We start from the raw sequence: 46142 nt of genomic DNA, 5'->3' as shown, positions 1-46142 counted from the left end.
TACCAGAAGAAGTACGGCTCATGGCCGGACGCCTTGAACCGCAACGCGACAAATTCCGTCGTGCCGCCGAGGATCGCTGTCGTCAGCGCGTAGGGGAGCCCGACCGCAAGTGCCCTGATCCGCGCCGGAAAAAGTTCCGTCTTCACCAGCATGTGGATGGACGTGAAACCGCTCAACATGACTAACCCGAGGAAGCATAGGATGACCGCCGTCACTGGGCTTGTCGTGTGGCTGATGGCCTCGAAAAGAGGAACGGGGAACAGCGTGCAGCTCAAACCGAAAAAGATCAGAACGGGTCGATGTCGGGTTGTTTCGCAATAAGAAAAGAGCGGCAAAACAAGGGGATCTTGTTAGGAAGCCTTACATGACCAAGAAGTAAAACTGCTCGGGCGCCGACGGAGAGGTTCCCTTCGCCGATTTCATCTGTCCCTTCCTGATCGTATGCATCACCTCGACGCCCGACAGGATGATGCGGGCGCAACAAAAGTCCTTGAAGCCGATCATGTGTCGCTGCCCGCCAGCAGTCCGCGGATCCGTTCGTCGACGTCGCCCATCGCGCTCAGCATCATGACCGGAGTTTCGACACTTGCCGCCCGTATCGCCTTGAGGATGGTCAGCCCGCCGATGCCCAGGAGCATACGATCGAGCATGATAGCGTCGTAGTCGCCCGACATGGCACGGACCATCCCTTCATGCCCATCGGCAACCCAGTCCACGGCGAGACCGCATCCGCCTAGGCGATCCTCCAACATTAAAAATTCGTAACTTCGCCGTTCCGTTGACGTAACCCCCGCCTCTTTAAGCTCCTTCTTACCGGAACACGCATGGCTCACCGCCGCAGCGCCCGGATCGTCCAACCTCGATAGCAGAAGGAGTTGTCATGAAAGTCATCAAGATCGCCGCGTTGCTCGGGATGGTCGTCACCACCTCGGCCTTCGCCCAGGCCAACACCACGGCTGCCGATGCGTCCGCTTCGGTCACCGCGTCACAAACCGGCGCATGGGTGCCGCCGCAAGGCGAAGCCAACGTGCCCAAGACGCGCGCGCAGGTCTATGCCGAACTCGTCCAGGCCGAGAAGGACGGCCAACTCGAGTACCTCAACAGCACGATTTACCGGAATCCGTGAGTGCGTCCCAAGGCGGTCCGAGTGACGGCGCAGGCACCTGGTCCCACCGGACACATGGCGCCTGCCCGGCATCGGCCCATCGCGCGAAACGGCACAGGCGTCCTCATGCCTGAGATCAGAACTCAGGCCGTGGGAGGAATATGAAGTCCGTCTACTACGGGATGTTCGCGTTCGCCCTGATTTCGACCGCCTCCGTCCTCTATGCAAACGAGCTCAAAGACGCCTGCTACAGCCTCTCTTCGTGGCTCACGAAGATCGAGAGGACAGTGTCTGCTGGCACGCAAACGATCCCGACGCTAGCGCGGGCGCGCGAGGGCTTCCCGAAGACACCAAGGTCCGGTCCTCGAAGTACCTGAACAATCTGGTGGAGCAAGACCATCGCAACATCAAGTCAAGAACAAACGTCATGCTTGGTTTCAAGCAATTCATGAACGCCGCGATCACGCTGGCGGGCGTTGAATTGATGCATCGCGTTCGCAAAGGACAATTTAGCCTCACCCAACCGCGCCGCAAGGATGTCACTGTGCCTGCGGTTTGGAATACGGTCCTATCGGATCAATGAGGCATCCTATCAAAACCAACTTTCAACTCAGCAAAGGAGCACTTACCTTGGACAGAACATCGAATCAGGCAGTGGCGAAGCCAGACCGTCACTGCGACGTAAGAGACTGGCAGAAGCAGCGCAGCGCGCGACATGCCCGCCTCGCGGCGGGGTCCCGCTTCGCCAGCGGCAAGATGGTATCGCCCGAGAACGCGAAGGCGTTGCTTGAGGCAGTTGTCCGTCCCGGCGACCGGGTCTGTCTCGAGGGCGACAATCAGAAGCAGGCGGACTTTCTTGCCGAGGTTCTGGCGGACGTCGACCCGTCGCGAATCCACGATCTCCATATCGTGCAATCGGGGGTCGTTCTCCAGGCCCATCTCGATCTGTTCGAACGCGGCATTGCGCGCAAGCTCGACTTTTCCTATTCAGGCCCGCAAGGCGCCGGGATCGCACGTGCGCTTGCCGCTGGCAAGATCGAGCTTGGCGCCATCCACACCTACATCGAGCTGTTCGCCCGCTACTTCATGGACCTGACGCCGCACGTCGCCCTGATCGCCGGCGTGCAGGCCGACCGCGACGGCAACCTCTATACCGGTCCCAACACCGAGGACACGCCCACCATCGTGGAGGCGACCGCCTTCAAGTCGGGCATCGTCATCGCCCAGGTGAATGAGGTGGTCGACAAGGTGCCGCGCGTCGACATACCCGGCGACCTGGTCGACTTCGTCGTCAGGTCGGAGAAGCCCTTCTATGTCGAGCCGCTGTTCACCCGCGATCCGGCGAACATCACCGAGAACCAGATCCTGATGGGCATGATGGCGATCAAAGGCATCTACGCCGAATATGGTGTGAAGCGCCTCAACCACGGCATCGGCTTTCCCACTGCAGCCATCGAACTCCTGCTGCCGACCTACGGCGAACGGCTTGGCCTGAAGGGAAAGATCGCCACCCACTGGGCGTTAAACCCCCATCCCACGCTGATTCCGGCCATCGAAAGCGGCTGGGTCGAGCAGGTCCACTCTTTCGGCAGCGAGGTGGGCATGGACGGTTACATGTCGGCGCGCAGCGACGTGTTTTTCACCGGCCATGACGGAACGCTGCGCTCAAACCGCATGATCTGTCAGGCCGCCGGCCTCTACGCTTGCGACATGTTCATCGGCTCGAGCCTGCAGATCGATCTTGCCGGCAACAGCTCGACCGTCACGCCAGGCCGCATCGCGGGTTTCGGCGGTGCCCCGAACATGGGGTCGGACGCCCACGGGCGCCGGCACCTGTCGGCCCCCTGGCTTAAGGCCGGCCGCGAGGCGTCGGGCGGCGACAGCAAGCTGACCCGCGGCCGCAAGCTGGTGGTGCAGATTCTTGAGACCTTCGGCGAGAAGATGAAGCCGAACTTCGTCGAGACGCTCGACAGCGTGAAGATGGCGGAGGAACTGAACTTCGATCTCGCGCCCGTCATGATTTATGGCGACGACGTCACCCACATCGTGACTGAAGAAGGGATCGCCAACCTCCTGCTGTGCCGCAGTCAGGCCGAGCGCGAACAGGCCATTCGCGGCGTGGCGGGCTTCACCGACGTGGGTCGCAAGCGGGATCACAAGGCCGTCGAGGTGCTGCGGCAACGCGGCGTGATCCGCCGTCCCGAGGATTTCGGTATCGATCCGCTGGACGCGAACCGCCAACTGCTGGCGGCCCATTCGATCGCAGATCTGGTGACCTGGTCCGGTGGCCTCTATCAGCCGCCTTCCAGGTTCAGAAATTGGTAGGAGTACAAAACATGGAACATTTTCAGGTGCAGGGCAAGGTGAACAGAAAGGCGGGTGGCCATCGCCACCAGGCCATCACTGGGGTGAATGCCTCCGGCAATCTCGAGGTTCTGGTCGAGCGCGTGCTGCCGGACCACGAATGCGAGGTCAACGTCACGACGGCGGTGAACGGCTTCCGCGCGATCTGGGAGGCGGTGATCGACGAATTCTTCAGGCGCGGCGCGCCGGGCGGTCTGCGGTTCTGGATCAACGACGGCGGAGCGCACCCCGATACGGTCAGCCTGCGGCTGATGCAGAGCGTCCGGTTGATGGAGATCGAATCATGAGCAAGCTCTCACAAGTCTATGAGGCGCAGTGGTACGAAGCCTCGGCGCGCGAGCGCATCGCCGGGCTGCTCGATGCGAAGAGCTTTAACGAGTTCTTTGGGCCTGAACGGCGCACCATGAGCCCGCACCTCGCCCAGTTCGATCTCACAGGCGCCTTCGATGATGGCATCGTAGTGGGCCGAGGTCGCCTTGCTGGACAAGAGGTTTTCGTGGCGGCGCAGGAGGGGCGCTTCATGGGAGGCGCGTTCGGCGAGGTGCACGGCGCAAAGCTCCTCGGTCTCCTGCGGACGGCGCGTGATGGCGCTGGACGGGGCGGCCCCCGCGCGGTGTTGCTGCTGCTCGATACAGGCGGCGTCCGGCTTCAGGAAGCGAATGCGGGCGAACTCGCCATCTCCGAGATCATCCACGCCATTGTCCAGGTGCGCAGCGCCGGCATCCCGGTGCTTGCTCTCGTCGGCGGCCGGTCGGGCGCCTTTGGTGGCGGCGGCATCATCACCGCCTGCTGCAGCCGAATCATCGTTTCCCAGCACGGCCGGGTAAGCGTTAGCGGTCCGGAGGTGATCGAAACCAACAAGGGCGTCGAGGAGTTCGATGCGAAGGATCGCGCTCTGGTCTGGCGCGTTTGCGGCGCCCGCACGCGCTACCTCAGTGGCGGCACGGACCGCTATGTGAAGGGAGGCATCGAGGATTACCGCGAGGCGGCGATTGCCCTCGTCAAGCATGCCCCGCCGTTCGCGCTGCCGACACTTACGGCCGAGCAACAGCGTCTGACGGAGCGCCTGCGGCGCTTCGGCGATTGCCGCGACGCGCCAGAGATCTGGCGCAAGGCGGGAGTGCCGGAGCCAGAGCGCATCGCCGACATCGCAGACGACACGTTCTTGACCATTCAACGAATCGAGGGAGCTGATCATGACGCTCGATGAAGTTCTGAACTCGCTATTCCCAACCGGTCATGCGGTGAAACGTGGTCCATCCGGGACGCTGCACGGCACCGCCAAGGTCGAGAATCAGGGGGACGTGACGGTCGTCGGTATCGTCGACGGCACGCCACTCGGCGTCGACGGTGCGATCCTGCTGGCCGGTCATGTCCTCGCCGCGGTGGAGACTGGGAGCCGCGCGCCAATCGTCGTCCTCGTCGATACGTCGAGTCAGAACATGGCGCGTCGGGACGAGCTACTAGGGCTCAACGAATATCTCGCCCATCTCGCCAAGAGTCTGGAGCTCGCGGCGGCCAATGGCCATCGCACGGTAAGCGTTCTTTACGGCCACGCGGCGGCTGGCGCGTTCATCGCCACTGCGCTGTCTAGCCAGTCTCTGGTGACGCTGCCGGGCGCGGAGCCTAGCGTGATGGATCTTCCCTCCATCTCCCGGGTCACGAAGCTGCCGCTCGGGCAACTCAAGGAGCTGGCGAAGTCGACCCCCATCTTTGCGCCTGGCGTGGAACCGCTTTTTGCAACCGGCGCGGTGACAGAGACCTGGGCGGCCGACCGGCCATTCGCACAGCGTCTTGCGGCGCTCCTGGGTCAGGCCGCGCCTACCTCCGACCTGCGTGATCAGATCGGTCTAGAACGCAAGGGACGGCTCCTCGCCCGGGACATCGCCCAGCAGGTGGCGGCGGAGGCCGGCCATGCGTGACGGTACACAGATGCCGAGCCCTCCGTGGCGACGGCATGAGCTTTTGCATGTGGCGCCGGATGTTTGGGCGTCGGCCCTGGCCCAGCGCCCTGCATTGGCCGACCTGCCGTTGCTGGAGCGCTGGGCGCAGCGGGAATGGCCAGTGATCGTCCGACGCCGTGCGGAGGGCGAGGACCCGGACCTGTTGCCGGTCGGTGTCCCGCTACCGCCGGCCGCCGGCAAGTGCCGGGTCGCCCTCGTTCTTCCGCCCGGCGGCATCCTGCAACGCTCACCGCCCCCACTATTGGGCGCGGCGGCAAAGGTTGCGGATGAAGGCTGGCAATCGACGATTGCCTCGCTTCTCGCCCTCGGTACACGCACCGGCGTCGAGCCTTCGGCCTTCGGAAGCCTCCTATGGGAACATTTGACCGGCCTCGCCTACATGTCGCCGCAATCGGATCTCGATGTCCTCTGGCCGGTTCCAGAGAATTTCGACGTCCTCTCCCTTGTCTTCGGCATCGGCCAGGTCCAGCGCGATGCGCCGATCCGCATCGATGGCGAAGTCATCTTTCCGGACGGCAGCGCTGTGAACTGGCGGGAACTGTGGAACGCGTACCGGGCCGCGAACCGGTCCGGGCATTGGGCAGAGGACCGCGCCACGGTGTTGGCAAAAACGATGGAGGGCGTTCGACTCCTCGACATCGCGTCCCTGCCGGGCGCCAGAGGGCGGACATGAGCACGGCATCCCAATGCGCAATCCGGTTTGCCCGACCCGCGCAAGGGCGGGAACGCGACCTCGTTGCGGAACTGATCGCCAACCAGGCGGTGCTCGCGCTTCTGCATGAGCTGGCGACCTGGCCCAAGCCCGGTCTCGTCAGTCACTTCGATAGCGGGAGTCATACGGACATGGATGCGCCCATGATGCAGGCCAGCGCCGAGTCACTGCGCCCGTTTTTCGGAGAGTTTGCGGCGGCCGGTCGGGACGGCGCCGAGATGGGCCATCTCAGGACTATCGGGCTGCGGGCTGAGGCCACCATGCTGGCCGTCACGGGCGGTATCAACACGCATCGCGGCGCCATCTTCGGCCTGGGCCTGCTGTGCGCTGCGGCGGGCGTCGTCGCCGACCTGTCGAGCGAAGGCGCGGTGGTTGCGCCAATGTGTCTCGGCGACGTCGTCATGCGGCACTGGGCTGCGGAGATCGGGCGAGGTCCGATCCCGCTCTTCAGCCACGGCACGGGGGCGCTACGGCGCTACGGCGCCGGCGGTGCCCGGGGCGAAGCAGCCGGTGGATTTCGCAGCGTTTATAAAGTGGGCTGGCCGGCCCTGCGCCGGGGCCGCTCATTGCAGTCCAACGACTCCGATGCGCCGCCTGTGCAAGCCTGCTTCGCGCTGATTGCGGCGGTCTGCGACACCAACCTTCTGCACCGCGGCGGCGCCGATGGGATGCGCTACGCCTCCGAGGCCGCCGCCTCGTTCCTGGCGCAGGGCGGGGTCAGCGCCTCGGACTGGCGGGCGCGCGCCGCTGCAGTCCATGCGGCGTTCATTGCCCGGCGCCTGAGCCCTGGGGGCTGCGCAGACTTGCTGGCCATGACCCTGTTCGTCGATGCGCTGGAGTCCGGAAAAGGGCAAGTCCCGGCCGATCGACAGCCAGGCAAACGGGGGCTTGCGCCAGCGGAAATCCGCATGACCCAGATCACGGAGTGAGAAGCATGCAACATCGTATGAGGCGTTGTGACGCCATGACAGACGCAGCCATGCCGATGGCGCCTGGACCCACGCAGTTGACGCGCCCGGACGCAGTGGACACCGTCGCGCAGGCCGCGACGCTCCTGCTCGTCAACGGGCAGACCACCGAGCGCACGGTTATCGCCGCGGAAAAACTCGGCCGTGCTCTGGGCGTGCCACTCACGCTCCACCCGCGCTGGGGCGAGCTTGAGCTCCGCGTCGACGGAACGCCCTACTCTGCCATTACGCCGGCAGCGCCTCTCGGCGTCAACATGGCCAAAGCATTGGCAACCATGAAAATTGTCGACGAGGTCTGCGAAGGCTCACTGAACGGCGGCGCCGCACGTTCGGCGCTCGCAGCCGTCGAGCGTATGGGCCCGGTCTCCACCCTACGCTTCGCCCTGTTCGCGGCCATCGGGGCCGCGTCGATGGGCGTGATCTACGGTGTGCCCGATGTGACAAGCCTGCTGTTGATCGCGTTCAGCGCCGGGATGGGCGGGCTCCTGCGCCGCTGGCTAGCGACGCTCGGTGGCAATCCGTTCATCCAGCCACTTTGCGCCGCTGCCGTCGCAGGAGCCATCGGCGCTATTGCCACGCGCTTGCACTTGCCGGATACGCAATTGTTCATCGCGCTTTGTCCCTGCATGGTGCTCGTGCCGGGCCCGCACATCCTGAACGGCGCGTTCGACCTTGCGCACACACGCGTCGCGCTCGGCATCGAGCGCCTCACGTATGCGGGCTTGATCGTGCTGATGATTTGCGCAGGACTGCTGATGGCGCTTGCGGTCGGCGGCGCAACCCTTCCTGCCGCCGCGATGTCCGCGCGCGTGCCGCTGGGTGCAGACGTGATCGCAGCGGGGTGTGCGGTCGTGGCCTATGGCACGGTCTTTTCGATGCCCTGGCGCCTGCTGGCGTTGCCGATCGTGGTCGGCATGCTCGCTCATGCGGCGCACTGGGCACTGATCTCGCTCGCGGGCGCGGATGTCGCGGTCGGGGCATTGGTCGCTTGCACGCTGGTCGGCGTGATGGTCACGCCGGTCGCCGATCGCCTGCGACTGCCGTTTGCGGCCGTCGCATTTTGCGCCGTCGTCTCCATGATGCCCGGCTTCTTTCTGTTCCGCGTAGCAGACGCCCGGGTCGAACTGGTCGCGAGCGGCGGTCTGGCGCCGGTGGATCTGGTCTCAAGCGTGGCCGCGAACGGCGCGACTGCGTTCCTGACGATCGTGGCGATGAGCTTCGGACTGATCGTGCCGCGCATGCTGAGCAACTACTTTCGGACGCTGTCCGCACGACGGGGGGCCGATCATGCCTAACCTGATGGCGATACTCTGCTCCGGGCAGGGTGGCCAGCATCCCGCCATGTTCGACCTCGTCGCGAACTGCCCGGAGGCCGAACCCGTCTTCATCGCCGCAGCCGAGGTGCTCGGGCAGGATCCTCGCCGGTACGTGCGGGAAGCCGCTCCGGCAGAGCGGTTTTCGAACCGCTCCGGCCAGATTCTGTGCTGCACCCAGGCCCTGGCGGTACAGGCAGCGCTTGGCACGGCGTGGCCCGCACGCACGGTGATCGCCGGCTACAGCATTGGCGAACTCGCGGCCTGGGGATGCGCCGGCGCGGTCAATGGGCCGGGCGTTCTGCGCCTCGCGCAACAGCGCGCGGCAGCCATGGATGCGGCCGCGCCGAGCGACGGCGGTCTCGCCGCCATCGTCGGCCTGCGCCGTTCGAACCTGGAGCCGATCCTGGCGCGGCATGAACTCTCCATCGCGATCATCAACGACGTAGACAGCTTCGTCGTCGGAGGCCGTCGCGCCGGGCTCGACGCCGCATGCCAGGAGGCCGCGGCGCGCGGGGCGAAGCACATCGTGACGCTGCCGGTCGCAGTGCCATCGCACACGCCTCTCCTGCGCGAGGCGACTGAGCAGTTTCGTGCCGTCCTGTGCGCAGCGTCTCCAGCGTTGCCGGGCGCCGGCCGTCGGCTGCTGAGCGGGATCGACGGCGACACGATCTGCGACATCGAAACCGGGATCGACAAGCTGGCCCGTCAGATCTCCACAACCATCGATTGGGCTGCTTGCCTCGAGAGCTGCCGGTCGGCCGGCGCGGTGGCGGCTCTGGAACTCGGTCCCGGAAGCGCGTCGAGCCGTATGGCATCGCCGCTGTTTCCAGATGGCCGTGTCCGCGCTGTGGACGAATTCCGCACCTTGGCCGGATTGAAGTCGTGGCTGCAACGGGCGATAGACTAATATGGAGTGAACTGCAGTCGTTCCGTCGCGTAGGGCGCCGCCGTAGAAACACGCAGACGACGGCACCCTACCCTCGCTCCGCTTCCGTTGGCATTGCCACCGGGCGCTGGCCGTGGTAACCCGCGTTATCGCGTCAAGCGCTGCCAGTCCGTTGCTCGCGGCTGCGGGCCGAAACCCGCTTCAGAAACACACTTCGGATACATCTGGCCGCCTTGCGAGTCCGCGCATTGACTCCCTGGCGCGTGGCCACTTCCACCAGCCTGGAGATGCCAGATATTCAGGATAGCGCATTAACGCACCCAACATCCCGGATTGCCGACAATTCGTCGTTCGATTTTGGACGACCGCCTAAAGTTAAACGCGGCCCGATGCCGCGGGAGTGGTTTCGTTCGTCGGCCTACAACAACCGCTCGCACGGCCATATATCTGATGATTTCTTGCGACGTGGCAAAGAGATTCCAGTGTTGAAGTAGAGGCACGAGGACCCTGAACCAACGGTAACCGTCGAATATAGCACCTCTCAATACGTGCCGGACCTGTTGGCCGATGGCGTGGAGCGTTTCGCGCGCCGCATCGGTGTATTGCCCTTCGGGTACCGAAGGAATGACCCGGTATCGGGGCGACGCAGACGGCACACCACCCACAAATATTGCAGCGGACCGGCGGAGAAAGAGGAACGATACGCGTCGTGCGATTTCGTGATCGGATTCGTACCCTTCGGCGCGGATCAGAATGTCGGTCATCTCCTTGAGCAGGCGTGCCTCGGCTTCAAGCGTCAGTGCGTTTTCAGGAATCAGTGCGTCGATCATTGGCATGGCGATAGTCCTATAGCTGTCGTTTTATAGTGGCAATCATCAGCCTTGCTAAACACTTCGACCAGTGGCAGTATCGCCAGTTTTGACGGAAATTCAGACATCATGCCCACTGTTCGTTTCTGGGTCTTCGACGGGATTCTGGCGTCGGGTGTCGCTGGACCCATCGATGTTTTGCATGCCGCCAATCCGCTGGCGAGCCCGAGCATGAGAACGGCAGGCTCCCGTGCGACATCCCCGAAATTTGTCTGGCGTGTGGAATCCATGGATGGGCAACCGGTGCGCGCCGCGTCAGGCCAAAGCATCGCAGTGGATGGTCGTATCGACGCCCGCAAGCGTTCCGATGCGATTCTGGTAACCGCGCCATTCGTCGCAGACATGGACGCTTTTCTCGCTCGCCACGATCAGGTGCGCGACCTGTCGTCCGCATTGCGGCTTCAGCACAAGGCGGGGACGCTGCTTGCGTCCTATTGCACGGGCAGCTATCTGCTAGCTGAAGCGGGATTGCTGGACCATCGGATTGCTACAACGCATTGGTCCAAAGCGGCCGATTTCTCGCGACGCTATCCTAAGGTTGAGCTTCGCTCACGCGAAGTGTTGACTGAGCAATCAGGCATCCTATGCGGTGGCGCGGTGACGTCCTATCCGAACCTTGCTGTGCGATTGGTCGAACGACTGACCGACTCCAAACTGGCGATGCTCGTCGCCAAGACCTTGTTGATCGACGTCAATCGTGCCTCGCAGGCCTCGTATGCCACGTTGCTTGACGATCAGGGGCACACGGACCAGCTTGTCGTACGCGCACAGCGACAGATGGAGGCCACGCTCCAACAGCGATTTCGAATGTCCGACCTAGCGGCCCATCTGGCGGTCAGCGAACGCACCCGTAAACACGAGCCCCAATCCGCAGCCCGAGCAACGTCTTCAAAAAGACCAACGTGGCGTTTACGCAACGTTCGTAGTTGTCCAAACAAAATTTCTCGGTCGGAACCCCTCTGCGCATGCCTCCGCAGACGTGAATCTTTTATGACGTGTGCCGCGCAGTGCTGAAGCGGCCTCGTCTTTTGGCTTTGAAGTATTCTGGATTTTCTCCCTCAAGCCCGCCGCATCTTCTTCGATCCGACGAATCGTCGGATGAAATCGCATCTGAATCCAATACGGAGATCTCTTATGAAATATTCGCGTATTGTCTTTGCAGCGTCGATGCTGGTCGCGAGCGCGGCACACGCGCAAAGCAGTGTGACGTTGTTCGGGTTGATCGACACAAGTCTGCTCTACAGCAGTAACGCGCGTTTCAATGCCGCGAAGCCTGCTGCGGGCGGCGGTACTCAGTGGCAGGAGTTTGCAGGAAGTGTTTATACCCCGCGCTGGGGCCTGCGTGGCAGTGAGGATCTGGGCGGTGGACTCAGCGCGGTGTTCTGGCTGGAAAACGGTTTTAACTCGACCAACGGCACCCTCAAAAACGGCGGCGATCTCTTCGGCCGCCAGGCATGGGTCGGTCTGAGCGCGAGCCAGTACGGCACGCTGACGCTGGGTCGTCAATATGACTTCATGGTCACCTATCTCGCGCCGCTGAGCGCGACCGGTTCAGGTTTTGGCGGAAATATTGCCGAGCACCCCTACGACAATGACAACCTGAACAACGACATGCGCCTGAACAACTCGGTGAAGTTCAGCAGCGTCGCGTTTGACGGACTGAGGGTCGGCGCGATGTATGCGTTCTCGAACGAAGCCGGCCAGGTTTCCAACAACAACGCATACAGTGCAGGTCTCAGCTATTCGTTCGGCCCAATCAACCTCGCAGCTTCGTACCTGCAGATCAACCGTGACCCGAACGCACCAAACGCGACCGGGGCAGCTAGCACGGGAGATGGCGATGCGTTGACGACCGGTGGGTTGCAACGGATGTATGGCTTAGGGGCGCAGTATATGTTCGGCAAATCATCAGTCGGCCTTCTCTGGACCCACACGTCCACCGAAAGCGCGACGAGCCTCTGGTTCGGCGGCAGCACAAGCAATGGGACTCTACCCGGTCCAACGAATGGCGCGGGCAACTATATCAAGTTCGACAACTTCGAAATCAACGGCCGTTACTTCCTGCAAACAGATTTGAGCCTCGGTGCGGCCTATACGTACACGATGGCCTCGTTCAGCTCGCCTGCCGGCAACGCCTTTCCGCACTGGAACCAGGTCATGGCGCAAGCCGATTATCTGCTCTCTGCGCGAACTGATGTGTACCTTGAAGGCGTGTACCAACGCGTTGGCGGCGGCAATGGCATTGCGGCATTTGACGCGGGTGTCTATACGTTGACGCCGGCTACAGGCAACCAGCAGGTCGTCGTGGCGGTTGGCCTCAAACACCGCTTCTAGTGGGGAGGGGCTTCATAGCGCTTGGGCACGGTAAACGCGACGCTGTGATCGTCGCCATGTGAGAAATGTCTTGCGCGGAAAATGTTGCACTACAGGTGACCGAAAGCGTAGCGCGCATACCGGCGGGCGGTTGACGCTGGGCGCCCAGCATTTTTCCTCTGCGAGTCGAACTGGCACCGGTGGGCGCCGTTGAGAACTTCCGCAGGTGAAGGTTCCTCCCGCGCTCGTCCTTACGCCAGCAGCACGGCCAGCAACGCCGCCGTCGAGACAATCGAATGGGCAAACGTGGGGCCGTTCAGTTCATGAGCGGCACGCATCATTTCCGGCGAGAACGCTGCGGTCGCATCGCGTACGAGCGTTACATGATAGCCGAGTTCCATCGCAAACCGGGCGGTGGATTCGATGCAGGTGTTCGCAAGCAGGCCAACGGCGATGACGTGCTAAATCCTGTGTTGCTTTAGCTGGAAGTCGAGATCGGTGTTCGCGATGCCGCTTTGGGCCCATTGCTCGTGGATCACGATGTCGTTTTCCTGCGGAACGAAATCGGGGTGCCCTTCGCCGCCCCAGGTCCCCTCGCGAACGACTGACGCTTTTGGACGCGTGCCGCGCTCACCGCCGCGCGCATGTTTCCAGGAAGCGCCCGAGAGCGGCGCGCAATCTTGTCAGAGTGGGGACAACCGCTTATGGTCCTATACCACTATCCGTTAGCACACACGCGCACGTCATCAGCACCAGCAGGTAGTGGAAGAACTGGACATTATCCTTGGGCAACTCTGCGTGAACGCGCGCTGCCGGGACTGGCATCCTGAAGCATGCTTTCTTTCCGCATGATACGACGCCCGGGCCTCGCCCGCGCGACGCTACCAGCCATACTTCAGCTCCAGTCCAACATAGTCGGAGTTGCTTCCACCCAGCTCGCGGATAGAATTTCCGACCCGGAAATGAACGGCCTCAACCGATGCAATCAGGTTGGTCGCCACCGTCCAGTCAGCACGTATCTGTGCATAGACGCCAGTCCATCGCGTACCGTGGCCAGCAGTACCCGGGACGATAGCACTTCCCTGCTGATAAATGGCGTCGTTCGTGCTCATCCGCCATTGGAATCCAACGGCAAACAACAAGGCTAGCTTGCTGGACGGTTTGAGCGTAATCGAGGGTTTGACATGGATGAGGTTTGCATACCCCGTGTAGCCCGCCAACGTGAAGTAATAACCGTTCGGAAAAAGCGGATTGAAGGTCTCGACGCGGCCGTCGTTCAAATGGCGGTCACCTGATGCCGCATCGACCTGCAAACCGAACCGCGGCTTCCAGGGAGAATCGAGCGTGTAGCCGAACAGCGAGCCAACCGCCCATGCCGCAATCGTCTTGTCTCCAACGTAACCCGTTTGGTACATCGACTCTACGTCCCAATCCGTGGAAGAGACTTTCCCCGTATATCGCAGGTCAAATACATTGCGATGCTCCTCGCCTTGCGCATCAATGAACTGTGCACCGGCACGGGTATAAAGCGAATAATATCCAGATAGGTCTCCGAGCCCCACGCCCTGACGTTCGAAACGCACGCCGCTAAAGGTCAAATGGCGATTCGATGTGTCGTCGAATGCCGAGATATCCCGGTACTGAACCGGCCGCGTCGCGTAGCCGATGAACCGCCACTTCTCGTACTCGTAGTCCGCCCATAGTGCGTCATATGCCTGCCGCACGTTTGGACCGTCACGCACAGAGATAAATCTCTGCAAGTCGAAGGCCATTTCCTGCCGCCCGATACGCAACTTTATCGTTCCGGGGCCGAGCGGACTCACCCAGACAACGAACGCCTGCTCCAAATCGAGCGGGTTCTTGTCTGTCGTCTTCACCTGGTCCTTATCGAAGGCTCTTGCATCCTCGAGTTGAACAAAAAATTGTAGATATTGACCAATGCGGGCGTCAGCATGAACCTGCGCCCGCTGAATCAGGTAGCTATCAGAGCTTGCCGAGCCGAGCCCGAAAAGCGGCGTCTCGCTGACCTCGAAGCGCTCGCGTAAATTGGCACCCAGCGACAGATACGAATAGGGGTCACCGCCGAGCGGGATATATTTCAGACTGTCGAGTGGCTCGCGCTGTACGCAGGGATTCTTGAGAACGGACCAATCTTCCTGCCAGCGATTGAACATCACGACCGGACGCTTGACTTCACACGTCCCAGTCGGCTCTCCGGTCTGCTGCGAGGGTTGCTCCTCGCTATCCGCCAGTGTGTCTTTACAGAACCCGAGCGCAAGTCCAGCAACGGCAATCCCGATATATGCCGCGAGTTTCATCACCCCGGGCCTCCCGCCCTGTTGAACATTGTTCTTCCAGCCTCGATGGAGTGAAATCCTCCGTCACCGAATACCTCAGGCACTCGTCGGATTCCATCAAGGCACACGGTCGATACCCGTCGTCCCTGTAGCACGACCGTTAGTGCGCGCGCAGCGGAAGGTATCAAGAGGCGAGCTTACCTGCCGCGTCCCGGTGTATCCACGCTTGCATTGCCAGCCAGACGAGCCCGATTACGGGCAACAGAAGAGCCCTGAAGCCAAAGTTTCTGTAAGCGAGAGCTCCTGCGACAGCGCCGAGCCCGAACGCTACGATTGCCGGAAGCATTTTGGCGACACGCGTTCGTGCCGCAGACTTGACGTCCGCCACAACGCGCGGCGAACACAGATCAAGCGCGTCGAGAATGACCTGCGTCACATTGCCGGTCATGACGGTGTTCGGCACACCAGCCCGGGCAACAAGACGGCTGTGAGCGTTCTGGACACCCATTGCGGTCGCGCCAATCATCCCGCACACGACCACTGCCCAATTTTCAGGGTTGAATCTGGGTCCGAGATTGACGCCTGCAAAACAGAACGCCAGAAGCAGAAGCGCCTGCACGGCGTAGAGCATGCACGCGCCGCGCATCGGAGTCTCGGGATTACGGCCCCGGATGATGAAGCTGCTCAGCGCAACGCCAAGGATGAAGGCAGGAAACGCCATCAGCTTCAGGAAGACGCCCTGCCCATATCCTGCGACGCCACCACCAATGAGCACGAAGTTCCCCGTCACGTGTGCTGTGAACAGCCCGAACAGCGAGACAAAGCTGAGCGTGTCGACATAACCAGCGGTCGCCGAGAGCAAATTGTCGTCATTCATTGCGCACCCTGTGGAGAAGCGTTAGCGGGCATTGGCCTCTCAAATATCGGCGCTCTGTCTTCGTCGTGACGCTGTTCTACTTCGCAGTTGCGTGAATTTCCGCGATGTATCCTCCAGGGAACTGGACGATTGCAGATTCTCTCTGGTCCGACGTGAAAGGCTGCACGAGAACCGCAACGCCAGCGGCCTGCGCCTTTTTCATGGTGTCATCGAAGTCCTTCACTTCATACCCGGTCATCTCGTGCCCGTAGGGGTACGGCAGATGGCCGTCGGTCACGAAAACGGTCATATTCCCGAAGCCCGACGTCAGCCGAACGCGCCGGAAGGTATCGTTCGGTCGCCCGATTTCGACGCCCGGCGCGCGACGGTTATCGGAGAGGACCTTCCCATTCGAGAACGCGACCCAGTTCTTGATGAGTGCGTTAGCGCGTTCCGGCGAGACGTACACCCTGTTCTCCGGAACGGTCTCGAGCGGCTCGTAGTTCGGCGCCTGCGTGTGCCAGTAAAGTTGCATGTGCACGCCGCCCGGCCACGAGATGACTGCATCGCGCCCAATCGGGTCCGGGAACGTATCGACCACGACGTCCGCACCGTGAGCCCTCGCCGATTTCATCGCGCCGTCCATGTCCGTGACGAGGTAGCCGGTACGCTCGTCACCAAAAGGATACGGAATCGGCGTCTTGAAGCCGAACACCGAAATAGTGCCTACCGGCGTGAAGACCAGTTGAGACATCGTTTGGCTAGGCGTCGGCGTCACCTGAAAGACGCCCTGCTGCGATTTGTGACCGCCGAACGTGGCGACGAAGCTGTCTGTGAACTTGTCGAAGTCCTCCGGTGCCACATACACATGAGTGGTGTCGTATTGCGTCCCAACAGAGAGGGACGCCGACTGCGGCGTGCCGAGGTTTACCTTTGCGAAAGAAATCGACGGAGCAGTGACAACGAGGCCGAACGCAATGGCAACGGCGATACCGAGAGATTGAACGTTACGCATGATAGTGAGTTTCCTGTCCTGTTTTTTAGACGCGAGAGCGTCGCTCACCGCTGGCCAGATAGGTGACCATTACGAAGGCAGCAATCAACCCGAGGTGCTCGAAGAAGTTGTTCAACGCAATGAAGCGCGCCACACCTTCCAGACGCCAGAAGCTGTTCGCTACGAGCATCGCCACCACCGTCAACGCAGCCGGCCCTCCCGCTCCGAGCCACGTGAACCTGTTGAAGATAATGCACAGGGAGCCGGCTATCTCCACGAAAATTGCCAAGGCAGCCCAGAGCCACCCCGGATGGAGGCCAGCGTGCACCTGCTCAGCGACGGCAGCGTCGAAGTGCAACAACTTGGTGACGCCGCCAATGAGGTACGCTGAGACGAGACCGATGCGGAACAGTGGCATTACCCACGGTTGACGCAGTAGCGTCGCGACCCAGGATGGACTGTCCAGCACTGCTCCCCGCTCTAGACCGCCCAGCACGCGCATCCCAGCGCTCCCCAAAAGCCCTTGTAGTCAGATGTCGGCGCATTGCCGAGCCAAGCGCGGCCATGGTCGTGCCCGTGTACCCCACAAGCGCGCGCGCAGTCACATGTAGTGGACGCAACCTGCTGCAATGGAGCACCGGAGGCGTCGCCCTGCTTCCAGGCGGCAAACCCGCCATACTTTCGCACCGGTGACCAGTCTGGCATCGCTGGAGGCGGCAGACTGTCGTCCAGGGCGGCGAATTCGCCAGTCGCATACACCACCTTGCCGCCCACCACCGTGAGCAAAGACGAAGCGCCAGCGATGTCGTCCTCGGCGCAGGCAAAGAAGTCGCGGTCAGGGACGATAAGGTCCGCGAGCTGACCCACTGCAATCTGCCCTTTCTTGCCGACTTCGTTCGAGAACCAGGTGACCTTCTCGGTCCACATGCGCAGGGCCGTCTCACGGTCCAGACAGTTACGACGCGGATAAATGCGCATACCGCCGACCGTCTTGCCGGTCACCAACCACGAGAGGGAGACCCACGGGTTGTAGGATGCCACACGAGTTGCGTCGGTCCCCGCCGACGTATGAATTCCTTTCTCGAGCATTCGTGCAACAGGTGGCGTACCCTCAGCCGCCTTTCCACCGTATCGCTCGACGAAATACTCGCCCTGGTACGCCATTCGGTGCTGGACCGCAATACCCCCACCGAGAGCAGCGATGCGGTCCATCGACTTCTCTGTAATGGTTTCTGCGTGGTCGAAGAACCAGTTCAGGCCGGCAAGGGGGGTATCGCGGTTCACCTTCTCGAACACGTCGAGCGCACGACTGATGGTCTCGTCGTACGTCGCATGCATGCGCCACGGCCAGCGATTTTCCACGAGCACGCGGACGACGCCTTCCAGGTCGCCCTCCATTTCCGGTGGCATGTCTGGACGCGGCACCCTGAAGTCCTCGAAGTCCGCCGCGGAAAACGTGAGCATCTCGCCTGCGCCGTTGTGCCGGAAATAATCGTTCCCGTCCTTATACTTCGACGTCTTCGTCCAGTTGAGGAAGTCTTCCTTCTCCCCCCTTGGCTTTTGAGTGAACAGGTTGTAGGCCAGCCTGATGGTCAGCAGTCCCTCAGCGTCGAGCTTCTTGACGACTTCGTAGTCCTCCGGGAAGTTCTGGAAACCGCCGCCGGCGTCGATGGCCCCGGTGACGCCCAGTCTGTTCAGCTCGCGCATGAAATGCCGCGTCGAGTTCAGCTGATATTCGAGAGGAAGCTTGGGGCCCTTCGCCAACGTCGCATAGAGGATGGCTGCGTTGGGCTTCGCCAGGAGCAAGCCGGTCGGATTTCCCGCGCTATCGCGCGCAATCTCGCCTCCAGGGGGCTCAGGAGTGTCCTTCGTGTAGCCCACCACTCGTAGCGCTGCGGCGTTCAGCAGCGCGCGGTCGTAGAGGTGCAGCATGAAGACCGGCGTGTCTGGTGATGCAGCGTTCAGTTCCTCGATGGTCGGCAAGCGACGCTCGTCGAACTGGTGCTCCGTGAATCCACCGACGACGCGTACCCATTGAGGCGGCGGCGTGATAGCAACCTGCGCCTTGAGCATCTCCATGGCAGTCGCCAGTGAGCGCACACCATCCCACCGGAGCTCCATGTTGAAATTCAGCCCGCCACGGATGATGTGGAGATGGTTGTCGATTAACCCCGGAAGCGCTGAGCGTCCATTCAGGTCGACCGTGCGCGTGCTATCGGACTTGAGCTGGCTTATCCCGCTGTCTTCGCCGACGGCAATGAATTTACCGTCCTTGATAGCAACCGCAGTGGCAGTTGGCTTCGATTTATCTAACGTCGTGAACCGGCCATTAAGAAGAATCAAGTCCGGTGCATCTTGATGAGACGTCATGAACGTTTCTCCTCAGACGATACTCCCGCCATCGGTCCAGGTCTTCCCGAGTTCCGGCCAGGCAAAGACCCAAAGAGATGTTGGTTGCAATGCTCCTCCTTCCAGGCCACCCGAAAGTTGGCTCCGGAAAGCATCTTCTTTGCAACCGGGAAAATCTGCTCGCCCGCAAGTATGCCTAAAAGGCCCACCAGGGCGACGATAGGAGGTGCCGGTGACGGCACGCCAATCAAGCTATAGACGACGCCTACCAAGATTCCAGCCAGCAGCGAAAGCACATACGCCCTCATCGACCAACCCTCCTCCGGTACGCCGCAAGCAACCGCTCGCGACGACGATGACCAAGCCGAAAACAGGAAACGCGTTACACCCATTCGACGAGCTGGCCCCAATTACTTGCCCCGCCTCGCAACGATTGGCGCTGCTGCCTAAAAGGGCGCGCTCCCAACGGGCGCCACACATATTTACCTAAGATAGAACGGGAAACGGGCTATCGAAGGACAACTAATCTGTCGCTTTCATCGCAGCTTATGACTTTCAAGCTTCAAAGAAAAGCATCTTGCTAGCATCGACTCCATACAAAAACCCTGGTATCGCTATCGACAACTTCACATCCGGGCAATGTGGACTATGCTACTTTTGGACCATGAGACGGCATTGCTCATGTCTCCTTTTCCAGCGAGAGACACGTCGTTTTTGGATTCATTAGAGCAACGCGAGTGGCTCTTCCGGCGCACAAATCTGGCGCGACGTTTTGTTAAAACCTCATACGAAGGGATGGCATCATGAGCAAAGAGAAACTGGAGGTACTTACTCCGACTAACAGCCAAGTCATCTTCATCGACCAGCAGCCTCAGATGGCTTTCGGTGTCCAGTCAATCGACCGGCAGGTACTGAAGAACAACGTCGTCGGACTGGCAAAGGCGGCGAAAGCTTTCAATATTCCGACGACCATAACGACGGTCGAAAGCGAAAGCTTCTCCGGCTTCACATACCCAGAGTTGCTCGACGTATTTCCAGACCAGCCCACTCTAGAGCGCACCTCGATGAACTCGTGGGACGACCAGAAGGTCCGCGACGCGCTCAAGAAGAACGGCCGGAACAAGGTCGTCGTGTCTGGCCTGTGGACGGAGGTATGCAATACAACGTTCGCGCTCTGCGCGATGCTCGAAGGCGGCTACGAAATCTACATGGTCGCCGATGCATCCGGCGGCACGTCGAAAGACGCGCACGACTTCGCAATGCAACGAATTGTCCAGGCCGGCGCCGTCCCTGTCACGTGGCAACAGGTCCTGCTCGAGTGGCAGCGCGACTGGGCGCGCAAAGAAACGTATGACGCGGTGATGGAAATCGTGAGGGAGCATTCGGGCGCATACGGAATGGGCGTCGACTACGCCTACACGAGGGTTCATGGCGCCCCCCAGCGCACCGAGACAAAGCACGAGTCTCTCGCTCCAGTCCCGGCGAAGACCTGAAGGGCCGACGCTTGCTGCGCTGCAATGCGAAGCTCGCATCCGGAGGCGTCATTCCGGTGCGAGCCTTTAGAGCCTCGCCGCTGGCTATTTACTGGATGCAAATAGTTCGCGATTAGCATCGAGCGAGTTGATACGCGAGTCTGAGGAATTTTCTACCCATGAAGCCTTATATTCTCTCGCTCCTTGCTGGCATTCTTGCTGGCGCGATATACAGCCTGATTCGTGTTCGCTCGCCGGCGCCGCCAATGGTGGCCCTCGTTGGATTGCTGGGGATAGTTATCGGGGTTCAAATCATTCCAACTGGACGCCAGCTTCTGGCGAACACTGCGCTTCCGATTGCAAAAACAGAGGTTGTGCAAACGCAAACTACGCATTCACCCATTTCGAATAACCCTAAACTGAGTTTGCGCGCGGCCGCCAACGTTTCACCGAATTGAATCCAGTGACCTGCGTCGACGACGCGGGCAATACAATGACTGTGCCCGGCATGCGCCTTTGTCGCGGCTATAAAGCCAAGACGACCTGGGTGCTCTCGTCAACAGCAACCAGAACTGCTTCCACGACTGAGCAGGGCATGGCTCGTCGATGCGCTGCACGTCATCGAACTTGAACAACGCGCTATGGTGACTTGGCTGCCATGCGCTACGCCACCGCGTGGGCAGGCTGCACTTCGACCGTGACGTGCGACAGTCCCTTGAAGCGGTCGAGCAGAGCGTGATAGAAACGTGAATCCCGTTGTGATTTGCTGGTCGCGACAGATACGACGGCGCTCATGTGACCAGGACCCACTCGCCACACATGCAGGTCGACCACCTTGTCGCCACGGTCCTCGATAGCATGACGAACGTTCTCCGCCATGCGCCGGTCCGGATTCATGTCGAGCAAGATTGCACCCGTGTCGCGCATGAGCCCGTACGACCAGTTTGCAATCACCAGTGCACCGACGACGCCCGCGAGCGGGTCCATCCACAGCCAATCGAACATGCGCGCAAGTACGAGGCCGATGATTGCTAGCACGGAAACCACTGCGTCAGCCAGGACGTGAATGTAGGCCGAACGGGTATTGCGGTCCCGGGTCGCTGCTTCAGGAGCGTCGTGGCCGTCCTCGTGCTCTTCGAATTCGACCTCGTGCTCGCGGTCCGGCATCCGCACAATAGCCTTGAGCGAGTGCGGTTCAGGAATGTCTTCCTTTGATTCCAGATAGCCACCACGGTCCGCGAAAGCGAATACCCGTTGCGTCCCATCGGGCCGTACGGTTATCACTGTCATCGCTGACGAATCCAGTCGCGAATGCTCCGTCGCTGGCGTAATGCGGAACATGGGAGGCACGCCATCCTCGAAGACGGAAACGGTAAACACACCTGACGAAGCAAAAATCTTCTGCACCTCGTCTTCGCGAGCGTGCCCAGCATGACCGTGGCCATGGCCATGGTCGTGGCTGCGGCCGTGATGGCCACCGCTCAGCAGCGAAGCACTCGCCTGGTTGACTAGCACACCGACAACCGCGATGGGAATCGCTTCACCGAAATGAATCGGTACCGGAGACAAGAAACGCGAAACAGCCTCGTACCCAATCAGCACGGCAATCACGGCAAGCACGATGGCACTCGCGAATCCTGCGCGGTCGCCATGCTTGCCAGTACCGAAACCGGACGCGATGGCCACCGATAATTAAATAGGTAATACGCATTGAATGCCCCCCGTGCGCTGGCAGGCAACTTGACTTGCGCTAGCGTGCAAAAGTCCGCACGTCCTCCGCGATATTGTTGTTTCACCCCACAAACCGTGCTGAACGCGACAGCGGTTCGGCGAAACAGGAGACGATGATGGAAATCAAGCCAAAGGTTCACGAAGAAGCGATTCAAATCAATGACATTCCGTGGAAGCCTTTCCCGGATGCTCTCTCGCGAGGCGGAATCCGCTGGAAGATGCTCCATGCCTCCCCCGAGATGGGCGCATGGACCGCAATTTTCGATTGCCCTGCCGGTTCGTCGTTCAACGCGCACTTTCACGTCGGGCCGGGCGAATACCTGCTGACGAAAGGTCGCATGGACGTCCGTGGTGGCAGCGAGCATGGCGGCGATACTGTCGTGGCACCGGCCTACGGTTACGAGTCGGCAAATGCTCGTCACGACAAAACCGCATTCCCGGTCGATAGCGAGTTCTACATGACGTTTCTGGGGCCTCTGTCCTTCATCAAGGAAGATGGCACGCCAATCGTGGTGGTGACCTGGGACGAAGCACAGCGCGCGTACGCGGGCTGAATAGCCTGCTGTCCATGTCGTGTATCGGCAACGACCATCGTTGCCGATACATCCAGTCGCCTCTCTTCTGGACATTCAACATGTCAACTTCCTCTGTACAGACAGAAGCAGCAACCAAACAGGTCCTTGAACATCATCTCGGCGCGTTTGCGCATGGCGTCGAGGAAATTCTCAAGGACTACGACGACGACTCCGCCCTCGTTACCCCCGACAAGACCTTTCGTGGTCGGGAGGAGATAACGGGCTTCTTCAAGGCCTTCGTTGACGGTGCAGACCCGGCGTTCTGGCCCGCGTTCAAGATTACGAGCATGAGCACAGTTGGCGACGTGGCGTATCTCGCGTGGGAAGCGAAGCCGTGGGTCACTCTGGCAACGGACACGCTGGTCGTCAAAGACGGAAAGATTGCGGTTCAAACGTTCACATCGTTCTCGGTCTGACCGACTGCTGCGAGCAAGCACCAAGTGCTCTTGTCACGATATCAAGGCTGCTTTGTTTTGCAGTACTACTACATAAATATCTCACTTCACCAAACGTTAGATCGGCCGGCGCTTTCAGCGTTGCTGCCCCGTCTCAGGAGGATGTATGGATAGGCTCAAGGGTAAAGTCGCAATCGTCACCGGCGCAAGTTCGGGGTTCGGTCGCGGCATAGCGATGGCGTATGCAGCACAAGGCGCCAGCGTGGTTGTCAGTGATGTACACGAAGCGCCGAATCAGGGTGGCTTCGAAGGTAACGCGCAATTGACGACCGCAGCCGCCATTACAGAGACGGGCGGAAAGGCTCAGTATGTGGCTTGCGACGTCACGAAGCAGGACCAGGTTGCGAACCTGGTCAAGGAAACGGTACGGCTCTATGGCCGTCTCGACGTCATGGTGAACAATGCAGGCATCTACCGGGCCGGAAAGCTCGCACACGAGTTCGGCGTAGAAGACCTGGACGCCTGCTTTGATGTGAACGTAAAGGGCACATGGTTCGGCTGTCAGGAAGCAATCAAGGAGTTTCTGAAGGAAGGTCGAGGCGGAAACATCGTCAACATCGTCTCGACTGCAGGCTTGCAGGGCCACCCGAAACAGTCCGTCTACAACATATCGAAGGGGGCGGCGGCGAACCTCACGCGCTGTCTGGCAATCGAATATGGGCGCGACAAAATTCGCGTGAACGGTATTTGCCCGACTTACGCGAAAACGTCCTTAACTCGCGCGCTGTTTGACGACAAGGACTTCGACAAGGTATTCACGGAGGCAATTCCGCTGAAACGCTGGGGCGAAGTTGAAGACATCGCGAACCTCGCGATATTCCTCGCGTCGGACGAGTCGAGCTACATCCACGGGGACCTCATCCGCATCGATGGCGGCGAGACGCTCTGCCGCTTCTCGGTCTAACTGGTTGGCCGCGACGCAGCGTGGCAGTTGCGTCGCACATCACGCAACAAGGAGGTAAAAATTGGCCAAAATCATTCACTCCATGGTGCGGGTTCACGACCTTGACCGTTCGATACGGTTCTACAAGGACTCGCTCGGGCTGTCGACAAGTCACCGCCTTGATTTTCCGGACTTCTCGCTCGTCTATCTTCGCAACGAGGAGAATGATTTCGAGCTTGAGCTGACCTGGAATAAAGGTCGCGAGCCCGCATACACGCACGGCGACGGTTACGGCCACATCGCAGTAGCGGTTCCTGAACTTGAAAATGAGCATGAGCGGATGACGCAGCTCGGCATCAATCCTACGCCCGTGAAAGAGTTCAAGCGCGGCGATGACATGTTAGCCCGGTTCTTCTTCATTCAAGACCCCGATGGCTACAAAATCGAGGTGCTCGAGCGCTCAGGGCATTACGTATAAGCGCGTGCCAGCATCGGGTGGAAGAAGCCTGAGCGAATAGACCACCCGCCTTCTTTGTCACACCCGCTCATTCGCAGGGCCAATGCCCATGGTCCTGCGTACGTCGCCCGGAGAGGCACCGTACTTCTCCTTAAACACGCGGCAGAAATGGCTTGTTGAATTGAAACCCCAGCGGAACGCTATCTCCGAAATACGCTGACGGTTGTAGGCGGGGTCCGCCAGGGCCTGTTTGCATGCGTCCAGGCGTCTGTCGAGCACCCAACCTAAAACGGTCATGTCACTACGCTGAAATAGCATGTGCAGATAGCGCAGCGAGATGTGGTTGGCCTCAGCAATGCGAGTTGGGCTCAGGGCGTCTTCATGCAGGTGTTGGAGGATGAAGTCTTGCACACGCCTAAGCATGGCCGCGCTGGCATCGAATGTCGCAGACGGTTGCTGGCCGGATAGTGCGATACCCAGCAACTCGAGCGTGGACCTGCTGACAGAACCTTGAACGCTCTCGTCGAGCGTTGCGATTTCATTGGAAAGGGCCAGAAGATGCACGGCCAGCAATGAGCCAACGCCTGTTCGGCTTTCGATTTTTCCTCCGGTCGGCGGCCGCTTTCGTTCGGGCAGACGCTCTCGCATGAGCGCCCATGGAATCATCAACGTTACTTTATGCAGACGTTCGAGAACCTCGAACTCGACTACTTGGTCGGTCGTCCAGACTACGACATCGCCAGATGCGACCTCGACTCCCGAGTCGCCAATCTTGAACCGCTCACGGCCGCCAGTCGTGAGCTGGACGCCGACGTAAAGTTCATCATCGTGGCGAACCTGTCCGCGCGTGCGCTGTCCCATGCAGGGGTCACAGACCGTCGCAACAATCCCGGCCCCGGCGAAATCGTGTTGTTTCACGTGAGCGTAGAACGTCGCAGGAAGGCGACGCGGAACCTGCCATTCCCGATAGCTTGTACTGAGCACCGATTGCCACGCGTCGGTGCGGTCCCCGGAAGGGACATCACTGGTTGACCATTCGGTCGAGGGATTCAGCACGTTGCGTCTCCTGTCTCCTGCGCGCCGCAGCATCTCACTCGTGCTCCGTGCGCGCTCCTCCACCACTTTAAGGTACATGCGAACAGGCAGCTCTACTAATAGGATGCACCCTGTTCGAACCCTCTTTTGCCAATCGCCGCCGTGACCGCCCGTCACTGCATCGTGGTTGTCGAATCGTCAAGCGGCGCAGGTTATGCTTGCTGGAATGCAGGTACCCAATGGTTCCCGTTTGGAACAGCGTCTTCACTGAAAAGATCCTTCCAAGCGCGCAGCAGTATGAACGCGGCCAAACGGTGCGGCACAGGGACTTTGAATGTCTCAATCAGCACTTCGCGTATCTCCGGCTCATGCACCCGAAGAAACGGATTGACGGCCTGTTCGTGCTCAATCGTTGTTGGAATCGTCGGCTCGCCCGCAAGGCGAAGTGCTGTCGCGGTTTCGCACCATCGAGCTATGTTTCGATTTCCTGGTTCACAAGCCATTGAGAACCGAATATTTGAGAGGGTGTATTCGTGCGCACAATGGACGAGAGTAGACGAGGGCAGGTCTGCGAGGATGTCAAGTGAGCAAAGCATCTGTTCCGCTGTTCCCTCGAGCAGTCGTCCGCAACCGCTAGCGAAGAGCGTATCGCCACTGAAAAGATGCGGTGGGTTGTCCGCGACCGCCGACCGAAAGAAAGCGATATGGCCATCGGTATGCCCGGGGACGCCGATAACGGTTGCGGAGAAATGGGGCTCGGCAAGCTCAACGCGATACCCATCGCCAACGCGAGTTGTGACTCCGAATATTGGCTCCGTCGCGGGACCGAAAACCGGCACCGCGTGATTTGACGACGAATCAAGGAGGTTGGCGACGCCTCCTGTGTGGTCCGTATGATGGTGTGTTAGCAAAACCCCGCTTAGTCTCAACTGGCGGGCCTCACAGTACCGGATGACTGGTGCCGCCTCCCCCGGGTCAACGACGATGACATGTGTACCATCGGTAATGAGCCACGCGTAATTGTCCTCAAAGAACGGAAGAGGAATGTATTCCAGACTCTTCACAGATTCACCTTGTTCGTTCGCGGCACCGAATCGTTCTATAAGCCTTGTTTGCAAGGGACGATGGATGTGCGACCACGATTTGAAAACCGGGGACAGACCTCACACAGCAGGGAGCGCCGCTCGCTACTTTTCTACGAGGGGCGCTTACCGGCCGCCGATGTCGCAAGTTAGCCCAGGTTGTCAACCACCGCTTGCCTCTGAGTGCATTGCGAGTTGATTGCTAGCGCAACCAGAGCGGTAGCTAGCCATTGGCCGCGTTCGGTCAATTTGCTACGGTGCAATCAGCGGACTACTGTCCATGCGGTCGAGCATCGCAAAGGGCGCGGCAATATTTTTGGAGCGGAGATTACCAGTGAGATTGTGTGTAACGAGACGTGTTATTTGAAGCACCGCCCCCGTCCCGGGCCTTCTCGGAATCCCGTCCGAAGCGAAATATTCGGCTTCATAACTCACAAGTCCACGGTCAACACCGTCGTCATCCGAGGCATTGCGAACGCGAACAACTAGAAGCCGGACATTCAACTGAATCGGAGACGCACATGCCCCAACTTTACCACAACCAGTGACATCCGAATGACGAGTACCACCAGCACACGCACGATTCAGAACATGACGACTGATGCTGGCGGCAGCGTAGTAAAAGTCTTCCACGGTACTGAAACGACATCGGCGCCGCCTGAATCGACTGACGAGGTCGCCGACGAAGTGACGAAAGTGGCGAAACATTGCATCGCGGAAGCGCCGTATCTGCACCGCCAAGCAGCGCGGCCACCTCGCACGCATTTCGAGTTAGCTTTCTGGCAACACCGGACAAAATAAAGGCCTAAGACGCCAATCGCTTGAGCATCGACGAAAGCTAGCTGGCCGACTGGCCGAAACCTGGTGCAGCGCATTTGCTTGTCGCGACGGAGCACCCCGTGTGTCTCGAGGTTGTGGGATGTGCCTTTTTAGCGACTTCGGCACGTATTGCGGCGGCGGGCAACGTGAGACGCTGAGACGAAAACCTTCTCGCTGGTTCCCCGATAGGCCTATTCAATTTGCTACGCAACCTTCATCATCCTGTAATGGAATCTGTTCGGCTTTCGCTACCCGCGTCTGCCGAGGCGAACGCACCGCAGCCCCACAAGGAGGCAGAAGCATAGGCAATCGCGACGTCCGATAAGAATTCAAAGTGAGGTCATCGTGAGACAAGTGCTAATGCTGATTGCCGGTCTGGCCTGCGCACCATTTGGCGTCGCCGCCCAAAGCATCGAAATTTCTGGCGCCGGCAGCACCTTCGCCGCCCCCATCTACGATAAATGGGGTGACGCTTACCAGAAATCCGGCGGCGGCAAGGTCAACTATCACGGTGTCGGTTCGACCGATGGTGTAAAGAAAATCATCGCCAACGAGGTTGATTTCGCAGGGTCTGACGCACCGCTCACCGACGCGGAACTTACGAAAGATGGTCTGCTCCAGTTCCCGACCGTGGTAGGTGGCGTCGTGCCAGTCGTGAATATTCCAGACATCAAGCCGGGTGAATTGACACTCTCCGGTCCGGTGCTCGGCGACATCTATCTCGGCAAAATCACCAACTGGAACTCCCCCGCCATTGCCGCGCTCAATCCCCAATTGACATCCTCCTCCCCGTGAAGAGGCTGTCGCGAAAGCCCCCTCGCCGATAAAATCCGGTTACGCAACCTGATTAAGAGATGAGCAATGAGCACGGCTCGCAAAGTACCGCCACCGGACAGTAAGCAACACGATCTGTTTGGTGGAGCGCCGGCTCAGGATGCCAGACCCAGGCCAAACGCGTCGGATACGGGGCGCCGGTTTGTAACAGGCAACCCGCATGAGATTGTTCTGGGCACGACGCGTCTGGAGGACTATCTGAAGCAGGCCGGTCAACGTGCACCATTTGTCGTAGCGCATCTGCTCGAACAGCAGGACTGGCTACCGTTCGAGCAGCGCTATGCTGCTACCGGGCGCGCTCCTTACGCGCCACGCCTGATGATGGGTCTGATCCTGTATGGCGTCAAGCAGGGTACTCATTCGCTGCGGGAGCGACTGGCGCGGCTGGATCTGGGATGTATGTGGGTGACAGGAGGTATCGCACCGGATCATGCCAATATTGGTCGCTTCATCGCATTGCACGAGGACTTGCTGACCCAAGGTTTCTTTGAATCGCTCACTCGTGCGATATTGAAAGCCAGTGGTTCCAGCAGCACGCGTTTAGCCGGCGATGGCACCGTCATTGAAGCGGCTTGCTCGCACTACAATCTGCTCAAGGAAGAGGCCGTCAAGGCGCGCGCCGAAGTCGCTCTCAAGGCCGTTGAGCGGTCACCTGATGATCAGGCGGCGCAACTGGAGCAGCAACGCAGCACGCAATGCCAGGCGATCTTCGAGGCGCGTCAGGCCGCTCGCCACAGCTATGGCAAGAGCAGCGAAACCCTGCGCATCAGTGGCAGCGAGCCGGAGGCCATGGTGCAGCGCCTAAAGCGCGGACGAGGCTTCGCGGCCTCGTATAAACCATCCATCCTGGCAAATGAAGACCGGATTATCACGGCCCTCGCGCTGGACGCGTCGAGTGAAACAGAAGTAATCGCGCCGATGCTGGATCAAAGCGCAAGAGTGACAGGTGCGCATGCAGAAGAAGTGTTGCTCGATGCCGGATACTTCGACGATGAGGTAATCGAAGCCACGCTTGCGCGTGATGTCAGCCTGTTATGTCCGGATGGCCAATGGCCTGCGAAGACCCGGGAAGAAGGACTGTTCCACAAAAGCGTCTTCGACTATCACCCGCAAACTGACACCTATCATTGCCCGGCCGGTCAAACGCTGATTCTGCTGGTCAAGTGCGAACAAACCCTGCGAACCCGAGAGCATCGCGTGTACGGGGCTACGAGCTGCGAAGGATGCCACTTACGCTCGAACTGTACGAAAGCGGCGCAGGGACGACGCATCAAACGCTACCCCGAGGATGAGCCGCGTGAGGCGCTTCGCCTCGTGATGCAGCATCCTCAGGCGCGACGTATTTTCAGCCAGCGCAAGGCGATCGTGGAACCGGTGTTCAGCAGCTTGCGTTCGCAGCAGGGGCTGAATCGCTTTCGGCGCAGTGGGCTCCAAGCGGTCAAACGGGAATTTGCCTTGCATGTCCTCGCGCACAACCTGTCCCGGGCAGTTGCCCTTTCGAGGGCATTATTGAACTTTCTGTCCGCGCTTCTACGCGTCACCACGAGGTTGCACACTATTTTTTCGGACAGCGTCTCCGATTTGTTGGTTCGCCGCCAAAGCAATCACATCCACGCCCGGGCTTCACCTGGACGCACCGCCGGAACGTTTTGCGACGGCCTCTTCAGGGCGAGGTTTGACGCGCATCCGATCAAGGAGAGGCCTTGTAACTCAGAACGTGTGATGAACCCCAAGCCGGAACACCAACTGGTTACTCGCTCCGGTCCCGGAGGGACCAAAATAAGTCGTCGTCTTGCCGATCTGAGCTTGCACCGGCACCCCATCATTGGAACCCGACGCCTTCTGGTAAATCGCAAGCAGATAAACATCCGTACGCTTGCTGAAGCTATAGTCAAGACTACTGTTGATCTGATTCCATGTGCCGTCCTGCGAACCCCGCAACTGCGAGCGAGTGTAGCCAAGTGCAGCCGTCAAGGCCGGCGTGAAATGATATAGGCCGCCTCCTTCGAATGCGTTAAAGGTGGAAGCCATTCCGTTAGCCGACGCGAGGCGAGTGTTCGTCCACAGACCGTAAGCAGTGAAGGAACCAAGGTTGTACCGCGCGCCGACGCCATAAGTACGCAGGTCGCTCACGACTCCCGGGTTGATATTTGCGATGGTTATCTTGAACGCCGGCGTAGCTGACAGGGGGAAGGAAATGTCGGTATAGGCAAAGCCAGCGGAGAAAGACCCGTTCCTGTACTTGATGCCGAAGCTGTAGTCTCGCGTGGAGCCACCACCTGGGGCCGTGGTCGGGTCGCCGCCAAAGGCGCCGGCCTCGTTGGAAAACCCGAACACGCCGCCGAATTTAAGACCACTGAAGTCCGCACTCTCGAACTTGACGGAATTGTTTATCCGGCTCTCCGTCAGTTGATCGATCGTATCGATGTGAAACGCGTAGTTGCCCGCGCTGGTCAGGCCGCCGGTCGCGTAACTGTGTCCGAGGTACTCGTCGGAAAACGAATATTGCCGACCGAACGTCAGCGCGCCAATTCCATCCTTCTCGAGGCCGACATACGCCTGACGGCCAAATTCGGCGCCGCCTTGCGAAAACGTGCCGTTGTTCGCCTGGAAGCCGTTCTCCAGCACGAATACCGTCTTCAGACCACCGCCCAGATCTTCGACACCTGTTATCCCCCAGCGGCTGCCGCCGTCGACACCTTCGTCCTCCTTTATAAGGCTACTATGGCCCCCTTTTGCATTCACGGCATTATTCACGTAGCTGATGCCGTTATCGATCATGCCGTATAACGTGACACTGCTTTGGGCATGTGCGGCGGTGGCGAACAGGCTGGCGGTAACGATCGTGACAATACGCGGGTCAGAGTGCTTCATCACTCAGGTCTCCTAATCTAGTTAGTGATCGGTGGGCAATACTCGCTTGATCAACCGCTCAATGACGCTCTTCGGCGAAATGGTGATCGGCGATCTGTTCTTCCACTTCGTGCAATATCGCTGCCGACCGCTTGTTGTGACGGCTCCAGACCGATGCGATAACGCTGATTGCAGCGCACCCAAGCAGACCGGCTGCGATAGGGCTGCGTACGAACGTGCTCGGGTCGCCTCCTGAAATGGTCAACGCCTGACGGAACGACTGTTCGAGCGTATGACCCAGAATGAGGCCAAACAACAACGGTGCTTTGGGAATGTCGAACTTGCGAAACGCATAACCGACAACACCAAAGAAGAGCGCGAGAAACAGGTCGAACACGTCGGTATTAAACGAGTAAACACCTGCGGACGCGATCACGAGAATCACACACAGGAGCACCCCGGGAGGCACGTACAGAATGCGCGACAAAATCCCGACTAGCGGCAGATTGAGCACCAGCAGCATGATATTGCCGATATACATACTCGCGATCAGCCCCCACACAAGATCGGGCTGGGTGTGGAACAACATCGGACCGGGCTGAATACCGTACATGATGAACGCACCCATGATGACCGCTGTCGCGCCGGAACCGGGAACGCCAAGGGCCAGTAGATGCACGAATGCCCCACAGGTATCCGCATTGGTCGCCGCCTCCGGTGCCGCAACGCCTTCGATCGCGCCGTGACCAAATTCCTCAGGATGTTTGGAAATTTTCTTCTCGAGCACATACGAGAGCATCGCCGCGAGCGTACCGCCGAGGCCAGGCGCCGCGCCACAGATGAAACCGACAATCGAGCCGCGAAAGATCGCTGGACGCGCGCGACGCCATTCCTTGCGGGTGAACCACAGCTTGCCTTCTACCCGCACCGTATGCATCGTCCCCCCCAGCGTGCCTTCAACCATTCGGCTCACCTCTGAGATCGCAAAGAGGCCGACCACCACGACGAGGAAGTTCACGCGATCCTGCAACTGCATCAAACCGAGTGTGAAGCGCGGCACGCCGCTTTGCAGGTCGATGCCAATCGTCGCCAGCCCGAGACCCATGAACACGGCCATCATGCCTTTGGCTAGCGAATCGCCAGTCAGCGCGCCAACGGTCGAAAGTGCGAAGCAGATTAACGCGAAGTATTCCGCGGGGCCGAAATGCAACGCGACAGCCGCGAGCGGCGCCGCGACGAACGAGAGTGCGGTCACACCCATCATCCCCGCGATGAATGAACTGACCGCCGCAATGGCCAGCGTTGCAGCTGCACGGCCCTTTCTCGCGAGTGGATAGCCATCGAGGACGGTCATCACTGCCCCCGCGTCACCGGGCGTGTTAAGCAGAATGGCCGTGACCGCGCCACCATACATGCAGCCGTAATAGATGCCCGTGAGCATCATCAGCGCTGAGGTGGGGTCCATGCCAAAAGTAACCGGGATCAGCAATGCAATGCCGGCAGACGGGCCGATGCCCGGCAGATGGCTGATCATCGTGCCGATGAACACGCCAATGAGCGTGTATAGAAGATGCATGGGAGTCGCGGCGACCGCGAGACCGTGGAGAATGCCGTGTATGCTGTCCATGATGCGAGCGCCTCAGAAGGGGAGGAAGCCCGTCGGCATCGGAACACCGAGAAGCTGGGAGAACAAGAGATCAAAAACCACCGTGACGCCCAGCGCGATTGCGAGATTCGTCTTGAGACGCTTGCGGTTGAAATAAGTGAGCAGGCCGAATAGAAAGACCGACGTGGCAAGCAGATAGCCGGCACGCTCGAACGTGAAGTAGTAGAGAGCCGTCCATGCCACCATCGCGATCAGGATGACCGCATGAGACTTCGACTCGGGCGTCGCATCTGCGGAAAATGCTTTCACCGCCGGCTCCGCGACCGGCTTCGCAGACATGGGTGGCGTGACGGTCAACCGGGCCTTGGAACGGCCTTCGAGCAGCAACACGAGCGCCGACGCAATCAGACCCACGCCGACGAGTGCCGGAAAAGCCTTCGGACCAAGTGGGTCGCTTAGCCTGACTTCCGGTAGTCGCATGTCCATATAAAGATAGACGGCGGCCAGCGCGATTACGCCGAATGCGAGCCACACATCGCCCCTGATGCTTTTCATGTCTCCTCCAGTTCGATCCCGGCACGACCGCCGGACAGGCGGCCGCAGCCGGTTCGTATAGCACGCGAGGTCGCGCAAACCGGTACGAATTACTCTCCTCTGCCACGTGCTGCCAATTTCATTCTCGCCTTATGGCTGGCGCATCACTTCTCGTTGTAGCGGCCAGGCTTCACGACTTCCGCGATCGTGCCGTCCGGTGCGCGGAACTTGAGCGCACCCTCGCCCTTCGCCGACAGGATCTCACCACCGTATTGCTTGATCCTTTCAGCAGCGGCTTCCTGATCGTCTACCGTCACGCCCCAGTGATGCAGGCGCGGACCGGAACCAGCCAACTGAGCTTCATGGGAGTCCTCACTGTCGTACTTCATCAGCGTGAAGTCGATGTGCCCGTCAGTCATGTGACGCGAAATGTGCTCGCGATTGCGCCCAGTCTTCACTTCTGTGAAGCCGAACACTTCGGTGTAAAAGCGTGTGGCCGCCTCGAGGTCATCGACCTTGACTGCGAGATGAACAATGCGTGACATATGGTTCTCCATGTCGATAGGTACTGCGGGTTAAAGAAAAGGGTGCTACTTGGCGAGACCGAGGTCGTTAAGCAACGGACTCAGGCGATCACGTTCGCCCTGAAGAAAAGCGCGTGTCTGCGTGCTGTTCTGGTAATCGGCGGTCCACAGATTGCGCTTCAGGGCAGCCGCCCATAGCGGCGACGCAGTCGCTCTCTGCAATACGTTGTCCCACCAGGCGATCTCCGCAGGGGGCATATTCTTCGGGCCGACTAGCACGCGCCAAGTCGTGAAATCGATGTTGACGCCCTGCTCCTTCCATGTCGGCACATTCGCAAGCGCTCCGCCCTCGCGTTTACCGTCGGGAATCGCAATCAGTCGCACACGGCCGGCCTGGCTTGGTCCAAGCACGACACCGGCCGGTGTTGCGGCCGCGGTGACGTGACCGCCCATCAGCGCGGTCAACGCTTCGCCACCCGAGTCGAAGAAGACCACCTTCATCTTCTTCGGATCCTGACCCACGCCCTTTACGAACAGCGCCGCTGCGTCGTGGCTCTGACCGCCCGGTGAACTGGATACCGCCATCGTCACCGAAGCTGGATCCTTCTTGAGCATCTGGATCAGATCGGCGCCGGACTTGATGGGCGAATCGCCGGGCACCGAAAACACCACCGGTTCGGTGACGAACACGGCCAGTGGCGTGACGTCGTCGACCCCTAAGGTGCTAAGTCCGGTAATGCGATTAGTGATGAGGGGAAGCGCCTGGACAGCCACGTAATGGCCGTCGCCTTCGTGCGAATTGATATACGCGATGCTGACCGTGCCGCCACCGCCCGGCCGGTTAATGACTGTGACCGGCTTGCTGGATAGTTTTTCCTGCTGGATGACGTTCTGAAGAGTGCGCGCCACGAGGTCAAGGCCCCCTCCTGGCGCGCTCGGCACGACAATCTGAATCGGTCTTCGGGGTTGCCAGGCATCATCTGCGCGCGCTCGCCCGCCAAGTGTCGAGATCAGCGCAGCGCAAACCGCCCACATAACACTGGCCCTTTTTAGCCTCGTCCTCATCACATCGTCTCCAGTTTTTGTGGCGCTCTGCGGCGGTTTAGAAGTTGAATCCGTCAAACGTGCTGGTAGCGAAGAGCCTCTCCAGCGGTACTTCCTCCTGGATCAAACCGTCGCTTCTTGCGTAACGCTGCAACGTTTCGAGATCGAGTCGGTTTTCCTTCATGCCGTAGCGCCAGTAGTCGGCGCCCATCAGCGCTTTCACGCGTTCGAATTCGGACGTGAGCCACGGATGCATGACGCGCAACGTATCGGTGACCGCAAGTTCGGCGAGCGCGAGGTCCCGGGATTTCCTGAACGCCGCATACACGTTGACCGGCAACCATGGATGCTGCTCGACCAGCGTACGGCGGATGCCGAGCATGTGCATGGGCGGGAACAGACCCGTCCTCGTGAACCATGCCTCCTCGTCACTCCTGAAGTCCGGAAAGAGACGTCGCACACGTTCGTTTCGACCGAAGCATGAAGGTGGCTTCGGCGCGATGACGGCGTCGATGTCGCCGGCATCTAGCAGGCTCGCCAACGTCTGATCCGCGCCGATCGGCTCGATGTGGATATCGTTCGGCAGGCGGTACGGCACGCGTGCCTCGCGCCCCGCCTGCTCGAGCCCGCCGACAACCCAGCGGACATCGCGGCTAGTCACACCGTATTCATCGCCCAGCATGCCCCGCACCCAGATTCCTGCCGTTTGCTGGAAATCCGGCACACCGATGCGGCAACCCTTGAGAGCCTGCGGAAAGTCGATGCCACGATCAGTGCGTACATAGATCGCAGAATGACGAAACGATCTCGACAGAAACACCGGTACGCCAATATAGCGACTCTCACCACGCGCGGTGGTTAACAAATGAGTGCCCAGCGAAAGTTCGGATATGTCGAATTCGCCGTGACGAAATGCACGCTGAAAAAGCTCTTCGGCGGGACCACTCACAAAGTTAGCCTTGCAGCCTTCGATTGCGACCTTTCCGTCAAGCAGAGCGCGGGTCCGATCGGTAATTTGGCAAGCCACTGATAGTTCAAGCATAGGGAAGATTGACCGTAAGCTGATGTGAAAACCTGAACGCAGCGTTTAAGCAATGCTCCTTCGCACCTTTATTAGTAAGCAGTACAAATTAATAAAACTGTGCTCAAGGGCTGGTTAAGCACCCGTAGCACTTTTGATTACGTATTGCGCATCAACATCGGTCCGCGCCGTCAGGCGGACCTGTCAGCGACTTCCCGACGATCAGAACCAGCACCTGCGCCTGACTTCGCCAGCTCGTCCAGCGACAAGAGCACTCGCTCCTTGCCCTTTGACACGTGACTGAAGCTCGTATCGTAGCCAAGGCTCGCATTCCCGGACTTCAGGGCATTGACGATCTCGCGATGCTCTTCGTTCGACTGAAGCAGCGCGCCGCGCTGGACCAGTCCATGCACGCGGAACAGATGAAACTCCTTGACGCAGCCGCGATAAAGCTTGATCAGCCGCGAATTGCCAGTGGAACGCACTATGTAATCGTGCAACTCCAGATTCAGCGGATCGAAGCGCGAGAAGTCGCCCTTCTCCGCAGCCTCTTGCATCTCATCCACGTACGTGTCGAGTTGATTCGCCATTTCCTGAGTCAGGATTGGCGCGAGCAGCGATGCGGCCAACGCAGTAAGCCCCGCGCGCAAATCGTAGACTTCGATTGCGTCATCGCGCGTCACCCTCTGGATGAAAACGCCACGTTGCGGGATCAGGTAGACGAGCCCGAGTTCCGCCAGGGTACGGCACGCTTCCCGCACGGGACCGCGACTCACGGAAAGCTTGTCCGCGATGGCCTTCTCGTTCAGGCGCTGCCCAGGCTTCAGCTCGCCACTCAAAATCATTCGTTCGATCTCGTGCTGAACCACTCCCGTCAACGTGTTTGCCCGGAAGTCGGCTAGAGAGACAGTAGCGGAGTTGTGATCGGTTTCCATGAAATGCAGTGTAGGTTGCCGAATGACAAATGTCAACATTTTACTTTTCGGCCTCATCCTCTTTGGAGGCGGAGCTGTTGAGTGCAGCCCAGTAACGACCTACCGAGATGTGCTGAGTTGCTCAACATTCGACGGATTCTCCACGAACGTTGTCGTTCTCGCTGAAAATCCGCGAGCTTTCGCACACCTAGCTTCCGTGGTTGAGGAGGTCCCCGATTGCGTCCGCAACCCAACTTGCGGACGCAATCCATGACCCTGGATGACCTGACCTTTTTCCCCTTGCGGGCGACACGCGCTGATGCCGGCGGCAAGCGAAGCTTCGACCGTGCGGACAAGCAATGACTGATTGATGTCTGCCTGCAACCGGGTGCATCGCTGTCTGGTATGGCCTGGCGCTGAAAGCTGGGGTGAATGCCAACCGGTCGCGCAAACGGGTTTAGTTGCGCGAACAGTCAACAAATCAATGGCGGGATAAGCGACGCGATCTGATGCATTGTTGACCTAGGCCAGAGCACGCCGCTCCTTGAGCGGCACCCGCCGGAACCTCAAAAGTACCGAAGCAAATTGCCGACATTTGGCACGCCAAGCCCCGTTACCTCGTCGTAGCCCGCAGTAGCGGAACAGATGACACATGACTTGTTGCTTGTATCGTCCGATCCGGCGGTGACGTCAAAGAAGCTCGACTTTGAGGCCTGGTCAATCTTGGTCTGGTAGATGAGCGAGTTAAAGCCGTGGTTCGATGCCAGCAAGCTCGATACGGAGGAACCCCGCGTTTGCAGCTGCTGCCCCAACCGGGCCACGATCGCTGCCCATTGCGGCGCGCCCTCGCTCGTGCCGCCCATCCCATACCATTCACCTTTGACAAGAATAGCCACAGGGCTGCCATTCGGATCAGCGTTATAGGCCACGTCGGGAATGCCGCGCTTTCCGCTATTGAGCGTCAGCACCGGATCGGCTGTCGCGCTCAGGAAATTGGTTTGATAAGAGGGCATGGCCTCGTAGCGGCTCGGACCACCACCACCCAGGGACCATGCAACTTCACTGGTGCTCGTTTCCGGCAACGCAAGACTCTGGATCGTCGTTCCACCCACGCCAGTGACGTAAGGCGATGCAGCAGGGTAGATCTGATTTGTTCCGTTGTTTCCGGTGTCGCCCGCGGCCGCGAAGAAGGCAATACCGGGATAGCTCTTGAAGAAACCGTCGTACGCAGCCTGTGTTTCTGCCGAGAATTCAGTCGCGCCCCAGCTCATTGACACGGCGACGACGTTCGGTTGGCTGACGGCCACTTGAAGTGCCTTAAAAAGATCGTTGACGCTTGAGCTGGCCCCCTGAATCAGCACGATTTTGGCTGCCGGGGCCATCGCGTGTGACCATTCCACATCCAGCCCGATCTCCATATCCCAGTCATTGGAAGCGGATACCGCGCCACTATTCAGATTGATTTGCTGAAAGCAGGGGTTCGAGGCATCGCATTGCGGCAGCCCGTAGTAGCTGCTGAATGCGCTCAGATCGTTGGCGACATTGGCCGACCCAGGAGCGTCGACAATCACGATCGTTTGCCCCGCCCCTGTGTACTGCGAAGGCATGTTGTAGTGCGCGTACAGATCAGCGGGGCTTAGCGTGCCGTCAACGCCGCTCCCCCTCACAACCTTCGCGGTTAGCTGATCCAGATGGGACCAGTGAGAGCCGGGCGTGGCGTTCACGATATTGCTGCCGCTGCCTGTGTCACCGCCACAGGCCGACAAACCAGCAGCCAGACAAAACACAACCGTCGTGCGTTTCTTCATGTTCCGTTTTCCCAGTTAAGCAAGCTGAACTGACGAACTGGTAAGAGACAGATTACCGCGCGTTCGCCGTCGCAAGGGTTAAGCACTCAATCCCAATGGAATTCGGACCATTTAATAAAGACTCCTGATGATGAGCGGTTGCCTCATCATCCACTTCGCTGGCAAACGAGAGCTGCGTGCGTATTGCGTTCGCGCCACGCCATGACGGATTGTCCACCCTCCTATCTCCCTGCTCTATCGGCAGGAGCATTGCTAGACTTGCATCGCACCTGTGACAGAACCAGAAGAGACAAGCCGACTCCAGTTCTCGTCAAGACAGACTATGCCGAGGTTCCCGGAGAACTGCAAACCATCTTAAACAGATCAACGGTTCGATCTTCCGGCGAGAGCGCCATACGGCCACTGGAGTGTCCCCTGCAATGTTCTGACGAAACTGCGGCGGTTTCCGTCCGTGCCCGGCGGCGCGCGTTACCACTATCGGGCCACTCCCGGTTGCCGGTAAACCTGGGTATGTCCTATGTTGCGGGGGCTCGCCAGTGCGGGCAGTAGCGTGGTCGTCGAACACGCCTCAGGCCTTCGATGCATCCCCTTGCGAAGTGCGAGCTCGCGGAGTGAGGGACATCGTGAAGCTTCCTCTAACCATATCGATCATCGAGAACGGCCTATCCCCAGTCCTTCAGCGCAGCAGCGAGTAAGGTTCCGGTATGCAGATCGTCGATGTCGCTTTCGCGATTTGTTGAGGGGCGCCCTTCGGAGGCCAGAGGCCGTCGGCGTAATGGCGTGCGCGCAGCGCAGCGCGCTCTTCCAAGCTGGAAAATCCCCATATATGTGTGATGCGTGGTGGCCCATCCAACGCGTACATATTGACCACTAGATGTCTTGTGTAATCGCCTGCAGGCGCGATGGCGTCTCGCCAGCTGTTTAAGGTCGGCGCGAGGCCGCCCGGCTTCAGGAAATAGGTCCTGAACTCGTAGAAGCTGCCGAACGTCGCTGACTCGACTTCTGGTAGAAAGGGAAACCGCGTATAGCGTTCCATGTCCAGTCGTATGGCGGGATCAGAGATTCCGAACGGCGCTGGAGCCATCAGCGCGCGGCGGCGCCCTTCCTCGAGCGCATCTGCGGTGTCGAACCGGCGCAGCAGTTTGACCTGGAAAAGGTCGCCGATTTCGGTACGCCAGGCGCCCAGTAACCGGCCAGGGCCTTGCACTATCCAATCGCGCGCCGCAACGGCCACAGCCCCCTCTGTGAGCGGCGCGCAGGCAAGCGTAGTGAGTTCGTATGGCATGGCATGTTCCAATGATTGATCCCGTCCGATCGCGGTCCGGCTTTGACGGTCATTCCATCCGCGGCAGTTCGATCGGTCCAGCAAAGAGTGCAAGGTCAAAGAACGAATCGTCCAGTTCCAATATCTCATCGTCGCCCAGAAGGATCACGACTAACTGCCGTGAACCGTTCCCGGGAACGTCTGCGACTTCTCCGATGGTTTGCTTCGGCGTCCGGTCGTCGGTAAATCGCACCCAGTAGTAGCCCGGCACTACAGGTCGCGTGTCCATCCATTCCATAACTTATACCCCCTAAACTGGCGTAATTGATCGCTGCCGCATCGTCGATTCTATCGCCGCAGTCTAGCCGGTGACAGCAAGGAATCACGAGTCTGGGCCGCCCGGACGTCGGTACGGTGGCAACCAATGTCCTTGACTCGATGTGTCTGGCTGCTACGGCTGTTCCGTCGGGAGGCCGCTGTCGCGGATCGTCCCGCACAGTGTGTTCTGCGCAGAGCCTGTGCTGCAATAGCAATGCTCTGGCGGAGGCAAACGCCCAGAAAGTGAGCGAGTGGTCCCGGCAGCAACTGCGAGCTATGCGGCGCGCTGATTCGACGGCTCCAATTCGTTTAACGCGTCCTGGGTCGTCATCATGAGAGGGCATGTACCTCAGTTTTCAACGCCCCTGTGAGCGCGGCCACCCGGCACAAGGGGCGCAGAATGAAAACACAACACGCGGATGTTGCCGTGATGGGCGAGGGAACAGCAGGCATGGCCGCGTGGCACGCGGTCGATGCAAGCATAACCAGCGCTGCAGATTGCAGCTGTTACGCGACGCGCGGCGATAACAGGCGCGGTAGCCATTCGCGCGTCGCGGCCTGCGTGCGCTATCCCTGCACGCAGGTAAACGACGCCGCGCTGTTCACGTCGCCCGCGCCGTTATAGCTAGGCCACGCCGGATACTGGCACAGCGGCCGCGTGCGTCCCGGCACGCCCGCGGTATCGGTGTCCACCTGATGCACCGGCGGCGTCCCGTGCTCCACCCAGTTCTCCAGCGCCGTGAGCGAGTCCCACGACGCGTTGAACTCGGTGCCGATTGCGTGCTGCATCCCCGGAATCTCGTAGAAGCGCACGAACGACTCGACGGCGCTAAAGCCCATCGTGAACAGCAAGCGCTGATAGTAGATCTCGGTTGCCCGCGTGCTGACGGTCTGGTCCACGGTGCCGTGCGCCATCAGCAGCTTGCCACCGCGCCGCATGAAGGGCGTCAGGTTCGCGTCGGTCGCGTGGAGTCCCGACAGCATGCTGATGCGCCCGGACCATTCACCGGCGAGTGCGAATGCGACCGCCCAGCACGCCAGTCGCCACGCTTGCGAAGGAGATTATTCAATACATGATAGTCGCTGACGCGCGGCAAGCGCCGGATCGCACGCGCAACAGTTGCGACATCGACGTGACCATGCCTAGGCGTGAACGGCATTGAGCTTGCATATTGTATCCATGAGTTTTATCCGGCCCGTCAAACCGTTTGGCTCTTATGTATTATTTATGCATGCTGCGAAGAACGGTAACATTTCCCCTTGATGAAAATGGCACATTAAAATGCCATCGCCGATTTCGCGAACATAGATGGGAGGACTTGCAATGGTTCTATATCACCACGGCGCGGCAATTCAGCCTTGCGTGACGAAGCATGGCAAAGCCTTTATAGCGCGTGCATCAATCCTGGCTGAAGATGGTGAAGCTACTTCACTCGGCAATCTCGGAGAGTTCGCGAGCCAGGAATGCGCTTTCGCGTTTGCCGTGCGCAGTGCCACCGCATTCGTGGATGGCGAACCCCTGCCGCGCTCACCTTTTAAACTGGCTCAGGCGGCATAGCGGCCGCGTAAGGTGGCTGCAAGATCACATCACTCGCGGATGGCGCAGTGAATGGGACCTCTGTGTCAGATCAGCGGCGAGCTCCCCGGCCCCATCCAGGTAGTCGAAGCGGCTTTGCACTGTATCTCTCGTGAAACAATCCAATTGTGATCTGGCCTGTTCCGCCAAGTGGGCAAGCTAACAAACATCAATTACGTTTGGAACGAGGTTGATCAGAACTGTGTTCCGGGGCTTGCCTGGTGTGCGTAGCAGTGCCAATCATCGCGCTGATTTCGGCCAGACCGGGATATGCGTCGACGTGCCAGCGTAAATCACTCCGGCAGAACAGAAAGGTCGGCAGCGGGCGGACACATCTCGACATTGGGCCAACCGCCCCATGAACAAATGTATTCGTGTAGATAGCCATCGAGATTCAGCTGAGTCGGTGAATGACGAACATCGTGGTGAATCGGGAGACGAACCAACAGTTCTGCTCCTCACTTACTCAGGAACGCCAGGCATGCCTACCTCGATACCAGCACGCGGCGAAAAACCATTGGCCGTGAAAATCACAAGATGATGTTGGACCACTATCAGCAGACGAAAAACCTGCTGGTGAGCTACAGCGACAAGCCACCTGGCTTCTTCTGACGCACGACGCTGCTGAGGTGGAGCCGCCGCGCGGTATGCGGCGCCTCTTTCTTTCTGGTTAGCAGATCAAGCGGGGACTATCATGAGTATCGATGCAGTGCCACGTGTCGGCGCACCGCCCGCAGCTGCCGAGCTGATCGAAAAGCTGAAATCGGAACACGGCGACGTGTTGTTCCATCAGTCCGGTGGTTGCTGCGACGGCAGCGCGCCGATGCGAATCGCAATTTGAGTACTGGCAGCACACGCAACTGATCATTGACTGCCTGCCGGGCAACGGCGGAATGTTTTCGCTCGAGCGGCCGATGGGTCTGCGCTTTCTCACCCGCTCGCGGCTGTTCGACGACGCCGAATCGGCGTGGTTGGCCGAGCATCCCGTCGCGCATGCCGACACCTGAGCGCAGCCGCCCGGTCCGGGCTCGCATCAATCTCCACGCTCGCGCATGATTCTGCGCGGCGCGCGTTCTCTATTTCTCACCGGGAAGGAAGAACACCATGCGCAAAATGAAAGCGGTCGAAGTGAAGCAGGCCGGCGGCCCGCTCGAACTGGTCGAGCGCGACGTACCCGAGCCGGGTGAAGGCCACGTCCTCATCAAGATTCAGGCCTGCGGCATCTGTCACAGCGACGTTCTGACCAAGGACGGCCTGTGGCCTGGCTTGAAGTACCCGCGCGTGCCAGGCCATGAGATTGCCGGCGTGATTGAATCCGTGGGCGCGGGTATCGAAGGATGGGAGGCCGGCCAGCGGGTTGGAGTTGGCTGGCACGGTGGCCATTGTGGCAGGTGTGAACATTGCCGCCAGGGTGACTTCGTTCTATGCAAGTACGCACTCGTGCCCGGCATCAGCTACGACGGCGGTTACGCCGAATACATGGTGGCGCCGGTCGAGGCCTTGGCGCGCATCCCGGACGATCTGTCCGATGTCGACGCCGCACCGCTCCTTTGCGCTGGCATTACGACCTTCAACGCATTGCGCAATAGCGGCGCGCGCGGTGGCGATGTGGTCGCGATTCTCGGCATCGGCGGCCTGGGCCATCTCGGCGTGCAGTTCGCGCGCAAGATGGGGTTTGAGACTGTGGCCATTGCGCGCGGACAGGACAAGGCGGCGCTCGCGAAGCAGCTCGGTGCGCATCACTACATCGACAGCAAAACGGAAAACGTTGCCGAGGCGCTGCAGGCGCTCGGCGGCGCGAAGGTGATTCTTGCCACCGTGACGAGCGGCAAGGCCATGAGCGCCGCGGTAGGCGGTCTCGGTCTCAATGGCAAGCTCGTGATGGTCGGGATCTCGGAAGAGCCGGTCGAAGTCCCGATCGCACAATTCATCATGGGGCGAAATTCGGTGCAAGGCTGGCCGTCCGGCACCTCAGCCGACTCGCAGGATACGCTCGCCTTCAGCGCGTTGACCGGCATCAAACCGATGATCGAGGAATTTCCGCTTACTCGTGCCCCCGAAGCGTACAAGCGCATGATGAGCGGCGCCGCGCGCTTCAGGGTGGTGTTGAAGAACGGCTAGGCAATTTAGCCAAAACCCAACGTCGGTGTAACAAGCGCCATCCACCCACAATGGCTAACGTTACACCGCACTTTTAACCTCCGTCCGATGCGGGCGCTGCGCTGCTGCCATCCGGGCTGCCGCAGCCCAGACGGACCGTCCGGTGGTCGACGTCGGCAGGTCGACATCCTGCCGGAAAATTTCTCCTGTTTCCGCTCCCCGCTCGATGGTCGCCAGGCTGGGTCTGTTTCTTGCGTGAACTCCCGATGAATTCGGTCATGCCTGCAGGTGATTTTCTTGTACGCGCAAAAAACTAATCATCGCAGACGATGACGTCAATTCGACGATCGGTGGTAGGCCCGGCTCACCGTCTGGAGAAGCGTGAGGATCGGAATCCCCGTCCGGCGGTTCGCCGGACGTCAACGTCACTGTGAAGGGAGCCCCTTCATCGACCCTATGAGGCCACCTGACCATGCCCACGATCGCTCATCCCGCTCGACAGGTGCTGCAGCACCCCGGTGCCTTCGCCGCCCACACCCTGAAGGCGTTTCGTGCGAACCAGGGTTTGCTTCTGGCAGGCGCGGTCGCGTACTACGCATTGCTGTCAATCGTGCCGCTGCTGATTTTGATCGTCATCGCGCTCTCCAATGTGATTGAACCATCCGAGTTGCTGGATACGCTCGGCCGCTACCTCGAGTGGCTGGTGCCTGGCCAGTCCAAACCTGTCATCGGTGAACTGGCCCATTTCCTGGAGCATCGCGAGGTGCTCGGGTGGGCGCTGACGGTGACCATGCTTTTTTTCAGCTCACTCGCCTTTACCGTGCTGGAAAACGCCATGTCGGTGATCTTCATTCACCGCGTCGCGATCCACCGGCGCCGCTTTCTGGTCTCAGCAGTGCTGCCATATTGCTACATCCTGTGTCTGGGGCTGGGCCTGTTTGTGGTGACGCTGGTCGCGGGCAGCCTTCAGGCGATCGGCGCCGAAAGCATTAACCTGTTCGGCAGCCGCTGGTCGCTCGGTGGGGTCTCGGGCGCGCTACTGTACCTGCTCGGGATAGGCGGAGAAATTTTCGTGCTGACCTCGCTCTACCTGGTCATGCCAGTTGGCCGGCCATCGCTGGGCCACGCTCTGATGGGCGCCGTCGCAGCGACACTGTTATGGGAAATCACCCGCCACGTGCTGGTCTGGTATTTCGCCACGCTGTCCAGGGTCAGCGTGGTATACGGGTCCTTCACCACGGCGATTGTGGTCCTGCTCAGTCTGGAAATTGCGGCGACGCTGCTGCTGCTGGGCGCTCAGGTCATCGCGGAATACGAGCGCCTCGGCAAAGGCGATGACGACGCGCGGTCGAAGCCGTTTCGTACCGACTAGACTGCCGTTCGAAACCGGGTTTCAGCGCAATATTGCCTGCACCCGTTTGCCGGCGAGCATGGGCATGGACGCCATACTGATTGGGAAACGCGCGATGAGGCCTAAGATTTACGCACTGCATCATTCGTACATTTTGAGCACCGCATCCAGCGCTCCTTCGATTATCCTGTTCGACAGACTCGGGTCCTTCACTGCGCGAGCGAGTGCTATTGAACCCACGCAGGTGCTGAAGATCATCACCGCTTTATTCTGGGCGTCTTCCGTCTCCGGAAAAGACTGCGCGAGCAAATTGATGATTTCACTGACACGTTCGGTGAATACCTCGCGGGTTGCATCGGGAGCGCGCGCCACATCGTTGACCAACGCTGAAATTGGGCAACCTCTGCCAACGTTGTTCCGATGACTTCCTGACACATACGTGCTTATCGCGCGCTGAGGTGCCGTCTTTAGCCCGTCCTGAATATGCTCGATGTCCTGCAACGCCATTATGAACGCCTCCGTCACAAGCGCATCGCGTGACTCGAAATGCTTGTAGAAGCCGCCGACGGTTAAGCCAGCTTCCTTCATGATGTCGCCGACACTAATCCCGTCAATGCCGCGCTCGCGCAAACGACGTGCGGCGACCTGCACAATCCGCTCATGCGTGGCCAGTTTCTCAGCTTGTGAGTGTCCCATTTTTTCAGTCTCAAAGATCCGCTCAGTTCATTAATTGGGAAGGTGATGAACGCTTCAGTCACCGCACCCGATCTGGAGTACAATCATAATCCTGATAGACGATTGATCGAGTGCGCGTCAAACCCGTCCCTTCAGAGGCTGTCGCAAAAGCCCTCGGGTCCATACAATACTGCCTGGAACGAAACGGCAGGAAACCA

General features: G+C 59.7%; 42 protein-coding genes and 7 pseudogenes. 24 read left to right on the top strand and 25 right to left on the bottom strand.

Going from position 1 to position 46142, the window contains the following annotated elements; genetic code table 11:
• Window positions 1-360 precede the first annotated feature (360 nt).
• Both P3T40_RS41480 and P3T40_RS41475 read right to left on the bottom strand, forming a co-directional pair.
• Window positions 361-561: pseudogene (locus tag P3T40_RS41480) on the bottom strand (hypothetical protein); the annotation flags it as partial.
• Window positions 507-752 (bottom strand): annotated as a pseudogene (locus P3T40_RS41475) (response regulator); the annotation flags it as partial. The pseudogenes P3T40_RS41480 and P3T40_RS41475, both read right to left, overlap by 55 nt.
• A 128-nt stretch (window positions 753-880) precedes the next feature.
• Here P3T40_RS41475 and P3T40_RS41470 point away from each other — a divergent pair.
• The 10 genes and pseudogenes from P3T40_RS41470 (at window position 881) to P3T40_RS41425 (ending at window position 9336) form a co-directional block, all read left to right on the top strand.
• The gene (locus P3T40_RS41470; RefSeq protein ID WP_429273461.1) at window positions 881-1126 is read left to right on the top strand and encodes a DUF4148 domain-containing protein; all 246 of its coding nucleotides are present in this window, start codon (window positions 881-883) and stop codon (window positions 1124-1126) included.
• 322 nt (window positions 1127-1448) lie between these two features.
• Window positions 1449-1688 (top strand): annotated as a pseudogene (locus P3T40_RS41465) (DDE-type integrase/transposase/recombinase); the annotation flags it as partial.
• A gap of 71 nt (window positions 1689-1759) precedes the next feature.
• Entirely contained in the window at window positions 1760-3430 is a 1671-nt protein-coding gene (gene mdcA / locus P3T40_RS41460) for a malonate decarboxylase subunit alpha (RefSeq protein ID WP_429273462.1), read from the top strand.
• Between the two features lie 11 nt (window positions 3431-3441).
• A complete protein-coding gene (gene mdcC, locus P3T40_RS41455; RefSeq protein WP_429273460.1) occupies window positions 3442-3756 on the top strand; it encodes a malonate decarboxylase acyl carrier protein in 315 nt (104 codons plus the stop codon).
• Window positions 3753-4679, top strand: coding sequence for a biotin-independent malonate decarboxylase subunit beta (locus P3T40_RS41450; protein ID WP_429273459.1), 927 nt, complete (start codon window positions 3753-3755; stop codon window positions 4677-4679). Before mdcC ends, P3T40_RS41450 begins: the two co-directional genes overlap by 4 nt.
• Window positions 4666-5391 carry a biotin-independent malonate decarboxylase subunit gamma gene (locus P3T40_RS41445; protein ID WP_429273458.1) on the top strand — a complete coding sequence of 242 codons (726 nt, stop codon included), beginning with the start codon at window positions 4666-4668 and terminating at the stop codon, window positions 5389-5391. The genes P3T40_RS41450 and P3T40_RS41445 overlap by 14 nt, the downstream gene beginning before the upstream one ends.
• Window positions 5384-6106 (top strand): malonate decarboxylase holo-[acyl-carrier-protein] synthase, encoded by a 723-nt coding sequence (gene mdcG, locus P3T40_RS41440; protein WP_429273457.1) that lies wholly within the window; start codon window positions 5384-5386, stop codon window positions 6104-6106. Before P3T40_RS41445 ends, mdcG begins: the two co-directional genes overlap by 8 nt.
• Window positions 6103-7074, top strand: a complete 972-nt coding sequence (mdcB, locus tag P3T40_RS41435; RefSeq protein WP_429273456.1) for a triphosphoribosyl-dephospho-CoA synthase MdcB — start codon at window positions 6103-6105, stop codon at window positions 7072-7074. The genes mdcG and mdcB overlap by 4 nt, the downstream gene beginning before the upstream one ends.
• A 35-nt stretch (window positions 7075-7109) precedes the next feature.
• Window positions 7110-8408 (top strand): threonine/serine exporter family protein, encoded by a 1299-nt coding sequence (locus P3T40_RS41430; RefSeq protein WP_429273455.1) that lies wholly within the window; start codon window positions 7110-7112, stop codon window positions 8406-8408.
• 46 nt (window positions 8409-8454) lie between these two features.
• The gene (locus tag P3T40_RS41425) at window positions 8455-9336 is read left to right on the top strand and encodes a malonate decarboxylase subunit epsilon (protein ID WP_429273454.1); all 882 of its coding nucleotides are present in this window, start codon (window positions 8455-8457) and stop codon (window positions 9334-9336) included.
• 290 nt (window positions 9337-9626) lie between these two features.
• On the opposite strand, the gene P3T40_RS41420 is transcribed toward P3T40_RS41425, so the two are convergent.
• Complete coding sequence (locus P3T40_RS41420; RefSeq protein ID WP_429273453.1) at window positions 9627-10151, bottom strand: hypothetical protein; 525 nt, start codon at window positions 10149-10151, stop codon at window positions 9627-9629.
• A 102-nt stretch (window positions 10152-10253) separates the two neighbouring features.
• On the opposite strand from P3T40_RS41420, the gene P3T40_RS41415 reads away from it, so the two are divergent.
• Entirely contained in the window at window positions 10254-11198 is a 945-nt protein-coding gene (locus P3T40_RS41415) for a GlxA family transcriptional regulator (protein WP_429273452.1), read from the top strand.
• A gap of 120 nt (window positions 11199-11318) precedes the next feature.
• On the top strand, window positions 11319-12518 hold the full coding sequence (locus P3T40_RS41410; protein WP_429273451.1) for a porin: 1200 nt from the start codon (window positions 11319-11321) through the stop codon (window positions 12516-12518).
• Window positions 12519-12748: 230 nt separating this feature from the next.
• Here the strand turns inward: P3T40_RS41410 and P3T40_RS41405 are convergent.
• The 7 genes and pseudogenes from P3T40_RS41405 to P3T40_RS41375 form a co-directional block, all read right to left on the bottom strand.
• A pseudogene (locus tag P3T40_RS41405) lies at window positions 12749-13123 on the bottom strand (cysteine hydrolase); the annotation flags it as partial.
• A gap of 255 nt (window positions 13124-13378) precedes the next feature.
• Window positions 13379-14815, bottom strand: a complete 1437-nt coding sequence (locus tag P3T40_RS41400) for an alginate export family protein (RefSeq protein WP_429273450.1) — start codon at window positions 14813-14815, stop codon at window positions 13379-13381.
• A 163-nt stretch (window positions 14816-14978) separates the two neighbouring features.
• Window positions 14979-15671: a YoaK family protein gene (locus P3T40_RS41395; protein ID WP_429273449.1), complete on the bottom strand. Its 693-nt coding sequence runs from the start codon at window positions 15669-15671 to the stop codon at window positions 14979-14981.
• Window positions 15672-15747: 76 nt separating this feature from the next.
• Entirely contained in the window at window positions 15748-16665 is a 918-nt protein-coding gene (locus P3T40_RS41390) for a glyoxalase (protein WP_429273448.1), read from the bottom strand.
• A 25-nt stretch (window positions 16666-16690) separates the two neighbouring features.
• On the bottom strand, window positions 16691-17146 hold the full coding sequence (locus tag P3T40_RS41385; RefSeq protein ID WP_429273447.1) for a DoxX family protein: 456 nt from the start codon (window positions 17144-17146) through the stop codon (window positions 16691-16693).
• Window positions 17125-19014 (bottom strand): amidohydrolase, encoded by a 1890-nt coding sequence (locus tag P3T40_RS41380; RefSeq protein WP_429273446.1) that lies wholly within the window; start codon window positions 19012-19014, stop codon window positions 17125-17127. Before P3T40_RS41380 ends, P3T40_RS41385 begins: the two co-directional genes overlap by 22 nt.
• Window positions 19011-19301 carry a XapX domain-containing protein gene (locus P3T40_RS41375; protein WP_429273445.1) on the bottom strand — a complete coding sequence of 97 codons (291 nt, stop codon included), beginning with the start codon at window positions 19299-19301 and terminating at the stop codon, window positions 19011-19013. The genes P3T40_RS41380 and P3T40_RS41375 overlap by 4 nt, the downstream gene beginning before the upstream one ends.
• A 495-nt stretch (window positions 19302-19796) precedes the next feature.
• Between P3T40_RS41375 and P3T40_RS41370 the strand changes: the two genes are divergently transcribed.
• Both P3T40_RS41370 and P3T40_RS41365 read left to right on the top strand, forming a co-directional pair.
• Entirely contained in the window at window positions 19797-20486 is a 690-nt protein-coding gene (locus P3T40_RS41370) for a hydrolase (RefSeq protein ID WP_429273444.1), read from the top strand.
• 158 nt (window positions 20487-20644) lie between these two features.
• Window positions 20645-20923 carry a DUF1427 family protein gene (locus P3T40_RS41365; protein WP_429273443.1) on the top strand — a complete coding sequence of 93 codons (279 nt, stop codon included), beginning with the start codon at window positions 20645-20647 and terminating at the stop codon, window positions 20921-20923.
• Between the two features lie 205 nt (window positions 20924-21128).
• Here the strand turns inward: P3T40_RS41365 and dmeF are convergent, their stop codons facing one another.
• Window positions 21129-22151, bottom strand: coding sequence for a CDF family Co(II)/Ni(II) efflux transporter DmeF (gene dmeF / locus P3T40_RS41360; RefSeq protein ID WP_429273442.1), 1023 nt, complete (start codon window positions 22149-22151; stop codon window positions 21129-21131).
• A 161-nt stretch (window positions 22152-22312) separates the two neighbouring features.
• On the opposite strand from dmeF, the gene P3T40_RS41355 reads away from it, so the two are divergent.
• From P3T40_RS41355 to P3T40_RS41340, 4 genes are all read left to right on the top strand, one after another.
• Complete coding sequence (locus tag P3T40_RS41355) at window positions 22313-22750, top strand: cupin domain-containing protein (protein ID WP_429273441.1); 438 nt, start codon at window positions 22313-22315, stop codon at window positions 22748-22750.
• Between the two features lie 80 nt (window positions 22751-22830).
• Window positions 22831-23187, top strand: coding sequence for a nuclear transport factor 2 family protein (locus P3T40_RS41350; protein ID WP_429273440.1), 357 nt, complete (start codon window positions 22831-22833; stop codon window positions 23185-23187).
• Between the two features lie 145 nt (window positions 23188-23332).
• Entirely contained in the window at window positions 23333-24130 is a 798-nt protein-coding gene (locus P3T40_RS41345; protein ID WP_429273439.1) for an SDR family NAD(P)-dependent oxidoreductase, read from the top strand.
• 61 nt (window positions 24131-24191) lie between these two features.
• On the top strand, window positions 24192-24587 hold the full coding sequence (locus P3T40_RS41340) for a VOC family protein (RefSeq protein WP_429273438.1): 396 nt from the start codon (window positions 24192-24194) through the stop codon (window positions 24585-24587).
• A gap of 57 nt (window positions 24588-24644) precedes the next feature.
• On the opposite strand, the gene P3T40_RS41335 is transcribed toward P3T40_RS41340, so the two are convergent.
• Complete coding sequence (locus tag P3T40_RS41335) at window positions 24645-25622, bottom strand: helix-turn-helix domain-containing protein (RefSeq protein WP_429273437.1); 978 nt, start codon at window positions 25620-25622, stop codon at window positions 24645-24647.
• A gap of 191 nt (window positions 25623-25813) precedes the next feature.
• On the bottom strand, window positions 25814-26665 hold the full coding sequence (gene gloB / locus P3T40_RS41330; RefSeq protein ID WP_429273436.1) for a hydroxyacylglutathione hydrolase: 852 nt from the start codon (window positions 26663-26665) through the stop codon (window positions 25814-25816).
• Window positions 26666-27274: 609 nt separating this feature from the next.
• Here gloB and P3T40_RS41325 point away from each other — a divergent pair.
• The 3 genes and pseudogenes from P3T40_RS41325 to P3T40_RS41315 all read left to right on the top strand — a co-directional run.
• A complete protein-coding gene (locus tag P3T40_RS41325; RefSeq protein ID WP_429273435.1) occupies window positions 27275-27484 on the top strand; it encodes a hypothetical protein in 210 nt (69 codons plus the stop codon).
• A 378-nt stretch (window positions 27485-27862) separates the two neighbouring features.
• Window positions 27863-28279, top strand: a pseudogene (locus P3T40_RS41320) (extracellular solute-binding protein); the annotation flags it as partial.
• An 84-nt stretch (window positions 28280-28363) separates the two neighbouring features.
• Window positions 28364-29809, top strand: a pseudogene (locus P3T40_RS41315) (transposase); the annotation flags it as partial.
• 237 nt (window positions 29810-30046) lie between these two features.
• Here the strand turns inward: P3T40_RS41315 and P3T40_RS41310 are convergent.
• From P3T40_RS41310 to P3T40_RS41260, 11 genes are all read right to left on the bottom strand, one after another.
• A complete protein-coding gene (locus tag P3T40_RS41310) occupies window positions 30047-31210 on the bottom strand; it encodes a porin (protein ID WP_429273434.1) in 1164 nt (387 codons plus the stop codon).
• A 58-nt stretch (window positions 31211-31268) separates the two neighbouring features.
• Window positions 31269-32816, bottom strand: coding sequence for a tripartite tricarboxylate transporter permease (locus tag P3T40_RS41305; RefSeq protein ID WP_429273433.1), 1548 nt, complete (start codon window positions 32814-32816; stop codon window positions 31269-31271).
• 12 nt (window positions 32817-32828) lie between these two features.
• Window positions 32829-33350 (bottom strand): tripartite tricarboxylate transporter TctB family protein, encoded by a 522-nt coding sequence (locus P3T40_RS41300; RefSeq protein WP_429273432.1) that lies wholly within the window; start codon window positions 33348-33350, stop codon window positions 32829-32831.
• Between the two features lie 143 nt (window positions 33351-33493).
• A complete protein-coding gene (locus P3T40_RS41295; RefSeq protein WP_429273431.1) occupies window positions 33494-33874 on the bottom strand; it encodes a VOC family protein in 381 nt (126 codons plus the stop codon).
• A gap of 45 nt (window positions 33875-33919) precedes the next feature.
• On the bottom strand, window positions 33920-34762 hold the full coding sequence (locus tag P3T40_RS41290; RefSeq protein ID WP_429273430.1) for a tripartite tricarboxylate transporter substrate binding protein: 843 nt from the start codon (window positions 34760-34762) through the stop codon (window positions 33920-33922).
• A gap of 193 nt (window positions 34763-34955) precedes the next feature.
• On the bottom strand, window positions 34956-35717 hold the full coding sequence (locus tag P3T40_RS41285; protein WP_429273429.1) for an ABC transporter substrate-binding protein: 762 nt from the start codon (window positions 35715-35717) through the stop codon (window positions 34956-34958).
• Window positions 35718-36109: 392 nt separating this feature from the next.
• Complete coding sequence (locus P3T40_RS41280; protein WP_429273428.1) at window positions 36110-36892, bottom strand: GntR family transcriptional regulator; 783 nt, start codon at window positions 36890-36892, stop codon at window positions 36110-36112.
• Between the two features lie 506 nt (window positions 36893-37398).
• Window positions 37399-38640 carry a S53 family peptidase gene (locus tag P3T40_RS41275; protein WP_429273427.1) on the bottom strand — a complete coding sequence of 414 codons (1242 nt, stop codon included), beginning with the start codon at window positions 38638-38640 and terminating at the stop codon, window positions 37399-37401.
• A 676-nt stretch (window positions 38641-39316) separates the two neighbouring features.
• Complete coding sequence (locus tag P3T40_RS41270; protein WP_429273426.1) at window positions 39317-39925, bottom strand: NIPSNAP family protein; 609 nt, start codon at window positions 39923-39925, stop codon at window positions 39317-39319.
• Window positions 39926-39974: 49 nt separating this feature from the next.
• A complete protein-coding gene (locus P3T40_RS41265) occupies window positions 39975-40202 on the bottom strand; it encodes a hypothetical protein (protein WP_429273425.1) in 228 nt (75 codons plus the stop codon).
• Between the two features lie 587 nt (window positions 40203-40789).
• Window positions 40790-41206, bottom strand: coding sequence for a tannase/feruloyl esterase family alpha/beta hydrolase (locus tag P3T40_RS41260; RefSeq protein ID WP_429273424.1), 417 nt, complete (start codon window positions 41204-41206; stop codon window positions 40790-40792).
• A 1286-nt stretch (window positions 41207-42492) separates the two neighbouring features.
• On the opposite strand from P3T40_RS41260, the pseudogene P3T40_RS41255 reads away from it, so the two are divergent.
• The 3 genes and pseudogenes from P3T40_RS41255 to P3T40_RS41245 all read left to right on the top strand — a co-directional run bounded on the left by P3T40_RS41255 (window position 42493) and on the right by P3T40_RS41245 (window position 45270).
• A pseudogene (locus P3T40_RS41255) lies at window positions 42493-42805 on the top strand (DUF779 domain-containing protein).
• Window positions 42806-42902: 97 nt separating this feature from the next.
• Window positions 42903-43919, top strand: coding sequence for an alcohol dehydrogenase (locus tag P3T40_RS41250; protein WP_429273423.1), 1017 nt, complete (start codon window positions 42903-42905; stop codon window positions 43917-43919).
• A gap of 451 nt (window positions 43920-44370) precedes the next feature.
• Window positions 44371-45270, top strand: coding sequence for a YihY/virulence factor BrkB family protein (locus tag P3T40_RS41245; protein ID WP_429273422.1), 900 nt, complete (start codon window positions 44371-44373; stop codon window positions 45268-45270).
• A gap of 120 nt (window positions 45271-45390) precedes the next feature.
• On the opposite strand, the gene P3T40_RS41240 is transcribed toward P3T40_RS41245, so the two are convergent.
• Window positions 45391-45900, bottom strand: a complete 510-nt coding sequence (locus P3T40_RS41240; RefSeq protein WP_429273421.1) for a TetR/AcrR family transcriptional regulator — start codon at window positions 45898-45900, stop codon at window positions 45391-45393.
• Between the last annotated feature and the right edge of the window lie 242 nt (window positions 45901-46142).

The organism is Paraburkholderia sp. EB58, assembly GCF_050436665.1.
Lineage (GTDB): Bacteria > Pseudomonadota > Gammaproteobacteria > Burkholderiales > Burkholderiaceae > Paraburkholderia.
This window is presented reverse-complemented; position numbering and strand designations above follow the sequence as displayed.

Coding starts and splice junctions, on each gene's coding strand:
- P3T40_RS41470 (WP_429273461.1), top strand. CDS start 881: ATGAAAGTCATCAAGATCGCCGCGTTGCTCGGGATGGTCGTCACCACC.
- mdcC (WP_429273460.1), top strand. CDS start 3,442: ATGGAACATTTTCAGGTGCAGGGCAAGGTGAACAGAAAGGCGGGTGGC.
- P3T40_RS41450 (WP_429273459.1), top strand. CDS start 3,753: ATGAGCAAGCTCTCACAAGTCTATGAGGCGCAGTGGTACGAAGCCTCG.
- P3T40_RS41445 (WP_429273458.1), top strand. CDS start 4,666: ATGACGCTCGATGAAGTTCTGAACTCGCTATTCCCAACCGGTCATGCG.
- mdcG (WP_429273457.1), top strand. CDS start 5,384: ATGCGTGACGGTACACAGATGCCGAGCCCTCCGTGGCGACGGCATGAG.
- mdcB (WP_429273456.1), top strand. CDS start 6,103: ATGAGCACGGCATCCCAATGCGCAATCCGGTTTGCCCGACCCGCGCAA.
- P3T40_RS41430 (WP_429273455.1), top strand. CDS start 7,110: ATGACAGACGCAGCCATGCCGATGGCGCCTGGACCCACGCAGTTGACG.
- P3T40_RS41425 (WP_429273454.1), top strand. CDS start 8,455: ATGTTCGACCTCGTCGCGAACTGCCCGGAGGCCGAACCCGTCTTCATC.
- P3T40_RS41420 (WP_429273453.1), bottom strand. CDS start 10,151: ATGCCAATGATCGACGCACTGATTCCTGAAAACGCACTGACGCTTGAA.
- P3T40_RS41415 (WP_429273452.1), top strand. CDS start 10,254: ATGCCCACTGTTCGTTTCTGGGTCTTCGACGGGATTCTGGCGTCGGGT.
- P3T40_RS41410 (WP_429273451.1), top strand. CDS start 11,319: ATGAAATATTCGCGTATTGTCTTTGCAGCGTCGATGCTGGTCGCGAGC.
- P3T40_RS41400 (WP_429273450.1), bottom strand. CDS start 14,815: ATGAAACTCGCGGCATATATCGGGATTGCCGTTGCTGGACTTGCGCTC.
- P3T40_RS41395 (WP_429273449.1), bottom strand. CDS start 15,671: ATGAATGACGACAATTTGCTCTCGGCGACCGCTGGTTATGTCGACACG.
- P3T40_RS41390 (WP_429273448.1), bottom strand. CDS start 16,665: ATGCGTAACGTTCAATCTCTCGGTATCGCCGTTGCCATTGCGTTCGGC.
- P3T40_RS41385 (WP_429273447.1), bottom strand. CDS start 17,146: ATGCGCGTGCTGGGCGGTCTAGAGCGGGGAGCAGTGCTGGACAGTCCA.
- P3T40_RS41380 (WP_429273446.1), bottom strand. CDS start 19,014: ATGACGTCTCATCAAGATGCACCGGACTTGATTCTTCTTAATGGCCGG.
- P3T40_RS41375 (WP_429273445.1), bottom strand. CDS start 19,301: ATGAGGGCGTATGTGCTTTCGCTGCTGGCTGGAATCTTGGTAGGCGTC.
- P3T40_RS41370 (WP_429273444.1), top strand. CDS start 19,797: ATGAGCAAAGAGAAACTGGAGGTACTTACTCCGACTAACAGCCAAGTC.
- P3T40_RS41365 (WP_429273443.1), top strand. CDS start 20,645: ATGAAGCCTTATATTCTCTCGCTCCTTGCTGGCATTCTTGCTGGCGCG.
- P3T40_RS41355 (WP_429273441.1), top strand. CDS start 22,313: ATGGAAATCAAGCCAAAGGTTCACGAAGAAGCGATTCAAATCAATGAC.
- P3T40_RS41350 (WP_429273440.1), top strand. CDS start 22,831: ATGTCAACTTCCTCTGTACAGACAGAAGCAGCAACCAAACAGGTCCTT.
- P3T40_RS41345 (WP_429273439.1), top strand. CDS start 23,333: ATGGATAGGCTCAAGGGTAAAGTCGCAATCGTCACCGGCGCAAGTTCG.
- P3T40_RS41325 (WP_429273435.1), top strand. CDS start 27,275: ATGACGACTGATGCTGGCGGCAGCGTAGTAAAAGTCTTCCACGGTACT.
- P3T40_RS41310 (WP_429273434.1), bottom strand. CDS start 31,210: ATGAAGCACTCTGACCCGCGTATTGTCACGATCGTTACCGCCAGCCTG.
- P3T40_RS41305 (WP_429273433.1), bottom strand. CDS start 32,816: ATGGACAGCATACACGGCATTCTCCACGGTCTCGCGGTCGCCGCGACT.
- P3T40_RS41300 (WP_429273432.1), bottom strand. CDS start 33,350: ATGAAAAGCATCAGGGGCGATGTGTGGCTCGCATTCGGCGTAATCGCG.
- P3T40_RS41295 (WP_429273431.1), bottom strand. CDS start 33,874: ATGTCACGCATTGTTCATCTCGCAGTCAAGGTCGATGACCTCGAGGCG.
- P3T40_RS41280 (WP_429273428.1), bottom strand. CDS start 36,892: ATGTTGACATTTGTCATTCGGCAACCTACACTGCATTTCATGGAAACC.
- P3T40_RS41275 (WP_429273427.1), bottom strand. CDS start 38,640: ATGAAGAAACGCACGACGGTTGTGTTTTGTCTGGCTGCTGGTTTGTCG.
- P3T40_RS41270 (WP_429273426.1), bottom strand. CDS start 39,925: ATGCCATACGAACTCACTACGCTTGCCTGCGCGCCGCTCACAGAGGGG.
- P3T40_RS41265 (WP_429273425.1), bottom strand. CDS start 40,202: ATGGAATGGATGGACACGCGACCTGTAGTGCCGGGCTACTACTGGGTG.
- P3T40_RS41260 (WP_429273424.1), bottom strand. CDS start 41,206: ATGCTGTCGGGACTCCACGCGACCGACGCGAACCTGACGCCCTTCATG.
- P3T40_RS41250 (WP_429273423.1), top strand. CDS start 42,903: ATGCGCAAAATGAAAGCGGTCGAAGTGAAGCAGGCCGGCGGCCCGCTC.
- P3T40_RS41245 (WP_429273422.1), top strand. CDS start 44,371: ATGCCCACGATCGCTCATCCCGCTCGACAGGTGCTGCAGCACCCCGGT.